We start from the raw sequence: 55,602 nt of genomic DNA on the forward strand, positions 1-55,602 counted from the left end.
GCTCGGACCGCTGCACGCGGTACATCGCGCGCGCCGCCTCGACGTTGAGCAAGGCGCGCCGCAAGTCCCGGTTATTGGCCAGCGCAGTTTCGATCAGTCCACGCAGCGTAGGGTCGGTCACGAAGCCGCGCCAGTCCAGGGTGGCGGCGGCCGAGCCCGGTTCGGACGCGAAGTCCGCCTGGCCTTCGGCGCCCCACTGCTGGGCGACGGGGGACGCGGGGCGCTCATAAGTCGGCGCCAGCGCGCAGCCCGACAGTATTGCCACGACGGCGGCGGCCGCGGCCAGCGGCTTGAACCGCATGAGGGTAAGGCTCATCGCTTTCACTTTTCACCTGCTTGGTTGGTCGCCAATTGGCCGGGCGCGGGCTGCACCTTGCGGCGCTTGAACACGGATAGCGTCCAGACGAAGAACACGGGTACGAACAGCACGCCCAGGATGGTGGCGCTGAGCATGCCGCCCAGCACGCCCGTGCCGATGGCGCGCTGGCTGGTGGCGCCCGCTCCCGTTGCGATGACCAGCGGCACCACGCCCAGGATGAAGGCGACCGAGGTCATCACGATGGGACGGAACCGCAGCCGCGCGGCCTCGATCGCGGCCTCCTTGAGCGAGCGGCCTTGCTCATGCAGGTCCTTGGCGAACTCGATGATCAGGATCGCGTTCTTGGCCGCCAGGCCGATGATGGTCACAAGCCCCACCTTGAAATACACGTCGTTGGGCAAGCCGGCCACGATCACCGCCGCCACCGCGCCCAGCGCGCCTACCGGCACGATCAGCAGCACCGACGCGGGGATCTTCCAGCTTTCGTACAGCGCGACCAGCACCAGGAACACCACCAGCAGCGCCAGCGCCAGCAGCATGGGGGCTTGCGAACCCGTGGCCTTTTCCTGGAACGACAGGCCGGTCCACTCGAAGCCGATGCCGGCAGGCAATTCCGAGATCAGGCGTTCGACTTCCTTCATCGCCTCGCCCGTGCTGCCGCCCGGCGCGGCATCGCCGATCAGCTTGATGCTGGGGTAGCCGTTGTAGCGGATCAATTGGACGGGACCATGCTTCCAGCCGATCTCGCTGAAGGACTCCAGCGGCACCAGTTCGCCTGCACGGTTGAGGACGTTGAGCTTGGCCACCGATTCCGGCGTATCGCGGCTTTCGGGCTGGGCCTGCACGATGACGCGCTGCATGCGGCCCTGGTTGGGAAACTCGTTGACCAGCGCCGAGCCGAACGCGGTGGATAGCGCCGAGTTGATGGCGTCGAACGACACGCCCAGGGCCTCGGCCTTGCTGCGGTCGATGCGCAGATCCAGCTCGGGCGCGTCGGATAGGCCCTCGATCAGGATGTAGGAAAAGACCTTGGGATTCTCGTACACCTTTTTCATCAGGGTCTCAGTCGCCGACAGCAAGGCTTCCCGGCCCAGGCCCGCACGGTCTTGCAAGCGCAGCGCAAAGCCCGAGGAATTGCCCATGCCTTCCACCGACGGCGGCACCACCGAAAACAGCACGCCGTCGGGAACGCCCGCGAGGGCCTGGTTGGCCTGGTCCGCCTCGGCCATGGCCGACTCGCTCTTGCCGCGCTGGGCCCAATCCTTGAACATCACGAAGCCCAGGCCCGCGTTCTGGCCCTGGCCGGAAAAGCTGAAGCCTTGCAGTGTCAGCACGTCCGATACCGCCGGGCGCGTGTCCAGGTAGCCCTCCAGCTGCTGGGTCGTTTCCAGCGTGCGCGACAGCGTGGCGCCCGGCGGCAACTGCACGTCCGTGTTCATATAGCCCTGGTCTTCGGTCGGCAGGAAGGCCGACGGCAGGCTCGTATAGACGTAGCCCAGCGCACCCACCAGGACGACATACAGCACCATCATGCGGCCGGTGCGGGCCAGCAGGCGGGCATTGGTGGCCGAATAGCGCTCGGTCATGCGCGCGAACACGCGGTTGAACCAGCCGAAGAAGCCCTTCTTCTCGTGGTGCCCTTTCTCGATCGGCTTGAGCAACAGGATGCTGAGCGCCGGCGTCAGGGTCAGCGCCAGGAAGCCCGAGAACAGGATGGACACCGCCAGCGACACCGAGAATTGGCGGTAGATCACGCCAACGGAGCCCGTCATGAAGGCCAGCGGCAGGAACACCGCCGCCAGCACCAGCGTAATGCCCACGATCGCGCCGCTGATCTGCCCCATGGCCTTGATGGTCGCCTCCTTGGGCGACAAGCCCTCGTCGGCCATCAGCCGTTCAACGTTCTCGACCACCACGATGGCATCGTCCACCAGGATGCCGATCGCCAGCACCATGCCGAACATGGTCATCATGTTGACGGAGAAGCCCAGCGGCAGCATCACCGCCAGAGTTCCCAGCAGGCAGATGGGCACGACGATGGTCGGGATCAGGGTGTAGCGGAAGTTCTGCAGGAACAACAGCATTACCAGGAACACCAGGACCACGGCCTCGGCCAGGGTCATCAACACCTTGGAGATAGCCACCTCGACGAAGATCGAGGTGTCGAACGGCACGCTGTACTCAATGTCGCTGGGGAAGTTCTTGGACAGCTCGGCCAGGCGCGACTTGATGCCCTTGGCGGTTTCCAGCGCATTGGCGCCGGGCGCGAGCTGCACGCCCATGGCCGCCGCCGGTTGGCCGTTCAGGCGGCTGGACAGGCGGTAGTCCTGGCGTCCCAGCTCGATGCGGGCGACGTCGCCCAGCCGCACGGTGGAACCGTCCGGATTGGCGCGCAGCACGATGCCTTCGAACTCCGGGATGCTCGTGAGCTGGCCCTGGACCATGATGCTCGCGGTGATTTCCTGCGTCGCCGGACTGGGCTGTTCACCCGTGGAGCCGCCCGAGACCTGGACGTTCTGCGCGGCGATGGCCTTGTTGACCTCATCTACCGACAAGCCGTAGCCGACCAGCTTGGCCGGATCGATCCAGATGCGCAGCGCCCGTTCGGCCGCGAACATCTGCACCCGGCCCACGCCGGGCACGCGCCGGATTTCGTTGTTGATGTTGCGGGCGGCGTAGTCAGCGAGGCCCACCTGGTCCTTGCCGGCGTCCTTGTACGTCAGCGCGTAGATCAGCAAGAAGCTGGAACTGGCCTGCTCGAGCTGCAGGCCCTGCTGGATGACCGCCTGGGGCAGGCGCGACTCCACCCGCTTGATGCGGTTCTGCACGTCCACCTGCGCCAGGTCGGGGTTGGTGCCCGGCTCGAAAGTCACCGTGGTTTCCGCCACGCCCGAGCTGTTGCTCTGCGACTCGTAGTACAGCAGGCCCTTGGCGCCGTTGAGCTCTTCCTCGATCAGGCTGATGACGGTGTTATTGATGACTTCGGCGGATGCGCCCGGATAGGTCGCCTTGATGATCACCTGTGGCGGCGCAACGCTGGGGTATTGGGCCACCGGCAGCGCAAAGATGGCAAGCAGGCCCGCCAGGGAAATGAAGATCGCGATGACCAACGCGAAGTTGGGCCGCTGGATGAAGAAGTTCGGCATGATGTGATCCGTCCGGGCTCAAGGTTGTTTGACGGTCACGGGCGTGCCGGCGGGGATCTTGGCGGCGCCATCCACGATGACCTTGTCGCCCGCCGCCAACCCCTGCGTAATCTGCCACTCCATACCCTGCATCGCGCCGGTCTGCACCGCGCGCTCCTCTGCCTGGCCCTCGGCCGACACCAGCAACAACTTGGCCTGGCCGTCGGCGCCGCGCATCACGGCGCGCTGGGGCACAAAGATCGCGTTCTGGTCCCTGCCCTGCTCCGCGCTGACGCGCACGTACATGCCCGGCAGCAGCAATCCGTCGGGATTGCTGAACTCGCCGCGCAGCAACACCTGGCCCGTGCCCGGATCCACGGAGACGTCGGAGAACAGGAGCTTGCCCTGGGCCGTGTAGTTCGTGCCGTCGACGCGCACGCTCACCGCCGATTCGCCCTGCCCACCCGCCTGCATCTGGCCGCCCGCGGCGGCCTCGCGCAGCTTGAGCACCGCATTCACGGGCTGTCGGAAGTCCGCATAGATGGGATCGATCTGCTGGATCAGCGCCATGGGCGTCGATTCGCCCTGCCCGACCAGGCTGCCTTCGGTCACCAGGCCGCGGCCGATGCGGCCCGAGATGGGTGCGCGCACGCTGGCGTAGCCCAGATCCAGCTGCGCGGTCTTGACGTCCGCCTGGGCCGACTGCTGATTGGCCTGCGCAGTCTGAAGCGCGGCCACCGCGTCGTCATATTCCTGGCGGCTGACGGCCTCGATCTTCACCAGCGGCTGGTAACGGCTGACCAGGGCCTGGGCCTGCTTGACCTGGGCCTGGGCGCGCGCCAGCGCTGCTCGTGCGCGCCCCAGCGCGGCATCCAACGGCGCCGGCTCGATCGTGAACAGCAGATCGCCCTCCTTGACTGTGGCCCCTTCCTCGAAGTGCCGCTTCTGGACGATGCCCGCCACCCGGGCGCGCACTTCGGCCACGCGCACGGGCGAAATCCGCCCGGGCAGGTCGACCATGATCGCCTGAGGCCGGGGAGCAATGACCAGCGGCGCCACTTCGATGGGCGGCACCTGCGCCGCTTGCGGTTCCGGCTTGCCGCACCCGGCGAGAACGGCGAGTAGGCATAGCGCCACGGCGCTGGCTCTGAATCGGGTCATGTAGTCCTCTGACATCCATTGCCGCCTCAGGTTGAGGCGATCGAGGACCCGATAGTACTTATTGGATTTAAATGAGTCAATATCGATTCATGAGAAATTGATTAGACTCTTTAGATCCGTAGTAGACTTTATGCGTGTGTTTTTCACCACAACTGAATTCAAATAGACTCATCAACATCGGTCGCCAGGAGAACTCCCATGTCTGAAGGCCTCGACGACAAACTCGCTCGCGCATTGGCCCTGTCCGTCTCGCAACAGCCCAGGGCGAACCTGCAGCAGCTGGCGCGCAGCGCCGGGATCAGCAAGGCCACGCTGTACCGGATATCGCCCACCCGCGAGGGGGTCATCGACCTGCTCATGGAGCGGGCCACCCAACACCTGCAGGATGCGCTGGCCCGGGCGGACCTGGAGACGCCACCCCATGCGGCGGCGCTGCAGCGCCTGACCGAAGCGGTGGTCCAGGGCCGGGAGTACTACCTGTTCTGGAACCACGCCGAGTGGATCCGCGTGATCGATGCGCGAACCGAGGACGCCAACGTACCGATACCGTCGTTCTACGGGGAAGCGCTGGAGACCTTCTTCCTGAACGGCCAGAAGGCGGGCGTCTTCCGCATAGACGTGCCTTCAGTGTGGCTGGTCAGGGCGTACGACTATCTGCTGTATGCGGCGATGGATGCCGCGCAGCGCGGGGAAATCGCGCCGCTAGGGATGGCGTCGATGGTGCAGAAGCTCTTTCTGGAAGGGGCGGCCAACCCGGCCGCCTAAGGTTCGAGTCTCGCGCTTTCCCGCCGCAATTCCGGCGGGTTCACTGCTGCGCGCCGGTAGCCTTGGCCACATACGCCGCCAACACCTCGATTTCCTTATCCGACAAGCTCGTATAAGCCGGCATCTGGCCGATGCCGTTGCGGATGGCCGTCTCCACGCGCGCCGCATCGGGCTTGAGCTCATCGAGCTTGGGGCCGATGGCGCCGCTGGACTGGGCGTCGTTCAGGGTATGGCATATCGCACAGGCTGGCGTCGCGCCGACGAACAAGGCGCGACCCGCCTCCATGTCGGGGTCGGCTGCCAACACGCCGGCATGCAGGCAAGCGATCAATAATCCGGCGCCAAATGCGCGCTTCCTGGGTAACGCCAGCGCGGTTTCCCTCATGCCTTGGCCACCACGGCCACGGCATGATCGCGCCAACTGCTATTGATGTATCCGCCGGAATTCTGCGGACGTTCTTCTTCCTGCACCCGGCCTTCGGTATCGGTCGCGCGGCTGACGAGCACATGTTCGCCGGCCGTCAGTTCCACCGGCAATGCGAACTGGCGCCACGCATAACGCCCCAGATCCGGGCCGACCAGTTCCGCTTTCTGCCAGTTTTTGCCGCCGTCGATCGAAACCTCGACCAGCTTGATGCCATTGGTGCCGCCAAAAGCCACGCCTTGCACCACGACGCGCCCGGCCTTCAAGGTGGAGGCGGCCGGATTGGGCGTATTGATCCACGACTTCACGCCCATGGCCCAGACCGAGGGCTGGCTGGGGTCTCCCTTTTGGCCCGGCGGCGCCAGGCGATAGCCGGTCTGCTGGATCGCGGCCGCGCTTTCCTTTTCGGTGAAGGCCAGTCGCTTGATGTATTTGACGCTGTTCACGCCCGTGTAGCCCGGCACGATCAGGCGCAAGGGACCGCCATGGGCCAGCGGGATCGGCTCGCCGTTCAGCTCCCACGCCAGAAGCGCATCCCGCATCGCTTCCTTGGGCACGGAACGTTCAACCATGACCATGTTCGGATCCAGGCCGTCAGGCAGCTTCTCGCCGCCGGTTCCGGTCATGAACACGGCCGCCGCCTCCATGCCGCCGCAGTGCTCGACCAGCACGCTGACCGGCAAGCCGCTCCAGATCACGCAACCGGCCGCGCCGACCTGCCAGGGCGTGCCGCTGGGCTTGTTCGGGAAATAGCCGCGGCCGTTGCCGGAACACTGCAAGACCATGGCCAAAGTCTGCAAGCCCATGGTCTTCAATTGCCCCACGCTCAACGACATCGGTTTGGCCACTCCGGCGATTTCGACGACCCATGCGTCCCGGTCGGCGACGATGGACTCGTCAGGCGGCGGCAGATTGTTGCGCACGTAGAGTTGGCGCAGCGGCGTGACCACCCCGTTGCCGAATGCCTCGCGCCGCGTCTCTATGGTGTTGGCGCTGTGCACGATCATCGCATCGGGCTGCTTCCAGGCCGCATAAGCCGGTAGCGGCTTGGCGGCAGATGCCGGCGCCGGTGCGGCAGCCGCGGCTGGCGCGGCTTTCTGCTCGGCGGCCAAAGCCGCGCGTCCCAGGCCTGCTGCGGCCAGGGCGCTGGCGCCGCCAGCCAACAGGCGCCGTCGCGCCGCGCTCTCGATCAGGGATGAACGCATTGCAGTCTCCTCGTTGGGGTCCGGAATCGTTGGTGTTCCAGAACCCTGCCGGCCTGCTACGACGTGGCTGTTTACCCCGCACGCACGTGTCCCAGGCCGCCAATAGTTATGACTGCGATGTTGGTTGAGCGATCTTTTCGTGTCAATTAGTTATTTGCAATACCCTGCCCTAGCCCGTTTGGATAGGCCAGCCGCCTACGCCTGCCGGACCAGGCGGTAGACCGAAGCCGGCGGCAGGTTCAGCGGCACAAACCTGACCTTGCTGGCCATCAAGCCGCAGGCCTCCAGCACGCTGGCGGATATCGGACAGCGCACCCCATAGGTGAAAAGGGCCATCGAGCCCTCTGCCGGCAGCGCGTCGAATACGGCGGCCAGCAGTTGCTGGTGATGCGCCTGGCTCATATTGCGCAACGGCAGGCCGCAGATGGCGGCGCCGATCCCATCCATTTCGGGATGGCGCTTGCGACAGAGATCCTGCGCCGGCACCCGTAGCACCGCCGCCTCCGGAAACTGCGCCTGCAAGCTGCTGCTCATGGCCATGTCCTGTTCGACCAGCACCAGATTGGCCGGGTCCACGCCCCGGCGCAGCATTTCGCGGGTGAAGACGCCCGTGCCGCAGCCCAGTTCCAGGACTTTGCCCGCGCCGGGCGGAATGCAAGCGGTAATGGCCGCGGCCAACGCCGGGCCGGATGGCGCCACCGCGCCTATGGCCGCGGGATTGGACAGCAGCGCCCGGACGAACTGCGTGCGCTCCTGCAACCAGCCCATCGGCGAGCGGCTCGCAGGCTGGCGCGGAACAACGGTCTTGTAGGATTGCGTGGAATGCATGAGGCCTCAGTCTCCTGAATCGGGAATTCCGTACGACCCCGAAACCTTAACTGCGCCAGGCCCGCCGCGCCCGCAACCGTCGGTAAGCACCCTTGTCAATTCAGCCGCGCAAGGCATGCCCGCCGCGCCCATGCGCGACCGCAGGCGGAAAGTTCAGGTTGCATAACTCTCGCCTGCCTGCGTTTGCGCGCCGTTCGATCACCCAGGCCACGCTGATCGAACGGCGCTCCACGGGAGGCCTGGCCTGAATCAGCGCTGAGCCGGCCGCAGATTCAGGGTGCCGGCCTTCTCGCTATCCACCTTGGCGCGGCTGAACGCCATGGGGAAGTACTCGCCGGTAGCCCAGTCCTTGAGCAGGTTCTGGTAGTACGGGCTGCGCGGGTCGGCGGATTGTCCCGGCACGTTCTGCATGCGCGAGTTGTCCCAGTCGGCCACGTCGATCACCTGGCGGTACGACGCGCCGCTGGTCTGGCGGAAGTCGCTGGCGCGGAACGTGGCGCGGTGCACGGTGTCGTTGTCGCCGCTGACCGGATAGCGCGGCGTGCCGTAGGCATTGGCAGTGGCCTCGGGCAACAGGCCGGCCAGGCTGTGCTCGAACTGGATGTGGTGCAGCTTGCCCCACTGCCATTGCGAGGAATCCGGTCCCAGCTTGGCGCGCAGTTTCTGCAGGCCGTCGTTCAGCGCCTGCAGCAGCAGCGCGTCGCGGCCCTGCTGCGGCTGCGCGCCGAAGGCGCTGTCCGGCGTGGCCAGCTTCTCCAGCGCTTTCGCGGTGGACAGATTGCCGAAGGCGGCGCGGCCGTTGGCCGGCACGTAAAGTTCAGTCACGCGCTTGACGACCTCGGGCAGCCAGAACTCGTAGACGGTCGCCGCGCGCGATTCCGTTCCCACGCGGGCATCCCAGTCCTTCAGCATGCTCAAGGCCTGCGACGTCGCGGGATCGGCCGAATTCAACGACTTCGCGTAGCCCGTCAGCGTGCGCGCCGGAATGGACAGGTTGTCGTACTGCAGCGCCTGCGAACTCTGCACCGTCTGCCCCTTGCTGTCGGCCAGCACCTCGCGTATGCGCTGCACGCGGTAGGGTTCGGCCCAGGTTCGCGCCGACATGTCCTTATAGCGGTAATCGGCCGGCAGGTTGTATTCGTTGGCGGTGGCGATATAGCCTTCGGGCGGGTTGTAGGCACGGGGCAGCGCGCTGCCGGGCAGCACGCCGCGCCATTCGAACTCGCCATTGCCCGGCACCGGCAGCATCCCGGACCAATCCGCGCGCGGGCGTATCGGCGCGATGCTGCCGCCAAACCAGCCGATGTTGCCGTCCACGTCGGCGTACACCATGTTCTCGCTGGGGGTGTAGTGCTTCTCCATGCCGGCGACGAACTCGTTCCAGTTCTGCGCCTGGTTCAGGCGCAGGCTGGCAAGATAGGCCGCGGTTCCGGGGAATTCCAGGTAGGCCGCCCGCAAGGCATAGGCCTTGCGCTTCACCGGATCCACGTAAATCACCGGACCATGGCGGGTGAACTTCAGCTGGCGCACCGCGGCGGACTGCCCGCGCACGGGGATCGACTCGTCCACCTGCCGCATCTTTTCCCAGCGGCCGTTGTAGCGATACTCGTCCGGTTTGGCGGGGTTGGTGTCGTAGACGTACAGGTCTTCCTCGTCGCCGAAGGCGAAGATCGTCAGTCCGAAAGCGATGCGGTCGTTGTGGCCCATGGACACGCCCGGCAGCGCCGGTTCACCGGCGCCGATCACGTTCCAGCCCGGCGCGTTCAGGTGCACCATGTAGCGCAGCGATGGCATGGTGATGGACCGGTGCGGATCGCCCGCGAGGATGGGCTTGCCGCTGGCCGTATGCTGCCCGGCCATGGTCCAGTTGTTGCTCTCGTAGCGGGTCGCCATGGGGTCGAACGCAGGATCCAGCGACGCCAGCAGGTTGGCGGACAATTCCTGCGCGAGTTTTTCGCGCTCCGCGGCCGCGAGCGGGCTGCGCGGGAAGTCGGCGGCGACGAATTTCTGGCCGTTGCGCGCCAGGTTGTAGTCCCCCAGGACCTTGCTGTCGACGTCGCGCACGTCCAGCCCGGCGGGCACCTGCAGCGCCAGGGGCGGCTCGAAGGTGCTGAGTCCCTGCACGGCGTTCAGGCCCAGCGCCGCGACGCGTTGCGCCATCCGCACCTCTTCGCTGAGATTGCGGGTCAGGCCGTAGATGCGGATGAGCGAGGTCTCGGGGCTCCAATAGCCGGGTTCGGTGCCGGTCAGCTTGAATTCCGGCGGCATCTGTTCGGGATTGGCCTTGACCCAATCAATATAGGCATTGATGCCCGCCGCGAAGGACGTGAGGATCGCCTTGCCCTGCGGATGGTAGCTGGCGAATTCGGCCTGCATATCGCCGCGGTACAGGAACAGGCGCGCGGCGCGGTCCTGCTCGACAAAGCGCGGGCCGAACTGTTCGGCCATCTTGCCCTCGCCCTGGCGGCGCCAGAGGTCGAGCTGCCAGAGGCGGTCGCGCGCCGCGTTGAAGCCTTGGGCGAAGAACAGGTCGTCCTGGTTCTGCGCGTAGATGTGGGACACCCCGTGGCGGTCGCGCACGATCTCCACGGGCTGGGACAGCCCCTTCATATCGACGGTTTCTTTTTTGCCTCCGGGCGACGCGCAGCCTGCCAGCACTGCCATGAGCCCGCTCGCCAGGAATGCCGCGGCCCTGCGATTGAACATACGCATTGACTCCTCCTCGGGTTTATTTGTCTTCTATCTGCCTGTCGGGCATCGAGGGTCATGCCGCCCAATGCGACAGTCAGGGCCTCTCCAGGCCCTTGCCATATGTACAACCAAATCGGCTTGCGGTGGAACGCTGTTTCATTTGATCAGCTTAGTCAGAATATGTAACCAGCGCCGACCCCTGCCGAGGTTCAGGTAGACGTAAACGCATGGGCAGAAAATGGACCGCATAGGAACTTGCAGGAGACATCATCATGTCTCGGAGACTATTGCTCGCCCTGCCCGTCCTGGCGCTGGCCTTGTACAGCGCCGCCGCGGCAGCGGCGCCGGCGCCCGATGTCCTGCTGGGCGCGTCCGTGCAACTGACCGGCCCCGTCGCCAACACCGGCCGCTACTACCGCGATGCCTACCAGATGGCGGTGGACCAGATCAACGCCGCGGGCGGCGTGAAGATCGGCGGCGAAACGCGCAAGCTGGCGCTCAAGATCTACGACAACCAGTCGGACGTCAATCTGAGCGTGCGGCAGTACACGCAACTCGTCACGCAGGACAAGGCCAATCTGTTGCTGGGTCCCTTCGCCAGCAATTTCGCGCTGGCCGACTCGGCGGTGTCGGAAAAGTACAAGGTGCCCATGGTCCAGGGCGGCGGCGCCTCGGATCAGATTTTCTCGCGCAAATTCAAGTACATCTTCGGCACGCTGGCACCGGCCAGCAACTACTTCGGCAGCACCGTGGAAATGCTGAAGATGCTCAAGCCCGCGCCGGCCAGCGTGGCCTTGCTGTATGCGGATGACGCCTTCGACGTCTCGGTGGCCGAGGGCACCCGCCCGTTGCTGAAATCCGCGGGCCTGCCCATCGCCATGGACGAGCGCTACAGCACCAACGCCACCGACTTCAACTCGCTGCTGTCGCAGATCAAGAGCAAGAACGTGGATGCGGTGCTGGTGGCCGGACACGAAACCGAGATCCTGAATTTCGTGCGCCAGGCCAAGAGCCTGGCCGTCGCGCCCAAGATGTATTCCTTCACCGTGGGCGTGCCGTCGGAGGATTTCCGCAAGGCGCTGGGCCGCGACGCGGATTACGCCTTTGGCATGACGGCATGGCTGCCTTCGGCGGCCTTGAAGGACCGCTGGTTCGGCGACGCGGAGCAGTTCGCCCGCGCCTACAAGGCCAAGTTCGGCTATGACCCGGACTATCACGCGGCGTCCGGCGTGGCCGACGTCGAAGCGCTGGTCTACGCCATGGAAAGCGCCGGCAGCGCCAATCCGCAAAAGGTGCGCGACGCCTTGGCCAAGATCAGGTTCGACAGCCTGTACGGCCCAGTCGCCTTCAACGCCCAGGGGCAGATCGACCTGCCTCAGGTGGTGATCCAGGTGCAGGATGACCGCTTGGCCGAGATCTACGGCGCCAAGGGCTTCATCACGCAGCCCAAGTATCCGATGCCAGCCTGGAACGCGCGCTAGGACCGGCGGGAGGACACGATGGATCTGCTCGCGCAAATCCTCGTCAACGGCATACTGCTCGGCGGGCTGTATGCCGTGATGGCGCAAGGCCTGGCGCTGGTCTGGGGGGTGCTGAACATCGTCAACCTGGCGCACGGCGCGTTCATCATGCTGGGCGCGTACGCGTCCTGGTATCTGTACAACGACGCGGGCGTCGATCCCTTCCTGGGCCTGCCCTTGACGGCGGCCGCGATGTTCCTGCTGGGCTACGCCTTGCAGCGCGGGTTGCTCAATCTGGTGGTGCGCGCGCCCATGTTCAACACCCTGCTCATCACCTTCGGCCTGGAGGTCGTGCTGACCTATCTGGCGCAGCTGGCGTTCTCGGCCGACTTCCGCACCATCAACCCGCCTTATGCCGGCGACAGCTATGCGCTGGGTCCCGTCACGCTGCCCATGGCGCGGCTGGCCGCCTTTGGCGTGGCGCTGGCCATCACGCTGGGCATGTGGCTGTTCCTGCTGCACAGCCGCCTGGGCCGCGCGATCCGCGCCACTGCGCAGAATCTGGTCGCCGCCAGGCTCTATGGCGTGGAGCCGCGCCACCTGTATGCGGTGACGTTCGGCCTGGGCCTGGCGTTGGCAGGCGCGGCCGGCGGCCTGTACGGCACGGTCTCGCAGATCAATCCCTACATCGGCGCCACGCTGACCGCGAAGTGCTTCGCCATTTCCATCATCGGCGGACTGGACAATCCGCTGGGCGTGATGGTGGGCGGCCTGTTCCTGGGCATCGTCGAATCGCTGACCACGCTGTACGTGGGACCGACCTACGCCGATGTGGCCAGCTTCGGCATCCTCGTGCTGGTGCTGCTGGTCAAGCCCAGCGGCCTGTTGGGCAGAGCGGCATGAAGACGCCGCGCGTACTGCTGGCATTGCTGGCGCTGGCCGTGCTGGCAGGCGTGCCCTGGTATGGCTCCGACGTGCTGGTGCAGTTCGGCATCAACACGCTGTTGCTGGCGGTGCTGGCCCAGGGCTGGAACATCATCGGCGGATACGCCGGCTATGCGTCCTTCGGCAATTCTGTCTTCTATGGTTTGGGCAGCTACGGCGTGGCCATCGCCATGGCGCAGTGGGAACTGCCATTCGCCGCGGGGCTGGCGCTGGGCGTCGTGCTGGCCCTGGTCTTCGCGGTGCTGCTGGGCATGCCGGTGCTGAGGCTGCGCGGCCATTACTTCGCCATCGCCACCCTGGCGCTGGCGCAGGTCATGACGGCCATCGTCTCCAACATCGGGCTGGCCGGGCAGAACATCGGACTGGTGCTGCCGCCGCTGAACAACGACCCGCTGTTCTACGAACTGGCCCTGGGCCTGCTGACGCTGGCCACGCTTACCGTCGCCTGGCTCACGCGCAGCCGCTTCGGCTTCGGCCTGATCGCGATTCGCGAAAACGAGGAAGGCGCGGCCGTCATGGGCGTGAACACGACGCTGTACAAGGTGACGGCGTTTGCCATCTCGGGGGTGTTCAGCGCCCTGGCCGGCGGCATCCATGCCTACTGGATCACCTTCCTCGATCCTGAAAGCGCCTTCGACATCAGCCTGAACGTGAAGATGATCATCATGGCCGTGTTCGGCGGCGCGGGCACCGTGCTCGGCCCGGTGGTGGGCGCGTTCTCGCTGTCGGCCATATCGGAACTGCTGTCCAGCGAGATCACCAGCGTGGCGGGGCTGTTCTACGGCGCGGTAATCGTCGCGGCGGTAGTGCTGATGCCGCGCGGTCTGGCCGACCTGCTGCGGCGCGCGCGCAAGTCGGGCTGGCGCTATTTCGCCGACAACATACGGGCGCACCGGCTATGAACCCGATCCTGAACGTGCGCAACGTGACCCGGAGCTTCGCCGGGCTGGTGGCCGTGAACCAGGTCAGTTTCACGCTGGCCGAGGGCGAGATCCTCGGCCTGATCGGTCCCAACGGCGCCGGCAAGACCACGCTGGTCAGCCTGATCAGCGGCACGCTGGCGCCGACTGCGGGCGAGATCCTGTTCCAGGACAAGCCGATCGACGCCTTGCCGGCGTACCGCCGCGCCCGCCTGGGCATAGGCCGCACCTTCCAGATCATGCGGCCCTTCCCCGGCCTGTCGGTGCTGGACAATGTGGCGGTGGGCGCCTTGTTCGGCCATGGCGGCGGCCAGCCCAAGCTGGCGCTGGCGCGCGAGCAGGCGCGTGCCTGCCTGGAGTTCGTCGGCCTGGGCCGCGCGGCCGGACAGCGCGCCGACGAGCTGGGCGGGCCGGGCCGCAAGCGGCTGGAACTGGCCAAGGCGCTGGCCATGCAGCCCAAGGTGCTGCTGTGCGATGAAGTCATGGCCGGGCTCAACCTGGTGGAGATCGACGAAGTCATCGAGGTCATCCGCAAGGTCCGCGCCAGCGGCATCAGCGTGCTGGTGATCGAACACGTCATCAAGGCGATCAAGAGCCTGTCGGACCGGCTGCTGGTGCTGCATCACGGCGAAAAGATCGCGGACGGCGCGCCCGACGAGGTGCTGGCCGACCCCGAGGTGGTGCAGGCCTATCTGGGCAAGAGGCGCGCATGAACGACGCCGCCGCCCCGCTGCTGAAGGTGGAAGGGCTGAGCGCCGGCTATGGCGAACTACCGGTGCTGCAGGAGATTGCGCTCGAGGTCCGCCGCGCCGAGATCGTGGCGCTGGTGGGCAGCAATGGCGCGGGCAAGACCACCCTGCTGCGGGCGCTGTCGCGGGTGCTGCCCTGCACCGGCAGCATCGTGATGGACGGCCGCCAGCTGTCGCGCGCCACGCCGGACGAGGCCTTCGCCAGCGGCATGGTGCAGGTGCCCGAGGGACGCCAGCTGTTCGACCGCATGACCGTGCAGGACAACCTGCTCATGGGCGCCTACCGCCGCCGCGGCAAGGCGGCCGTCGCGCGCGACCTGGACCGCGTCTACGGCTACTTTCCGCGGCTGTCCGAGCGCCGCCGCCAGCTCGCCGGCAGCATGTCCGGCGGCGAACAGCAGATGTGCGCCATGGCGCGCGCGCTGATGGCCGCGCCCGCGCTGATGATGATCGACGAAATGAGCCTGGGCCTGGCGCCGGTGGTGGTCGAGCAGTTGATGGAGGTGTTGGCCGGCATCCGCCAGGAAGGCGTCACGGTGCTGCTGGTGGAGCAGGACATCCACCTGGCGCTGACGGGCGCCGACCGCGGCTATGTCATGGAAACCGGCCGCATCGCGCTTTCCGGTCCGGCGCAATCGCTGCTGTCCGATCCCAAGGTTCGGCAAGCCTATCTGGGAATCTGAACCGGTCCGCCGCGCCTCTTGCGCCGGCCTGCTTTCGAGCCTACATTGATTGTTGTCGCCCGCCGCCCGGCCCTTGCAAGCGCGCGGCGCGTATGGCGTCACTGGGTTGTTTTTCTGTCTTTTGTTCCTCCAAGGAGCGATGCGATGAAAGTGAAACACCTGTTAGGTCCGGTAGCGCTCGCGCTGTCGTTGCTGGTCGCCGCGCCGGTGACGGCGGCGCCTTCCGATCCAGCGCCCATCGTCACCGGGAAGCAATGGACGGAGTCCGACACAAATCTGAAGAAGGCCTACCTGCTGGGCATGGCGAACCTCATCCAAGTGGAGCAAGCCTATCAGCAGCGCCGCGCGCCGGCCGACAACCAGACGCTGATCCCGCGCTTTGCCAAGGGTTTGCAGAGCCATACGCTCGATTCGGTGCGCGAACGGCTGGATAGCTGGTACGCCGCCAATCCGACCCGGATGGACCGCCCCGTGGTCGAAACGCTCTGGTTCGAAATCGTCGCGCCCGCGGCGCCGGCCACCCCCGCCGCTCCCGCCAAGCGCGCCCGCTAGGAGTCAGCCATGAAAGTCATCCGATCGATTGCCATAGGCCTCATGATGGGGTCGCTGGTTGCCTGCACCAACATGAGTTCCAAGCAGCAAGGCACGCTGTCGGGCGCGGCCATCGGCGCGGCCGCCGGCGCGGGCATTGCCGCCATCGCGGGCGGCAGCGGCTGGACCGGAGCCGCCATCGGCGCCGCCGCCGGCGGCATCGCCGGCAACATCTACGGCGACAAGCACTAAGCCTGCGCCCTTGCGCAATGGCCAGTCCCGGGCCGCGGCCCGGGACTGTCGCTACAGATTGCCGGTGGACTTGCCGATCCGCCAGTACACCCCTCCTCCCGTCATGCCGCCGTCGACCGGCAGGTCCGCGCCGGTGATGAACGAAGCCTCCGGTCCCAACAGGAACATCACCGCCGCCGCGATCTCGTCGGCATCCGCGCCGCGCGACAGCGGCGTGGCGTCGCGGTTGCCTTCATAGAACAGGCGCGCCCGGCCTGCGTCATGCACGGCATTGGGCTGCATGATCATGGGCGTTTCCACCAAACCCGGACATACCGTGTTGACGCGTATGCCGCGCCCGGCCAGCTCCAGCGACGCCGCCCGCGTCAGGCCGCGCAAGGCCCACTTGCTGGCGGTGTAGGCCGCGCTGAAGTAGCCGGTGAGTCCCGCCGTCGAAGATGTATTGACGATGGCCGCGCCCTGCGGCATCAGCGCGGCCAGGTTGCGGATGGCAAGGAACGGCCCGTCCAGATTGATGTCCAGCAGCCGCCGCCATTCCGCGTGCGTGGTCTCGGTCACGGTCTTGCGCAGGGTCACGCCGGCGTTGTTGACCAGGCCGTAGAGCGGCACGCCCGCCTGCGAAATCTCGTCGGCCAACGCCAGCCAATCGGACTCGCGGGCCACGTCCGCCACCCGGATGCGCAGCCGTTCGGCATCCGCGCCCGCCGCCGCGCGCAAGTCCGTCCAGGTCGCGTCGCCTTCGGGCAAGACGTCCAGCGCGTAGACGGTCGCGCCGGCCTGCAGCAAACGCAACGCCTCGGCCGCGCCCTGCCCTCTGGCCGCGCCCGTCACCACGGCCGCCTTGCCGTTCCACCACGACGCCAGATCCTTGCCGTCGCTCATGTCTTGGAGACTCCGCCGTCGACCATCAGCACGTGGCCGGTGACATAGGCGGATGCCTGCGAGGCCAGGTACAGCGCCGCGTCGGCGATCTCGGACGGCTGGCCCACGCGCCGCGCCGGCAGCCGCTCGACGTATTCGGCATAGGTGGCGGCGTCGGCGTGCATCCAGCTGCTCATCGGCGTTTCAATGAAACCGGGCGCGATGGCGTTGACGCGCAGCCCCTTGGGGCTCCACTCCAGCGCCAGGCATTGGGTCAGATGGGCCACGCCGGCCTTGGCCGCCGCGTAGTCGGCGCAATTCGGGCGCGGCTTGACGCCGGCATAGCTGGACAGGTTGATGATGGCGCCGCTGCCTTGCGCAATCATGTGCCGCGCAGCCGCCTGGGCGCCGAAGAACGTGCCTTTCAGGTTGATGTCCATGGTGCGTTGCCAGGCGGCTTCGTCCAGGTCCAGGGCGGGCATGCGCGCCATGAAGCCGGCATTGTTGACCCACACGTCCAGCGCGCCGTACCGCGCGGCCACCGCGTCGGCCAGCTCGCGCACCGCCTGCGCTTGCGTGACGTCCAGCTGGCGGCAATCCGCGTCCACGCCGGACAGCGCCTCAAGGTCCAGGTCGGTGGCGACCACGGTCGCGCCCTGCTGGCGGAACGCCGCCGCCATGGCGCGACCGATACCGCCCCCGGCGCCCGTGACGACCGCGATTTTCCCTGCCAGATCCGGATAGTTCATTTTGCTCATGTGATGATGGAAAGATTGAAGTTCAGTTGAATGCCGCGCGCTTGGCGGCCTTGTTGGCGGCATTGCCGGATTCATCGCCCGGCAACCGGATGTCGTTGAGGTCCATGCCCGCGGTTTCCTTGATGAGGAAGGCGCCGGCAAAGGCCATCAGCCCCAACGCCCCCACATAGGCCGTGTAGACCCATTCCAGCCCCTGGGCGCCCAACCAGGCATTGATATAGGGCGCGGTGCCGCCGAAGATCGCGACCGACAGCGAAGAAATGAAGCCCACCCCCATGGCGCGCGCGCCGGTAGGCACCTGCTCGGCCACCACGGCCGGGAAGATCGCCGCCAGCAGCGCCCAGACCAGCAGCCCTATCAGTTGGCCCACGAACAGCGTCCAGGGCTGGTCGGTCACGATGTGCGACACCGGGAACACTGCCAGCGCCACGCCCAGGCCAAAGGCCATCACGATGGGCTTGCGGCCGTAGCGGTCCGCCATCCAGCCGCAGACGGGCAGCCACAACAGGCACACCAACTGCGCGATCAGGCTGGCCGTGTAGGCGCCCGCCGGATCCATGCCCTTGGTCGCGATGGCCGTGGCCGGCGCGAAGGTGACCCAGGTGTAGTAAGTGGCGTTGGACGCCGCGGCGATCATCACGATGTTGCGCGCAATCTTCAAGGCCTGGCGCGCCGACACCTTCTGCGCGCCGCCCTGCTCCGCGCTGTGTTCGAAGACCTCGCTTTCGCTCGCGCTGCGGCGCAGGAACAGCGCGTAGACGCCCAACAGCGCCCCCACGCCAAAGCCCACGCGCCAGCCCCAGGCTTCCATCGCGGGCTTGCCCAGCCAGGACGTCAGCAAGGCGGCCAGCGCGGTCGCGGCCATGACGCCGATGGTCACGCTGACGAACACCGAACTCGACCACAGCCCGCGCCGCGCCGGCGGCGCGATTTCGGCAACGTAGGTATAGGCCACGCCGGACTCGCCGCCATGCGCCAATCCCTGCATCAGGCGGCAAATGAAGAGCAATACCGAAGCCAGCACCCCGGCCTGCTCATAGGTGGGCAGCAGCGCGATCGCCAGGCTGGTCAGGGCCAGCAGGCACATGGTCAGGACCAGCGTGAACTTGCGGCCGTAGCGGTCGCCGATGCGGCCGAACAGCCAGCCGCCGATCGGCCGCGCCAGGAATCCCCCCGCGAACACGGCCAGCGTGGCCAGCAGCGCCGAGCCGCGGTCGGACGGGTCGAACAGGTTCATGGCCAGATAGGCCGAGAACGTGCCGTACAGGGTCCAGTCGAACCATTCCAGGGCATTGCCCACCGCCGCCGCGCGCAGCGAAGCCTGGCGGCGTTGGCGGTCCTGTGTCTCCATCATTATTGTCGTCGTCATGTTCTTATCCGTGCTGGTCTTGGCCGAGGTGCCGCGCGAACCAGTTGGCCGCGGCGCTGCTGGTGCGTTCGAAATGTTCCGTGTAGACCGAGTAATGGCCGCCGGGCAGCAGCAGCAATTCCTTGGGCTGATGGGCCGCGTTGAAAGCGTCCTGCTGCAGATCGGCAGGCGTCAGGCCGTCGCCGGCGGCGACGATCATCAGGAGCGGCGTGGGCGCGATGCGGCGCACATACATGCCGGGCTCATAGGTGCGGGCCAGTTCCAGTGACCGCAGCGTGACTTCATTGACCCAGCTCGGGCAGCGGCGCGCTTCGCCCGTCATGTAGTTGTAGGAGTCCGGGCCCGGATACGCGACCGGCGCGTCGGGATCGGCATCGACCATGCGCAGCGTCGCCGGCGGCTGGCCCGCGTCGCGGGCCTCGCGGTCGGCTTCGAACGCGGCCTGCAGCGCCTGCGCCTTGTCGTAGCGCACGCGCCGTTGCGCCGCCGAGAACCCGCTGGTGGTGGGAACCTGGCTGACCACGCACTTGACGCGCCGGTCGATGGCGGCAACCGTCAGCGCATGGCCGCCGCTGTAGCTGCTGCCCCAGATGCCGATACGCTCGCGGTCCACTTCCGGACGCCGGCGCAGATAGGAAATCGCCGAGCGGAAGTCTTGAATCTGCCGCTGCGGATCGATCTCCTGGCGCGGCATGCCCTCGCTGCGGCCGAGATTGCGGAAGTCGAAGGTCAGCGCGGCCAGGCCGCGGGCCACCACCGCGGCCGCGTACTCTTCCAGGTCGCCCCCCGCGACCATGGACCAGCCGTGCGCGAGCGCGACCGCGCCCACCGGGCCGCTGGCCTGCTCGGGCCGGTAGAAGGTGCCGCGGACCAGATCTCCTTCGACCAGGAATTCAATCGGCTCTGCCGATCCTTTTAGGCCTGTTCGTTCTGGCACAGATGAACTCATGCCTGTCTCCTTATCGCCCATCAATGGGCTAAGCTTGTATGAACAGGTCGAATTCTGCCCATCGGGCCTGGAGCGAACAAGCGCTATTATTCACGCCATCAATCGTTAATTCCGATTGATATAAGAATGACCACTACGCGCGCGCAATGCGCCCCGAAGCCATGGATCTACGCCAATTCGATTGTTTTCTGGCCGTCGCCGACAAGCTGCATTTCGGCCGCGCGGCGGAAGCGCTGCACATGAGCCAGTCCTCCGTATCGGAAGCGGTCAAGGCGCTGGAAAAGACGCTGGGCGCCCCCTTGTTCGAGCGCAGCAGCCGCCGGGTGGCGCTGACGCCGCTGGGCGTAACCCTGCAACTGGGCGCGGGACCCGCCGTGGTCATGCTGAAAGCCGCGCTGGACGACTGCAAACGCCAGGCTGCGGGCAAGCCGCGCCATCTGCGCATCGGTTTCCTGGGCGGCGGCTTCTACGAGCTATACCGTCCGCTGGTCTCGGAGTTCAAGGCGGCGCATCCCAACGTGGAACTGGAGTTCGTGGAACTGACCTATGTCACCCACTACGCGGCGGTCGCGGACGGCTCGGTCGACATCGCGTTCTGCCGTTTGCCGCTGGGCGCGGACGGCCTGTGCCATGGGCCCATCGTGCTGCGGGACCAGCGCATGCTGTGCGTCCCGCTGGATCATCCGTTTGCCGCGGCGACCCTGCTGGACCCCGAGCTGCTGGCCGAGGAACGGCTGGTGCGCATGGTGCCGGGATCGGTCAACCAGGAATGGCAGGACTATCACTTTCCGCGCCATACGCCCAAGGGCAAGCCCATCGGCGACGGCCCGGTGGTGCGCACGATCCGCGAAGGCATTGCGGCGGTGAACACGCGTGTGGGCCTGCTGATGCTGACCAAGCGCGCCGCCAGTTACTACGCGACGCCAGAGATCGCCTTCGTGGAGATAGACCTGCCCGCCATGCCCTCGGCCCTGGTCAGGCGGGTGGACGACCACCGGCCCATCCTTCAGGACCTGGAAGCCTTGCTGCTGCGCATCGCAGAGCGGCATGGCGTGGCGGCCTGATCCGGGCGGCTTGCGGCCGGATCAGGCCGCCGAGGCGCAAACGCATCAGCGCTGCGAATCCAGCACTTCGTTGTTCTTCACCACTTCCTGCGCCTTGGAGTAGCTTTCGATCAGCAATTGGTAGGCCGGGAACACCTTGGTATAGACCTCGGCCCACTGCATGGCGTCTTCGCGGTTCCAGGTCTTCTGCAGCTCCGAGGCCACGGCGGCGGTGTCCATCGGCACCACGCCGGCCTGCACCACGCGCGCCAGCGTGATTTCCTGGGCCATCTTGGTGTACGTGCCGGAGGCGTCGATCACCGCGAACACCTTGTAGCCGTCGGCGACCGCGCTGATGGCGGGGAACGCCATGCACACGCTGGTGATCGTGCCGGCAATGATGAGCGTCTTGCGGCCGGTGGCCTTCACGGCGGCAACGAACTCGGGATTATCCCAGGCGTTGATCTCGCCCTTGCGCGCAATGTATTGCGCATGCGGGGCGTTGGCGTGGATCTCCGGAATCAGCGGACCGTTCGGGCCTTGCGGCACGGAAGCCGTGGTGATGACGGGCATCTTGGCCAGCGTGGCCATCGACGCCAAGGCGCCAGCGCGGGCGCGCAGTTCCGGCATGGGCATGTCGCCCACGGTCTGGAACAGGCCGCTCTGGTGGTCGATCAGCAGCATGACGGCGTCGTCGGCGTCGATGACAGGACGTTGGCCATTGAAGTTGGCGGGTGCGGACATGGTGTACTCCTAATTTGGAAGGTCGACGGCTTGTGGCCGAATCAGAAGCCTTATGGCTGCACAAATATTAAAAATGGAACAAAATTAGCGGAAGACCCATTTTTTGCTTTCAGCGTTCTATTTTTTGAACCAAAAGGGATGCCATGCAGGATCTCAACGACCTCTTCTATTTCGTGCAGACCGTCGAGCACCAGGGCTTTGCACCCGCGGGACGCGCGCTCGGCATGCCCAAGTCCCGCCTCAGCCGCAGGCTGGCCCTGCTGGAAGAGCGCCTGGGGGTGCGGCTGATCCAGCGCTCCACCCGGCACTTCATGGTCACGGACATCGGCCAGACCTACTACGAGCGCTGCAAGGCCATGCTGGCCGAAGCGGAAGCTGCGCAGGAAGTGATCGACGCGGCCCAGGTCGAACCGCGCGGCGTGGTCAAGCTGACCTGCCCGATCGCCCTGCTGCATACCCATGTGGGCGGCATGCTCGCCGACTTCATGATCAAGTACCCGCGCGTGGTGATACAGCTGGAAGCCACCAACCGCCGCGTTGACGTGCTGGGCGAAGCCGTGGACGTGGCGATCCGCGTGCGGCCGCCTCCGCTGGAGGACAGCGAACTGGTCATGCGCGTGCTGTCGGATCGCGGCCAGAGCCTGGTGGCCAGCCCTGCCCTGACGGCGCTATGCGGCCAACCGGCGACCCCGGACGACCTGGGCGCCTGGCCCAGCCTGGCGCTGGGCTCGCCCAACCAGGCCTATCGCCTGGAGCTGTACAAGCAGGACGGCCAGCAGGCCACGGTCTCGCTCGCCCCCAGGATGATCACCACCGACATGATCGCCTTGCGCAACGCGGCGGTGGCGGGCGTGGGCGTGGTGCAGCTGCCCACCATGATGGTGCGGGAGCAGCTGCAGGCGGGACAGCTGGTCCGGCTGCTGCCGGACTGGGCCCCGCGCCGCGAGCTGATACACGCGGTGTTCCCATCCCGGCGCGGCCTGCTGTCGTCGGTCAGGGCCTTGGTGGATTATCTGGCGGAGCGCTTCGGGAAGTTGCAGGAGGACTAGGCCCCAGCGTTCCGTTTTCAGGACAGCCAGGACGAAAAATGGCGACTACCGACGCCATTGTCCTTACTTTATCTTGCCGCCTGGTTTCTTTTACCGCTGTCGACGCCCGCATGCGCCGGCTGCAGCCCAGGCAACTTGAACTTCCACAGATTCGCAATCCTTCCGCTGGCCGCGCTGGCATTCGGCGCCGCGCAGGCCGCCGAACCCGCGCTGCCGCCCATCGATCCCTGGCGTTATACCGAGGACTACAGCTACCTGGACGACCCCGCCAAACGCACCGGCGCCTGGGGCGAAGCCGGCAAGTGGATCCGGCTGGGCGACTCCTCCGCGCTGACCCTGGGCGCCGAGCTGCGCGCCCGCTATGAGCGCTACCGCAACAACGAATTCGGCGACGCGACCCTGCCCGACGAGGGCTACCAGCTCTACCGTTTCCTGCCCTATGCCGACCTGCGGCTGGGCCGGCAGGTGCGCGCCTTCGGCCAGTTGAACCTGACCCATGCCGAGCGCGACGCCGGCTCCATCGGACCGCCCGACGACACCGGCAGCGACGTGCTGCAGGCTTTCGTCGACATCTCCCTTGCCGGCGACGCCGGAACCTGGACTGCGCGCGCGGGCCGCCAGGTCATGGCCTACGGCAGCGAACGGCTGATCTCGGCGCGCTACGGCCCCAACGTGTTGCGCTCGTTCGACGGCGGCGCGCTCAGCTGGGCAGGCCAGGGGCTACGCGTGGACGGCTTCCTGGTGCGCCCGGTGCGCAACGATCCCGACGATTTCAGCGACCGCGCCGACTCGCAGCGCAGGCTCGGCGGCCTTTACGGCACCTGGTCCGCGCCCGGCGGCCGGGCCGACACCGGCCTGGATGCCTACCTGCTGTCCTTGTCCAGCGACTCGGCCAGCTACAACCAGGGCAGCGGTCCTGAAACCCGCAATGCGTTGGGCGCACGCTACTTCGGCAAGCGCGCCTCCTGGCGCTGGGACCTGGAAGCGGTCTACCAATACGGCAGCTTCGCCGGCGCGCCGGCGCGGGCCTGGTCGCTCGCCAGCGATGTGAGCTACACCTTCCGCGGCGCGCCGCTGCAGCCGCGCCTGGGGCTGAAAGCCAACATCATCAGCGGCGACCGCAATCCCGACGATCCCAAGCTCCAGACCTTTGCCGTCTTCTTCCCCAAGGGCAAGTACTTCGGCGAAGCGGGCCTGATCGGCCCTTCCAACCTCATCAATCTGCATCCCTCGCTCACGCTGGACCTGGGCTCTGGCTGGACGCTGGGCACCGCGGCGGTCTTCTATTGGCGTCAGAGCCTGCAGGACGGCGTGTACGGCGTGTCCGGCAATCTGCTGCGCCCGGCCGGCGCCAGCCGCTCGCGCTACATCGGCACGCAGGCCGACGTGGTGCTGGGCTGGGAAGTGTCGCGCCACCTGAGTTTCGAAGCGGCCTACTCGGTGTTCCGGCCTGGAAGCTTCATCCGCGATACGGGCCGCGCCGAAACCGTCCATTTTTTTGGCCTGGAAGCGCTATGGCGCTACTGAACATCCTTGACGACCGGAGACTACACATGAAAAGAACCACGGCGCTCGTCCTCGCATTGGCAGCCGCGCTGCCCTGCGCCGCCCACAGCCGCGACGCCGACCTGGTGCTGCGCAACGGCCAGATCATCACCATGGACCCCGCCGCGCCGCGCGCCACGGCACTCGCGATCCAGGGCGAACGCATCGTCGCGGTGGGCGGGGACGGCGATGTCGAGCAACACGTCGGACCTGCCACGCGCCAATTGGATCTGCAAGGCCGTACGGTGATACCCGGCCTCATCGACACCCATATCCACGCCATCCGCGGCGGCCAGACCTATGCGTTCGAAACCTACTGGTATGACGCGCCCAGCCTGGCGGACGCGCTGGGCCGGCTGGCGCGCGACGCCGCGCAACGTCCGCGCGACCATTGGGTCGCGGTGGTCGGATCCTGGCATCCGCGGCAATTCCTCGAGCGCCGCGCGCCCACGCGCGCCGACCTGGACCAGGCGGTTCCCGGGCATCCCGCCTATGTCCAATACCTGTACGACTACGCCCTGCTCAACAGCCGCGGCATCGAAGCCCTGGGCCTGGACGCCCCGCAGCCGCCGGAACTGCACGGCATCACGGTCGAGCGCGACGCGCAAGGCCGCGCCACCGGCAGGCTGCTGGGCGGCATCGGCCCGTTCAACGCGCTGTTCGCCCGCCTCAGCCATACCGCCGACCGTCCCGCCGGACTGCAAGCCTTTCTGCGCGCCATGAACGCGCGCGGGTTGACCGGCTTCATCGATCCGTCGGCTGGCGCCGCTGAAGCCTACGAGCCGCTCTACGCGCTGCGTGACCGCGGCGAACTCACCGTGCGTGCGGGCTACCGGATCTCGGCCCTGCGCGCAGGCGGCGAGGCGCAATGGTTCCGCGACATCATGGCCTTCCGCCCGCCGCGCCATGACGACGGCAAGCTCGCGTTCCTGGGATTGGGCGAAAACCTGGTGTCCGCCATGAACGACGGCGTGCGCATGGGACCGGGATTCAAGCCGCCGGCCGAAGCGCGCCAGGAACTCGCCCGCATCGCCCGCTACGCGGCCGAACGCCGCATCCCGCTGGAGATCCACGCCTACACCGACGATGCCGCCAGCGCGATTCTCGATGTGTTCGAGGAAGTCGGCCGCGACCACGACCTGCGTCCGCTGCGCTGGTCGATCGCGCACCTGAACACCGGCTCGCGCCGCACGCTGGAACGCATGGCGCGCCTGGGGCTGGCCTACACGGTGCAGATGGGTCCGTACTTCGAGGGCGAGGCGATACGCGCGGCCAATCCCAAGGGAACGGAGCAGCATTCGCCGCCAGTGCGCACGGCGCTGGACCTGGGCCTGCCGGTCGCGGGCGGCACCGATTCCACCCGCATCGGCGTGGCCGGGGTCTGGCAGGCGGTGGAGTACCACGTGCAGGGGCGCGCCATCGGCGCCACGGTGCTGCGCGAGCCCGGCGCCTTGCTCACGCGGGAGGAAGCGCTGGCGCTCTACACCCGCCAGGCCGCCTGGCTGGCGTTCGACGAAGACGACCGCGGTCAACTGAACGCCGGCAAGCTGGCCGACCTGGCAGTGCTGGACCAGCCGTACCTGACGATGCCGGCGGACCAGATCCACGCCATCAATTCGGTGCTCACGCTGCTGGGCGGCAAGCCGGTGCATGACGCCGGGGTGTTGCCGGCGCCGCCGGCCAAGGCGGTCCGATAAAGAACCTCGTTGGCGCGCGAACTGGTGGCGCAGCAGCGCTGGCCCCACGCCAGACTGGACTGCTGAACCTGCCGCCGCAGGTGGCGGCATTTTGTCATCGTCTTGAGTTCCGAACGCAGGACGCAGCGTACGGTCGCCGCCACTTCCAAAAGACCCTGCGATCGGGCAGGCATGACCTGCCGCCGCCGGCCTCTCGGCATACACTGCTACGCGCCATGCCAGTCCCGGACCCCGCCATGCCGACGCTCAATCCATGATGTACCTACTGTGGTCGTTACCCGCCCTGGCCGTCATCGGCGCCATCGCCAGCGGACGCCTGACCACCACCGCCGCCGCCGTGCTGGGCCTGCTGGCTGCCGTGCCCATCGCCCTGTATGCGGCGCCAGCATCCTTCGGCGCCGGGCAGCTCGGGCTGGCGCTGGAACGCGGCCTCTGGATAGGCTGGATCATCACGCCGTACATTCTGGGCGGGCTGCTGTTCTGGAACATGGCGGCGCAAGGACGCGCGCCGCACGCGGCGGCGGACGGCGCCAAAGCCGCATTGGCCCATCCCCTGGCGCGCCGCCGGCTGCTGTTCTTTGCCTGTTTCCTGGTCGGCCCTTTCGCCGAATCGGCCACCGGCTTCGGCGTGGGCATGCTGGGTACGGTGCTGCTGATCCGGCCTTTGGATTTGAAGCCACGCGAAACCATGGTGTTCGCGCTGCTGAGCCAGACCCTGATCCCCTGGGGCGCCATGGGCAGCGGCACGCTGCTGGCTTCGGCCTACGCGCGCGTCCCGGCGTCGCAGCTGGCGCTGTACGGCATGGTGCCGGTCGCCTTGCTGACGGTATTGTGGATGCTGCTGTATTGGCGCACCGCCAGGCGCGCGGGCTTGCGGGCCGAACCCGCGGAGCATGTGCGCGAAGCCGTCTGGATGATCGCGAGCCTGGGCGCCCTGAGCGCGGCGACGGCGCTGCTGGGGCCGGAAACCGCGCTGCTGTCGGCCTACGGCCCGCTCATCGTGCTGCGCTTCCTGCTGGACCGCCGGCCGGACCGGCCCCGGATGATGGCAGCGGCGCGCAAGGCGCTGCCCTATATCCTGATGATTGCGTGGCTGGTGGCCACGCGCTTGCTGCCAGGCCTGAACGGCGGCCTGGCCGGACTGGCTGCGTTCAAGCCATTTCCGGACCTGCCCAGCTGGATGCCGCTGCTGCATGCCGGCAGCTGGCTGATCGCGGGCGCCGTGCTCATGGCCGCCTTCTGCCGCCAGCGCGACCTGCTCGCGGCACAGGCGCGCGCGGCCTGGACCACGGGACGGCACGCGGTTTACTCCGTGTTCCTGTTCGCCATGATGGCCGAAGTCCTGGCCGGCGCCGGCATCTCGCAAGCGTATGCCGACGGCCTGTTCGCCGGCCTGCAGGACTGGACCCTATTGATCACGCCGCTGCTGGCCGGCGTGTTCGGCATCCTGGCCAACAGCGGCAATGCGCCCAACAGCCTGTTCATGCCCGCGCAGCTGTCGCTGGCCTTGAATGCGGGCCTGAGCGTGCCGGCCGCGGCAGCGCTGCTGCATGTGTCGGGCACGTCGATGGGGATTTTTTCACCCGTGCGAATGTCGATCGCGGCCGGCCTGGCGCATGGGCGCGGCGAAGAGCGCGGCGTGTATGTGCAGCTGTTGCCCTATGCGCTGGCGGCGTTCGGACTGCTGCTGTGCCTGGCGGTACTGGTGGTGCTGACCGGCGCCTGATCGCGATCCGCGACTAGCCCGCGATGTACGGTGCGCGCCGGCTTCAGGCGCGTGCGTACATCCGCAGGATTCCATGTCCGATCACGCCCTGGCTGAGCGCATACTGGTTGAATGCGCCCAGCGGCATCGGCCTGCCATGGAAGTACCCTTGCGTGACCTGCGCCCCCAATGCGCACACCATGTCGTATTCCTCCTGGGTTTCGATGCCTTCGGCCACCACCGTCATGTCCAGCGACCGCGCCATCTCCACGGTGCAGGCCAGGACGTCCTGGGCGTGTCGATGGCGGCCCGCACGGGAGATCAGGTCGCGATCTATCTTCAGTTCGTCGAAAGGCGCGCACAGCAGCCGGTCGAGCGAGGAATCGCCGGTGCCGAAGTCGTCGATCGCGCAACTGAAGCCGCGCAGGCGCAGTTGCGTGACGGCCCCAGCCAACGCCCCATTGGAACGGGCGCCTCCGTCCTCGGTGATCTCGATGACGATGCGGCTCGGATCCACGCCGGCGAACTCGGCGCGGTCGGCCACGTCCTGCGCCCAGCAGATGGAACTTGCAACGGTCGCCGGCACGTTGATGCTGATGACGCAATCGGGCCGGTTGCCGAGTTCGCGCAGCGCCTCGAAGGCGCGCGCCAGCATGTAGTCGGTCAGCGATCCGAGCAAGCCGGCTGACTCGAAAGCCGGCAGGAACGCGGCCGGAGGAATCATCGTGCCGTCGTCGGCGACCCAGCGAGCCAGCATTTCGGCGCCGCGCAGCTCGCCCGTCGAGGCGCAATGCTGCGGCTGGAAGTATGCGGTGATCTCGCGCTGCGCCAGGGCGCGGCGCAGGCGTTCGGCGTCCAGGCCGGCCAGCGCCACGCTGCTGCTCTGCGCCGCGGCGCGCAGCGTCGCCGCGCCATCGGCCAGCGCCGTCCGGGCCAGGGATTCGATCATTGCAATCAGGCAGGCCGCTTCCAGCGGCTTGCCCAGCGCGGCAATGATGGGCAGGCCGCGATTCCTGGCGTAGGCCGCCGCGGCCTGCAGGATCCGGGACGGATGGCTGCTGGCGATCGCGATGCCGCCGCAGTCGCCGGCCTCGGCCAGCGCGTCGATCATCTGCAGCCCGGTGCGGTCCGTCATGTCGAGGTCGACGATGACCAGATCCCACTGCCGCTGCTGGATCGCCGCCACGGCCGACGCGCCGTCGTGCGCCACCTCCACCTCGGGCACGCCGATCTTGCCCAGCATCCGCGTCAGCGCGGAGCGTTGGAGTTCGTCTTGATCGACAACCAGGGCGGATTTGAGCATGATGTTCCTCATGAACGGCGGGCCCATGGCGCTGCGGCAAGGCGCCTGCAGGCGGGAGGCCAGGCAGCGAACTGCCGACGAATTCATTGTTCCACCCGCGGCCGGGAACGGAAATCAGCCGAGTCCTATTTTCCGTTTTTGGCCTGATTGGCTCTATCATGGCGTCACCCATCCCGGCGGAGCCGAACCCAGCATGGCCGCGCACCCCCAAGACGTCCAAGAGTCCGACACCGCCGGCCGGCCATCACGCAGCGCCATCAGCATCCTGAACCGCTACCAGCGCGCCCTGCTGTACGTGGGCGGCGCCGTGACCACCCTGGTGCTGCTGGCCGTCGCCGGCGTCATGGTGTTCTCGCAGGCCAGGGATTACGTCGCGGAACGCTACGCCGGCTTTGTGGTGCGCAAGGCGCTGCTGCAGACGGCGCTGGGCGTGCGCGAGGGAGCCTTCCGCATCGGTCTGTCCCACGAGGAATACGCCTGGCCCGGACGCGCGTCGGAGGCCGCGCCCGAGCTGGTGCAAGCCTTCGCGCGGCAGCACGGACGCATGGAGTTCCAGCGCAATCCCAACTTCCCGCCGGTGGTGGCCTTGGCCGACATCGAACCCGGCCGGCCCGCGGCGGCCTATCTACCCTACCTGCATCTGACCGACGAGATCAGCTATTCGGCCGCGGCCTATGCCAAGGCGCTCTCGGTCAGCGGCTTCTTCTACAGCCCCGATCGCAGCTTCCTCGGCGTGGGTCCCATGTCCGAGACCATGGACCCGCTCACGCTGGTGGGCGCGAAAGACGTCCCGGAACTGATCCGGACGATCGCCCCGGATCTGGGCGACCTGGACTCGCCCGAGGTCCGGCAACGCCTGATGGCGGCGGGCGGACCTCGCTGGCTGCCGCCGGCCATCGACCCGCTGACGCGCAAGCTGTCCCTGCGGCTGTACCAGGCAGCCAGCAGCGAGGGCCGGATATTCGCCATTTTCGTCGCGATCTACCCTGCCGATGCCCTGAACGCCTATCTGACGACAACGCGCTACGAAGAAGCGGCCCTGATCGTCGACAAGGACGGACGCCAGCTCCTGCCGACGGACATGGACGCGCAGGATCCGCAGCTCACCGCCCGGATCCTGGACGCGGCGCGGTCGGCTCCGTCCGCGCCGGCGGATCTGCGCTATCGCGATGGCCTCTTCATCCTGGGCGAACAGGTCTCGGAATCCGGCTGGAACCTGATCTATGCATTTTCCTGGCGCACCATCGTCGCCGACCTGTGGCCGCGGCTGGCGAGCTATGCGGTCGCTACGCTGCTGATGGTGGCGTTCGTCTGGGGCGTGCTGCTGTTGCTCGACCGCAAGGTCTTCAAGCCCGGCTATGCCCGCTCCCAACGCATCTTCGAAAGCGAAAACCTGAACCGCACCATGGTCGCCACCGCGCCCTCGGGGCTCGCCCTGCTGTCGCTGAACACCGGCGAAGTGCTGCTGCAGAACGAGGTCATGCAGGACTACGCCGCCAGCGGCGCGCCCGGCGGCCCGCCCCTGCATTCGCGCCTGCTCGCCCAGTATCACGACGCTTCGGAAGCGGCCGGCTGGCACGCCGGCCTGGAACTCGCCTACCCGCGCGCCGACGGCAGCCGCAGCGATCTGCTGGTAAGCGCGGTGCGCACCAAATATCAGGGCGTGGAGGTATTGCTCTGCAACTTCACCGACATCACCGCCCGCAAGCAGCTCGAGCAAAAACTGGAAGAGGCCCGCGTCGCGGCAGACACGGCGAACCAGGCAAAGTCCGCCTTCCTGGCCACCATGAGCCATGAGATCCGCACGCCGCTCAACGCCATCCTGGGCAATCTCGAACTGCTGGAGCGCTCCGGCCTCTCGGCGCCGCAGAGCGAGCGCCTGCGCGCCGTCACCTCGTCCTCGGCGACCTTGCTGGACATCATCAACGACATTCTGGATTTCTCCAAGGTCGAGTCCGGCCAGATGAGCGTGGAGTCCATTCCGTTCGACTTGGCCGAGGTGGCCCGCCAGGTCATCGCCGTCTTCACGCCGGCCGCGCAGGCCAAGGGGCTGGAGCTGGACTGCAGCATCGACGACGGCCTGGCGCCGCGCTATCTGGGCGACCCGACGCGCATCCGCCAAATCATGTTCAACCTGGTCGGCAATGCCATCAAATTCACCTCCCGCGGCGATGTGCTCCTTGAGGTCTACCGCCAGGATGACAACGCCCCCGACACGCCGATCGTGATCGGCGTCAGCGACACGGGCATCGGCATGACGCCAGCGCAGCAGGCCACGCTGTTCCGGCCGTTCACCCAGGCGGATTCCTCCATCGCCCGGCGCTATGGCGGCACCGGGCTAGGCCTGGCGCTGTGCGGCCGGTTGGCGGCGCTGATGCGCGGCGGCATTGCCGTCACCAGCGCGCCACAGCAAGGCAGCACGTTCCTCGTGACCCTGCCCCTGCGCGCCGCGCCCGCTGAAGTCCAGGAAGCCCCTGCCGCCGATGACGCCGCGGCCTGGCATCAGGACCAGCCCATCACCGCACGCATCCTGGTGGCGGACGACAATCCCGCCAATCGGGAACTGATGAAGATGCAGCTCGAAACGCTGGGCTACCAGACAGACCTCGCCGCGGACGGCAGCGCCGCCCTCGGACGCTACATGGAGCAAGCCTACGATCTGGTGATCACGGACGTGAACATGCCAGGCATGGACGGCTACGCCGTGGCTCGCTGCCTGCGCGCGCAGGGCGCGCAGGTGCCCATCATCGCCTACACCGCCCACGTCGGCGCGCAGGAACACCAGCAATGCCGCGATGCCGGCATTGACGCGGTGCTGGTCAAGCCGCTGCTGCTGGGCAAGCTGGACGCGGCGATCCGGCGCCTGCTGCGTCCAGGCGCAGCGCCTGCCGCCGGCCCGCGCGCCCGGGACGAAATCGCGCAAGGCCCGCTGCCCGCACGCGTGCATGAGGCTCTGGTCCTGTCATTGCGGCAATCGCTCGCGGCCATCCGCAAGGAACTCGCCGCGATCCGCGCCGGCAATGATTCCCAGGAGACCGAGGCGGGCGCGCATCTGCACTCCTTGCGCGGAGCCTGCGCCATGATTCACGAGACGGCGCTCGCCGACCTGTGCGCGCAAATGGAAGAGCTGGCTCGCAGCCGGCGCACCGGAGCCCTGGCCGACGCCCTGGATGCCTTCGAACCCCTGGCAGAGGCGGCGCTGACAAGGCGCAAACCCCGCGACTCGGAAAAATAGGCTTAGTCCTATCCCGAACGGGCCCGCAATCGGACCTGGCTGCTTATCCGCCAGCGCGCGCGCCCATAAAGTCTGTGCTGCGCCGCCTCGACGCGCCTGGCGGCCACGCCAGCTTTGCTCCTACCCTGTTCCATGATGAAGCCACTCAATCTACGCGTCATGGTCGCCGACGACCATCCCGCCGTACGCGCCGGCGTGCAGCACACGCTGGCTGCCAGCAGCACCGTATCCGTGATCGGCGCGGCCCGCGACTCCTCAGAACTGATGGAGATGCTGGGCCGGCATCCGTGCGAAGTCCTGATCTCCGACTACTCCATGCCCGGCGGGCGGTTCGGCGACGGCATCACGCTGTTCGGCTTGATCCGCCAGCGCTACCCTGCCCTGAAGATCGTGGTGCTGACCATGCTGGAAAGCCCGGGCATCGTGCATTCGCTCTTGAACCTCGGCATCCCCGCCGTCCTCAGCAAGTCCGATTCGCTGAATCATCTATTGCCGGCGATACATGGCGCCCATGCCAACGGCCGCTATCTTTCGCCGCGGATCTCCGAGCTGGCAAACGCCCTGGACCGCGGCGACTACGGCATCCACATGCTGACCCGGCGCGAGCTGGAAGTGGTGCGCCTGTTCGTGTCCGGCCTGACGATCAATGAAATCGCCGAGCGCCTGCACCGCAGCAAGAAGACCATCAGCACGCAGAAAGGCACAGCCATGCTCAAGCTGGGATTGGAGCGCGACATTGAACTGCTGCGTTACGGGATCGAATCGGGGCTGATAAGCGCCAGCCCTTCCTCCGGCCCTGCCGGCGCAACCCAGGAAGCCGCGTCGGCGTAAGCCCAGCGCGCCCGGGCCTCAGCCCGGCGTGCCTGAATCCTGCTGTTGCCCAGCCGGCGCGGATTCCTCGGCCAGCGTGGCGGTCAGGCCGTTCTCCATTGCATACCGGAACAGGTCGACCTCGCGCTCGATGCCGAGCTTTTCCATGGCCTTGGCTTTCTGGGTGCTGATGGTCTTCTTGCTGCGGTGCAGGCGCTCGGCGATTTCGTTGATGGTGAGGCCCGAGGCATACAGCCGCACGACCTCTGATTCGCGCTGGCTCAGCACGCTTTCGGCATTGCGCCCGCGCCGGTTCCAGTCTATGCCCTGGATCACCTTGTTGGCGCTGGGCGAGTAGTACTTCCCGCCGGTGTGGGCGGCGTGGATGGCCGGGATCAGATGCGCCAGCGCGTCGGACTTGCTGACAATGCCGCCTATGCCGAGCGTCACCAGCGTGTGCATGACCGCGGCATTGTCCAGCATGGTCAGCACCACCAGCTTCAGCTGCGGATAACGCCGCTGCAGCAAGCCGAACAGCGAAGCCCCATCGCCGAAATCGCCGGCGGGCATGGAGTAGTCGGACACCACCACATCGCAAGGAACGCGATCCAGCAGCGCGACCAGTTCGGTGGAGTTGGCCGCCGCGCCCACCAGCGAAATCGTAGCCACCTCGGCCAGCGCGTGCTGCACGCCCGCCACCATGCCGGGATGGTCGTCCGCCAGCATCACCTTGATCTTGAATTCGTCCATGCCCGAGTCTCTAGGGACTGTTCGCCTGAAAAGGAGCCTTTGCGCAAGGTCCCGGGCCGGCGCTCATTGGCCGGCCCGATAGATAAGTCTTCGCGGCCGAGGCTAGTCGTAGGCCAGCGTGACGATGGCCCTGGCCGGCCCCGCGGCAGGATGCGACCGGCTCGCTGTCAGCGCCAGCGCGCCGCCGCCCGCAGGCAGATGACAGGCCGCGGCCGGCTGCATGCGCACGCCCGGGCAAGCCAAGCCGTACGACGCCGAATCCAGGTTCCGCAGGCTCACGGTCGCGCTGCTGCGTTCGACCCGGGCGCCCTGGAACCGCAGAGCGGCTCCCTCCGGCGCCTGCCGCAGATCGCGCGTAAACGAAGCTGCGGACACTCCCCCTGTGAACGTGATGGTTCCCGATGCGGCATGAGCCGCCATGGGTATCACACCCGCCGCCAACACGCCTGCCATGACCATACGAACAGAAACCCTCGCAGGATGCCTCATGTCAACTCCTCAACAATTGCGGCAGGGGCGCCGCAAATTCTTCCTTGCAGTCCCGACAAGGGCCGCCGGCCGTCGCGAGCCCGGACCAGGCCGCGCATGCCGGCGCTGGATGGGCGTGGCGGTCCGCAGCCTGCCCCCAGTCCTGCCCTATGCCGAATTCATAAGCCCAGTCCTAGTTCATTGGGCTTGGATATAGGGCTAGTCTGAATACTGCAAAACAAATGCAAATATAGCCCTGAAAACGGATTGCAAGCCGGGTTTTCATGGGATTCTTCGCGTCTGCATCAAGCGCGCCACACGTCCACGCGCGCGACCCATACCGAAAGACCGATATGCCTAACTCCACCGCCATGGCCAGCCTTGGCGATACGCAAGACCTGCTCAGCGCGGGGATGCAACACGACCGGGAACTCAGCCTCCTCGCCCGCTATCACTCCGTGATGCTGTTCGGCGGCGGCATGGTGCTGTCCGTTCTGATCGTGCTTGCGGCCTGTCTGGTCCTGTACAACGCGGCGCATGCCGCCATCGCCAGGCTGCACACGGAACTCGCCGCGCACCAGTCTCTCGTGAGCCTGGATCTCGAAGGCAAGCAGACCGCCATGCGGCGCGGCGTCATCAATGCCGAACTGCTATGGCAAGCGCGGCCCGCCCCCACGCCTGAAAATGAAGCCGCGTTGCGCGCCGGCCATGGCCGGGTCCGATTGCAGGCCAGCGCCGGGCTTACGCCCATTCTGGCGGTGGCCGACACCGGCGCGGCATCGGCCGCCGACGAACACGCCCGCTACCTCGGCATGCTGGAACTGCAGGCCTATACGGCGACCGCCAGCCAACAGGAAAGAAAATCGCCGCTGATGGCATATGGATACAGCCCCGACCTGCGCTTCCTGGCCTTGATGCCCGCGCCGCGCCTGGATTTTCCGCAACTGCTGGAGCGCGTCGGCGCCTCGGACACCGCTGGCCTCATCAGCCGCCTGTCCTATGACCTGGCCGTCTTGAAGGATCCGGACGCGGCCGCGCTATGGGCCTCTACGCGCCGCATCCTGTGGCAAGCGCCAGCGGTCAACCCGTTGACCGGGCAGAACGTGATCAAGCTGGTCGAACCCGCATTCGACGGCCTGCAGCCGTTCATGATCTTCGTGAGCGACTATCCGGTCGGCGCCTTGGCCGCGCGCCTGGACGCGATCCCGGACGGCACCGCCGTGGCGCTGGTGGATGGCGACGGCCGCATCCTGCTTGAGACCGACCGCGGGCGGCCCATCGCTCACTCCTATGGACCGGTGCGCACGGCGCTGGCGTCCGGCTCCTGGAAGCCCACTGCGACGGAGCCGCGGACGCGCTACCAGCATGGCGTCTTCAACGTCAGCGGCCCGCTGCTGGACACCGGCTGGACCCTGGTGTACGCCTACTCCTGGCGCACCGTCGTCGCCGCGCTCCTGCCCAGCCTGGCGCTGTACCTGACCGTGACCATCCTGCTGCTCAGCACGCTCTGGGCACTGTTGCTGTGGTTCCACCGCAAGGCGCTGGTCCCTGTGTACCGCCGCTCGCAGCACGTGTTCGAAAGCGAGCACATGAATCGCTCCATCATCGCATCGGCGCAGTTCGGCGTGGGCCTGGTCTCGTGCGCGAGCGGCGAGGCGCTGCTGCAGAACGCGATGATGGAGCGCTACGCCGCCCGGGCCGCGGCCGGCGTGTCGCTGCACGGCTTGCTGCGCGACTGTCATGCCCGCGGCGACCGCGACGCCTGGGTCCAGCGCGACCAAGAAGTCACCCTGAAGCTGGACGACGGCCGCGAGTGCGACCTGCTGGTCAATATCGTCAAGACGCGCTACCACGGCGACGACGTGCTGCTGTGCAGTTTCTCGGACGCGACGGCGCGCAAGGACATCGAGAGGCGGCGCGATGACGCGAGGATCGCCGCCATCGATGCGGCGCGCGCCAAGTCCGTGTTCCTGGCGACCATGAGCCACGAAATCCGCACGCCCTTGAACCTGGTGCTGGGCCATCTGGAACTGCTGGACCGGGATCCGAACGCCGTGGGCCAGGGCGGGCGCCTGCGCACCGTGCGCGAGGCCTCGCGCGCGCTGGTCGATCTGATCAATGACATCCTGGACGTGTCGCGGATGGAGTCCGGGCAGATGACGATCGAGCGCATACCGTTCGATCTGGCGCAGATCGCCGCCCAGGTCGTAGCCATGTTCGAACCCGCCGCCCGCGCCAAGGGGCTGCGGCTGTCGTTCAAGCCCCACAGCGGGCTGGCGCAGTCCTATGCCGGCGCTCCGACCCGCATACGCCAGGTCCTGGTGAACCTGGTGGGCAATGCCGTCAAATTCACCGAGGCCGGCGAAGTGGAAATCACCGCGACGCCTGGCCGTGGCCTGGCCGGCGGAACCGGCGTGCAGCTGCGCGTGCGCGACACCGGAATCGGCATGACCACCGAGCAGGCGGCCCGCGTGTTCACCCTGTATGCGCAGACCGACGGGTCGATCAGCCGCCGTTACGGCGGCACCGGATTGGGATTGCCGATCAGCAAGAAGCTGGTCGTAATGATGGACGGGACGCTGTCCGTCGCCTGCTCAGTCGGGAAAGGCAGCGTCTTCAGCGTGGCATTGCCGCTGCAAGCCTGCCCACAAACGGCTGACGCGGCGCCACTATCCGCCGGCCCGGTCGGCCCGCCCGCCACGGCCGCGTCTTGCGGACTGGCGCGCGACATCCGCGTGCTGGTGGTGGACGACCACCCCGCCAACCGCGAGCTGATCCTGGACCAGCTCGCCGCTCTGGGCATCGCCGCCGATGCCGCCGAAGGCGCGGCGGCCGCGATGCGCTGGGTCAGAATGCGCCGCTACGACATGGTGCTGACGGATATCTCCATGCCGGAGATCAACGGCTACGCCCTGGCGCAGTTCCTGCGAGCGCGCGGCCCCGCACTCCCTGTCGTGGCAGTGACGGCGCACGTGGAACCCGACGAATTGCACAGCAGCGCCGCGGACTTTGACGCGATATTGCTCAAGCCCTTGTCGCTACGGGCGCTGCAACGCACGATACGCGAACACATTCCGCAGGCCCGGCTAGGCGACGAATCCCTTGCCTTCACCGACCCGGCGACACTGCCGCCGGAACCCGCCGTGCTGGCCGCGCTGGACTCCAGCCTGGGCGCCTCGCTGGCGGCGATCCGCGAAGCGCTGACGCGCGCGGACTTCAAAAGCGTGCGCGAACAATGCCACTCGATCCGGGGCGCCTTTTCCATGATAGGCAAGACCGCCGTGGCCGACCTCTGCATGCAGATGCGACAGTATGCCTCGGCGCAGGACCGCCAGAAACTCGAGGAACATCTGCTCAGCCTGGAGACCGCCGCGCGCGCTGCCTTGCGCTGAATCCAGGGTGTTGCCGATTGTCCTGCGGGCCGCAGCCACGTATAACGTCGTCTTGGCCGCCTGCCCGGGAGACGACAGCCCCGGCCGGCGTGGCGTCAACCCGCAACCAGGTGTCATCCCGCATGAAGGCATACTTCCACGACGACCAGAAACTGCACCATCCGCAGACCTATTTCTCGCGCGGCAAGATGCGCACGCCCCAGGAAGTGCCCTCGCGCCTGGACGCGTTGGCCGAGGCCGCGCGCAAGCTGGGCTTTGAGGTGCAGGCGCCGCCCGACCAGGGCGCGGGCGCGATTTCGGCGGTGCACACGCTGGACTACCTGCGCTTTCTGCAAGGAGCGCACGCCGCCTGGAAGCAACTGCCCGACGATTGGGGCGACGAGGTCGTCTCCAACGTCTTCGTGCGCGAACCCAACGCCCTGCGCGGCGTGCTGGCCCAGGCCGCGCGCTACCTGGCCGACGGCAGCTGCCCGGTCGGCCAGCACACCTGGCACTCGGCCTACTGGTCGGCGCAATGCGCCATCGCCGGCGCCGATGCGCTGTTGGCTGGCGAGCGCCACGCCTACGCCATCTGCCGCCCGCCCGGCCACCATGCCCGGCGCGACGCGGCCGGCGGCTTCTGCTACCTGAACAATGCCGCCATCGCCGCGCAGCGCCTGGCCTCGCGCTTTCCGCGCGTGGCGATCCTGGACACCGACATGCACCACGGCCAGGGCATCCAGGAGATCTTCTACGAGCGCAGCGACGTGCTGTACGTGTCCATCCACGGCGATCCCGAGAACTTCTACCCTGTCGTCGCCGGCTACGAAGACGAGCGCGGCGCCGGCGCGGGCTACGGCTACAACATCAACCTGCCCATGCCGCATGGGTCTCCGGAATCGGTGTTCTTCGACAAGCTGGCCCAGGCGCGCCGCGCCATCGAATTGTTCCAGCCCGACGCCCTGGTGCTGTCGCTGGGCTTCGACATCTTCGAGAAGGACCCGCAAGCCATGGTCGCGGTCAGCGAAAACGGCTTTGAACGCCTGGGCCGGGAAGTCGGCGGCCTTGCGCTGCCCACCCTGATCGTGCAGGAAGGCGGCTACTACATCGAAGGCCTGGAGTCGAACGCCGCGCGCTTCTTCGGCGGACTGGCTGCCGCCTGATCGCGCACCGCGCCGGCGTCCCGCCGCGGACGCCGGCCGCAAACCCGCGGGCGCGGCGCAAATGCCGCGCTAGTGGTTTTCCCTAAAAATGGAAAAGCCCGGTTCACAAGCCGGAGCGCCTCCGGTACATTTCGTCCAGTGGCCTGACCACTGGGCCACCAGATATCCAGACCCTCCCGGAGATTCCCCGGGGGCGCCATGCAAGACAAGCCCGGGCAGACCCATTACCCTCTACATCCCGACCATCCACCCGAACGCAACAATGACCTCTCTCCAGGCCGTCGCCTCCACCCGCCTCTACCGCATGATTGCCGACCAGATCGCCGCGCGCATCAAGGCGGGCGACTTCCCTGCGGGCGGGCGGCTGCCGGCCGAGCGTGAACTGGCCGAGCAGTTGCAGGTCAGCCGCGCCTCGGTGCGCGAAGCGCTGATCGCGCTGGAAATCGAAGGTTATGTGGAGGTCCGGGTAGGCACGGGCGTATTCGTGAACCAGGCGCGCGAAGACGGCCAGTACCAGTCGCCGCAACAAGCGCCGGCAGCCGCCAACGGCGTCGAAGCGACCGACATCGGCCCCTTCGACCTGCTGGAAACCCGCCTGCTGCTGGAACCCGAGTGCGCGGCCCTGGCGGCACAGAAGGCATCGCCGGCCCAGATCGCGGCGATCCGCGCGGCGCACGAAGGCATGTCCCTGACCGAATCCCCCAGCGTGCACGACCGCGCCTTCCACAGCGCGATCGGCGCGGCCTGCGGCAACGCGGCGCTGGCGGCGGCAATTTCCCATATCTGGCACCTGAGCACGCTCAGCCCGGTATTCAACCGTCTTGAAGAGCACTTCGTGACCACCAAGGTGTGGAGCGAAGCCCAGCAGGAACACGAACGCATCCTCGCGGCCATTTCCGACCGCGATCCCATCCGCGCGCGCCACGCCATGCACGACCATCTGGTCGGCATCCTGGCCCGCCTGCGGGAAGACTTCGGCAGCGCTGGGATCCGATGATTTGATGAACGCCTGAATCCCGGCCTGACGCCCAGGCCCCTTTCCCTACCGACCCGTGCAAGCACCGCCGGCGCAGAACGCGCCGCCTGCGGCAAGGGGAGCGGCTTGCCCGCCGATACGCAAACAGCAGTTCCGCAGCACCCTCAGTACCCGTAAGTCCCATACCTAAAACACATCAAGGTGAAAACATGCAGCTGACCCGTACCGTGAAGCTTTTGAGCGCGGCGCTATTGGCGCTTGGCGCCCATGCCGCCCAGGCCAACAAGGCTGACAACTCCCTCAACATCGCCTTCGACGCGGCGCCCGCCACGCTGGACGCCTACAAGGAATCGGACCGTCCCGGCCTGGCGCTGGCGCGCATGGTCTTCTCGGGTCTGCTGCAGAAAAACCAGGACACGGGCGAATTCGGCCCGGCCATCGCCACCGGCTACAAGTTCGTGGACGACACCACCATCGAACTGCCGATCCGCAAGGACGTGAAGTTCCATGACGGCTCGTTGCTGACCATCGACGACGTGCTGTACACGCTGAACCTGGTGTCCTCCGAAGGCTACAAGGCACGCTTCCAGAATCAGGTCGCCTGGATTGCCAAGGCCGAGAAGGCTTCCGACGACACGGTCCGCATCAAGATGAAGACGCCCTACCCGCTGGCGCTGGAGATGCTGTCGGAGAACCTGCCGATCTATCCGCGCAAGTACTACGAGGCCAACCAGTCCGACATGGGCGCCAAGCCCATCGGCACCGGTCCCTACCGCCTGGTGGAAAGCCAGCACGGCAGCCGCTACGTGTACGAGCGCTTCGAGGACTACTTCGGCCCCAAGCCCGCCGTGCAGAAGCTGGTGGTGCGCGTGCTGCCGGACGCCAATACCCAATACGCGGAGATGCTGTCCGGCGGCCTGGACTGGATCTGGCGCGTGCCGCCGGACGTGGCCAAGCGCATGGAAAAGCAGCCGGCCGTCACGGTCAAGAGCAGCAGCATCATGCGCATCAGCTATATCTCGCTGAACCCGCGCGCGGACGACGGCAAGTCGCCGCTGGCCAAGCAGGAAGTGCGCCAGGCCATCAATTACGCCATCGACCGCGAAGCCATCCGCAAAGCCCTGGTGGGCGGCGCCTCCAAGGTGATCAACGCGGCCTGCAACCCGGCGCAGTTCGGTTGCGCCGCCGACGTGCAGTCCTACAAGTTCGACCCGGCCCGCGCCAAGCAGCTGCTGGCCCAGGCCGGCTACCCCAACGGCGTGACCCTGGACCTGGTGATCTCGGCCCCGCCGCGCGCCATCCTGGACGCCGCCGCCGCGCAGATGGCGCAGGCCGGCATCAAGCTGAACCTGGTCGAGCAGCAATACGGCACCGCCATGACCAACTGGCGCGAAGGCAAGATCGCCATGCTGTCGTCCAACTGGGGTTCCTACGGCATCGCCGACGCGGCGCTGTCGACCAGCAACTTCTTCCGCGGCGGCCCGGACGACCAGGCGCGCAATCCGGAAGTCATCAAGTACCTGGAAACCGCCGACACCTCCGTGGACCGCGAGTTGCGCGCCAAGAACTACGCCGCCGCCCAGAAGATCGTGGCCGAACAGGCCTACTGGGTGCCGCTGTGGAACCACTCGCTCAACGCCGTGCAGTCCAAGGACCTGAATTTCTCCGTCGACGGCGACGAGTTCCCGCGTTTCTACAAGGCCCGCTGGAACTGACCGGCCCCGCCGGCGCGGCTGCGTTCCCCAGCCCGAGCGGGCGGGAACGCCGGCCGCTGCGGCGCACTCCGTCATAGGTAAGCCCCATGATTGCATTCCTGTTTCGCCGCCTGGTGGTGTCCGCGCTGCTGGTGGTGTTCGTCTCGCTGATCAGCTTCTCGCTGGTGTTCGCGTCCGGCAATCCGGCCGCGCGCCTGGCCGGGGAAGGCAGCGCCGCCGACGCCGCCCGCCTGGCCCAGCTGCATGGCTTCAACGATCCCATCCTGGTGCAGTACGGCCGCTGGCTGGCCGGCGTCGCCCGCGGCGACTTCGGCGACAGCCTGTACTTCAGCCGCCCGGTGGCCGAACTGCTGACCCAGCATTTCCCCGCCACCGCCAAGCTGGGCCTGGCCGCCATGCTGTTCGCGCTGCTGCTGGCGATACCGCTGGGCGTGGCGGCCGGTTTGCGCCGGGGCTCGCTGATCGACCGCGCCACCATGCTGCTGTCGGCTTGCGCCCAGGCCATGCCGCCGTTCTGCCTGGCCTTCCTGCTCATCATCCTTTTCAGCGTGCGCAACCAATGGCTGCCGGCCTCGGGCTTCGACAGCTGGAAGCACTACGTGATGCCGGTGACCGCGCTGGGGCTGTTCGCCATGCCGGCGATGCTGCGGCTGATGAAGTCCGAGATGGAAACCGTGCTGGCCACCGACTACATCCGCACCGCGCGCGCCATGGGCCTGGGCGGCGCCAGCGTGGTGCTCAAGTACGCGCTGCGCAACGCCTTGCGGCCGCTGGTATCGCTGGCCGCGGCCCAGATGGGTACGCTGCTGGCCGGTTCCGTCGTCATCGAGACCGTGTTCGCCATCAACGGCGCGGGCCTCCTGGCCTGGACCTCGATCCTGCGCGGCGACTTTCCCACGATGCAGGCGCTGATCCTGATCTTCGCCCTGATCTACATCGTCCTGACCCTGGTCGCCGACCTGATCAACGGTTGGCTCGACCCCCGCGTGCGAGTTTCATCATGAGCAGCGTCATCGCCTCCCCCCTTCCCGTCCGCTCGCGCGGCGCACGCGCGGCCCACCTGGGCCGCAACCTTGGCCTGGCCGTGCTGGCGCTGCTGGTGCTGGCCGGCCTGCTCGGTCCCTACCTGGTGCCGCACGACCCGTACACCCAAGACCTGCTGGCGCGCCTGCAAGAGCCCGTCTGGGGCGAAGACGGCAGCTGGAACCACATCCTCGGCACCGACCAGCTAGGGCGCGACGTGCTGGCGCGCGCGCTGTACGGCGTGCGCGTGTCGGCGTTGATCGGCCTGTCGGTCGCGCTGATGGGCGGGCTGATCGGCACCACGCTGGGCGTGGCCGCCGGCTACTTCGGCGGCGCCGTGGACCGCATCGTCTCCTTCCTGATCACCGCGCGCCTGGCGCTGCCCATCATCCTGGTGGCGCTGGCCGTGGTGTCGGTGGTGGGCGCCTCGCTCACCGTGGTGGTGCTGGTGCTGGGCCTGCTGCTGTGGGAACGCTATGCGCTGGTGGCCCGCACCATGGCGGCCGGCCTGCGCAACGCCGAGTTCGTCACGGCCTCGCGCCTGCAGGGCTGCACCCACCTGCAGATCATCTGGCGCGACATCCTGCCCAACCTGGTGGGCAACCTGCTCATCATCGGCACCGTGGACGCCGCCATGGCGATCACGCTGGAAGCGTCGCTGTCGTTCCTGGGCCTGGGCGTGCCGGCGCCGATGCCGTCATTGGGCCTGATGATCGCCGAAGGCAAGGAAAACATGCTGTTCCAGCCCTCTCTTGTGGTGATTCCCAGCGTCGTGCTGTTCGTGCTGGTGCTGTGCGTGAACCGCGCCGGCGAATCGCTGCGCGCCGTGCAAATGAAGAAGGGCTGATGCCATGACCGATACCAGCCATCCCTTGCTGCGGGTCCAGGACCTGCACATCGACATCCAGACGCCGACCCAGGTCAAGCACGTGGTACGCGCGGTGGACTTCAGCCTGGAGCGCGGCAAGACGCTGTGCATCGTGGGCGAATCGGGCTGCGGCAAATCGCTGACCGCGCTGGCCCTGCTGGACCTGCTGCCTGCGGCCGCGCGCCGCCGCGTCGCCAAGCTGGAATTCGCGGGCCAGGACTTGAGCGCGCTCACGCCCGCTGAACTCGGGCAGCTGCGCGGCGCGCGCATCGCCATGATCTTCCAGGATCCGATGACCTCGCTGAACCCGGTGTTCCCCATCGGCACCCAGCTGGTCGACGTGCTGCGCCGGCACAAGCGCGTCAGCCGCCGCGCGGCCGAGGAGCGCGCCGAATACCTGCTGCGCCGCGTCGGCATCGCCAATCCGCGCGACCGCATGCGGCAGTATCCCTTTGAACTCTCGGGCGGACTGCGCCAGCGCGTGATGATCGCGATGGCGCTCATGTGCGGCCCCGAGCTGTTGATCGCCGACGAGCCGACCACCGCGCTGGACGTCACCGTGCAGGCCGAGCTGCTGGACCTGTTGCGCGACATCCAGGCCGAGTTCGGCCTGGGGCTGGTGTTTATCTCCCACGACATGGGCCTGGTGGCGCGCATCGCCGACCACGTCATCGTCATGTACGCGGGCGACATCGTCGAAGGCGGCAGCGTGCGCGAGGTGCTGGAACAACCCAGCCATCCCTACACCGCGATGCTGCTGAACTGCATCCCCCAGCCCGGACGCACCGCGCCGCGCGCCGACCTGCCCACCATCGCCGGCGCCGTGCCCTCGCTGGACACCGCCATCCGCGGCTGCGCCTTCCGCGATCGCTGCCCGGCGGCGGAAGCCCGCTGCGCCCAGCCCTTTCCCGCGCGCGTGCAGGGCGGACACCGCTGCCTGTGCATCAAACCCGGCGCCCTGCGCCTAGGAGCCACGGCATGAGCAGCCCGACCGCCTCTTCCGCCAGCATCAGCCTGAACGCGCTGTGTTTCCAGTACGGCCGCGCCGGCCTGTTCTCGCGCCGGCCCGCGCCGCGCATCCTGCATGACATCGACCTGCACGTGCCCGCCGGCCAGACCATCGGCCTCGTTGGCGAATCCGGCAGCGGCAAGTCCACCATCGCCAAGCTGATGCTGGGCCTGTTGGCGCCCACGCAAGGCCAGGCGCTGCTGGACGGCAAGCCGCTGGCCGCGATGCCGGCCCGCGCCCGCGCCCGCCGCATCCAGATGGTGTTCCAGGATCCGTATTCCTCGCTCAACCCGCGCCGCACCATCAACGAAATCCTGACCGCGCCGCTGCGCACGCATGGCATCGGCAATGCGGCCTCGCAGGCCGCCGCGGTGCGCCGCATGATGGATGCCGTGGGCCTGGTGCCGGCCTTCGCCGCGCGCTATCCGCGCGAGCTGTCCGGCGGCCAGCGCCAGCGCGTGGCCATCGCGCGCGCCCTGATGCTGGAGCCGCAGCTGCTGATCTGCGACGAACCCACTTCGGCGCTGGACGTGTCGGTGCAGGCGCAAATCCTGAACCTCTTGATGGAGCTGCAACGCGAACGCGGCCTGGGCTATCTGTTCATCAGCCACAACCTGGCCGTGGTGCAACACATCGCCGACGAAATCGTGGTGCTGCAAGGCGGCCGCGTGGTCGAACGCGGCCCTGCCAGCCAGGTATATTTCGAGCCGGTCCACCCGTACACGCGGCAGCTCATCGGCGCCACCCTGGCGGTGCCGCAGGCGCAGGAGCTCGCGGCATGAACCCGCAAGGCGAACGCCACCTGCTGCTGGTCGGCAACGACCAAAAGGTCACCTGGGACGACGGCCAGATCCGTTTCCTGGCCCCCGGCAACGACAGCCTGTGCGTCTACGATGCCGGCGCGAATCCCGCCGTGCCCGAACTGGTCGCCACCTTGCCGCTGCCGAATTCGCTGTTCGGCCCGCCGGTCAACCTGGCGGTCACGCCGGACCAGCGCCTGGGCCTGATCGCGGACTCCATGGACTGGCGCGCGCGCGCCGACGGCGCGGGCTGGCAGCCCGAACCGGGCCGCGGCCTGTATGTGATCGACCTGCAAGCCAATCCGCCCGCCATCGTGCAGCGGCTGGAGATTGGGCTGCAGCCTTCGGGCCTGTCCATCAACCGCGCCGGCACGCTGGCGCTGGTGGCCAACAAGGCCGGCCGTTCCGTGTCGGTGCTGCGCATTGCGGACAAGCGCGCCGAGGTCTGCGGCGAAGTGGACGTAGGCACCCCTGTCGTGGCCGTGTCATTTTCCGCCGACGGCCGCCGCGCCTTCGTGGTCAAGACCGACACCCATCGCCTGGGGGTGCTGCGTATCGACGAGAGCGGCGCGGCGCCCCTCGTGACCCACGATCCCGCCGAAGACCTGACCACCGGCCTGGTGCCGTTCAACCTGGTGGTGTCGCCCGACGGCGCGCTGGCGCTGGTGGTGGACATGGGCAGCCCGACCGCGTCGGACGGTCATGCGGATTCGGTCAGCGTGGTGGACCTGCGCGCCGATCCGCCCCGCGTGATCGACCGCCTCATGGTCGAGGACGGCCCGGAAGGCATCGCCATCAGTCCCGACGGACGCCATGCCGCGGTCGCCATCGTGCAAGGTTCGAACAACCCGTCCAGCGCCTGGTTCCACCACCCGCGCGGACAGATTATTTTGCTGCGCATCGACGGCCAGTCCGTGACCCGCGCCGGCGCCATCGAGGTCGGCGCGCTGCCCGAGGGCGTGGCCTTCAGCCCCGACAGCCGCTACCTCTACGTCGGCAATTTCCTGGATGCCGAAATGCAGGTTCTCGCCGTGGACGACCACGGCCTGAGCGACACCGGCACCCGCATCGCCCTGCCCGGACGGCCCGCTTCGATGCGCGCCCAATCCTACTGACCCTACCCATCCCACCCTGCTCCCGGAGTTCCGCCATGACCACCGCTCCTCAAAAGAAACCGGCCCTGCTGGCCGCCGCCCTGCTCGCCCTCGCCGGCCTCGCGCCGCTGTCTGCCCATGCCCTGGACATCAAGCTCGGCCACGTGCTGGCGCCCAGCCATAGCTGGAACAAGGCCGCCGAAGGCTTCGCCGCCGAGGTCAAGGAAAAGACCGCCGGCCGCGTCAATTTCGTGTTGTTCCCCAGCGGCCAGCTGGGCAATGAAAAGACCATGCTGGAAGGCCTGCAGATCGGCAGCCAGGGCGCGGCCATCATCGGCTCGGGCTCGCTGCAGCCCATCGAACCCAAGTTCGGCGTGGTCGAGCTGCCCTATACCTGGTCGACCTCGCAGCAGGCCTACAAGGCCTTCGACGGCGAGCTCGGCGAGGCCCTGGCCAAGCTGGCCGACAAGAAGAACCTGACCATCATCTCGTGGTGGGAAAACGGCTTTCGCCACGTCACCAACAACCGCGGCGCGGTGGCCAAGCCCGCCGACCTGGCCGGCCTGAAGACCCGCGTCACGCCCGACAAGATGCGTCTGGACACCTTTACCGCGCTGGGCGCCAACCCCGCGCCGCTGGCCTTCGGCGAACTGTATTCGGCCCTGCAGCAGAAGGTGTTCGACGCCCAGGAGAACCCGCTGTCCATCATCTACACCTCGTCCTTCTTCGAGGTGCAGAAGTACCTGTCGCTGACCGGCCACGTCTGGGGTCCGGCCAACCTGATCATTTCCAAGCCGGTCTGGAACCGTCTCTCGGCCGAGGACAAGAAGATCGTGCAGGCGGCCGCCGACAAGTGGCGCGACGCCCAGCGCCAGATGATTACCGACGGCGACCAGCAGTACATCGCCCAGCTGAAGGAAAAGGGCATGCAGGTCAACGAGGTCGATAAGGCTGCCTTCGCCGCCACGGTGGAGCCGGTCTGGAAGACCTACTCGGTCACCTACGGCCCCGAGCTGATGGCGCTGGTGCAGAAGTACCGCGAGGCCAAGTAATGCTCAACCGACTGTCCGCGATCCTGTCGGGCATCAGCAAGGCCTTCGCCGCCCTGGCGGTAGCCTTGCTGGCGATCCTGATCTCCTACGTGGTGTTCGCCCGCTTCGTCACCCATACCACGCCGCACTGGGCCGAGGAACTGCCGCGGCTGGTGCTGGTGTGGTCGGCCTTCATCGGCGGCGTCGTCTGCAGCTTCGAGCGTTCGCACCTGATGGCCGGGCTGCTGCCGTTCGTGGTGCGCAATCCCCGCATCCTGAACGTCTTCGAACGCATCAACCAGACCCTCATCATCGTCGGCCTGGCGGCGTTGGGCTACGCCGGCTGGCAGCTGGCCGAGCTGACCATGGACCAGACCCTGCCCGCGCTGGACGTGTCCGCCGGCGCCGTCTACCTGGCGCTGCCTTTCGCCTGCGCCATCACCATCGTGGTGCACCTGGCGCAACTGTTCTCGCCCGCTCCCGCCGCTGCAAAGGAATAACCAGATGTCTACGGGTGCTCTCTTCCTGATGGGCGTGTTCACGATCACGGTGCTGATCGACATGCCCATCGCTTTCGGCCTGGTGTTGTCCTGCCTGGCCTATCTGGCGGTCTTCGACTCCGCGCCCATGATGGTGGCGGCGCAGCAGTACGTGGTGGGGCTGGACAGCTTCACGCTGCTGGCGATTCCGCTCTTCATCCTGGCCGCGCAGCTGATGAACGGCGCCGGCCTGACGCAGCGCATCGTGCGCCTGTGCGCCGCCATCGTCGGCGACATCAAGGGCGGCCTGGCGGTGGTGGCCGTGCTGGCCTGCCTGATGTTCGGCGCGCTATCGGGTTCGGGCGTGGCCGACGTGGTCGCCATCGGCAGCCTGCTGCTGCCCGCCATGGCCCGCAGCGGCTACGACAAGGGCTTTTCCTGCGCCCTGGTCGGCAGCGCCGGCGCCACCTCCACCATCATTCCGCCCAGCATCGTGCTGATCGTCTACGGCACCATCACCGACACCTCGGTGGGCAAGCTGTTCGTGGCCGGCATCATCCCCGGCATCCTGCTGGGGCTGTCGCTGATCGGCGTGGCGATCTGGCAATCGCGCAAGCACAACTGGGCCGGGGGCCAGCCGTTCAGCTGGACCGAGCTGCGCGCCGCCGCCGTCGACGCGCTGCCCGCGCTGATGGTGCCGGTGCTGATCATCGGCGGCATCCGCTTCGGCATCTTCACCGCCACCGAGGCTGCGTCCAGCGCCATTATCTACGCCCTGCTGATCGGCTTTTTCTGGTACCGCACGCTGAGCCTGAAGTCGCTGTGGGACAACCTGAAGTCGACTGGTGAAAGCAGCGCGTCCATCCTGCTGATCATTGGCGCGTCGGGCCTGTTCGCCTGGGTGCTGGTGGCCGAGCAGGTGCCGCAGGCGCTGTCCACGCTGCTGGTCGAATGGACCGACAGCAAGACCGCCGTGCTGCTGGTGCTGACCGTGGTGCTGCTGCTCCTGGGCACCTTCATGGAAGCGATTCCGGTCATCATCATCGTGGCTCCGGTCGTGATGCCGGTGCTGGCGCACTACAACATCGATCCCGTGCACTTCGGCATCCTGCTGTCGATCAACATGGCCATCGGCGCCAACACGCCGCCGGTCGGGGTCGACCTGATGGCCGCGTGCAAGATCGGCGGCATCAACATGATGCAGACCCTGCGCCCGCTGTCCTGGATGATGCTGGCCATGACCGCGGTCATGCTGCTGCTGACTTTCGTACCTGAACTGGTGCTGTTCCTGCCGAGGCACGTGCAATGACCCCTATCACCCCCTCCCGCCGTCCCCCCTTCCTGCGCCGCAGCTGGATGTTCGTGCCCGGATTCGACGCCAATGCCCAGGCCGACGGCCTGGCCAGCGGCGCCGATGCGCTGGTCGCGGACCTGGAAGAGTTCACCGCTCCCGCGGACCGGCCGGCCGCGCGGCCGCTCATTGCGGAGCTGTTCGGCCGTTGCCGCGCCCTGGGCGTGGTGGCGGCGGTGCGCATCAACAAGCTTGAAGACGACGGCCTGGCGGACCTGCGCGGCGTGATGCCGGGCGCGCCGGACGCGGTGTTCCTGCCGCACGCCGAAAGCGCGGCGCAGATCGCCGCGCTGGACCAGGCGATCACCGCGCTGGAGGCCGAACTGGGCCTGCCCGCCGGCAGCACCGAGATCGTGCCCACGCTGGAGTCGGCGCTGGGCGTGCACCGCGCCTATGACATCCTGACCGCCAGCCCACGCGTCTCCGCCTGCCTGCTGGCGGCCGAGGACCTGACCGCCAGCCTGGGCGCCGAACGCGGCAAGGACGGCATCGAGCTGCATCACCTGCGCGCCCGCTTCCTGCTGGACTGCACGGCGGCAGGCTGCCTGCCGATCGACTGCCCGTTCAACTACCGCGACATGCCGGCGCTGGAAGCCGACGTGCGCTGGGCCCGCCGCATGGGCCTGAAGTCCAAGTGCGCCACCGTGGCCGACCAGGTCAAGCTGATCCACGCCGTCTTCACGCCCGCCCCGGACGAAGTCATGGCAGCCCACGATTGCGTCGCCCGCTATGAAGCCCAGCGCGCCGGCCGCCATGACGCCGAACGCATCGATCCGCCTGTCTACAACACCGCGCGCCGCCTGTTGGCGCGCCATCACCAATTCGAACGATGGGCCGCCGAGCGCCGCGCGCAGGCCGTCCCGCAACAAGGAGACTCCGCATGACGTCAGCAGCAATTCCCGAACGCAATGGCGGTCAGATCCTGATGCAGCAGTTGCGCATCCATGGCGCGCGCCGCGTGTTCATGATTCCTGGCGAAAGCTATCTGCCCTGCATCGACGCGCTGAATGACCACACCGATGCCATCGAAGCCATCGTCTGCCGCCAGGAAAGCGGCGCGGCCTACATGGCCGAGGCCTACGGCAAGCTGACCGGCGAACCCGGCATCTGCTTCGTCACGCGCGGCCCGGGCGCCACCAACGCCAGCATCGGCGTGCATACCGCCTTCCAGGACTCCACCCCGATGATCCTGTTCGTGGGCCAGGTGGGCAACGACTTCATGGAGCGCGAAGCCTTCCAGGAGATCGACTACCGCCGCATGTTCGGCCAGATGGCCAAATGGGTGGCGCAGATCGACCGCACCGACCGCATCCCCGAGTACATCTCGCGCGCCTTCGCCGTGGCCACCAGCGGCCGTCCCGGCCCCGTGGTGCTGGCCTTGCCCGAAGACACCCTGTGGGGCCGCGCCCGCGTGGCCGACCTGCCGCGCTACCCGCGCGTGCACAGCCACCCCGGCGCCGCCGACCTGACCCGCATGACCCAATTGCTGGACGCCGCCGAACGTCCCTTCCTGCTGCTGGGCGGCAACGGCTGGCACCAGACCGCCATCGACCAGATCGCCGGCTTCGCCGAGCGCTTCGAGCTGCCGGTAGGCACGGCCTGGCGCCGCCTGGAGTGCTTCGACCAGCGCCACCCCAACGCGGCCGGCCACGTCGGCTGGGCCATGACGCCGCAACTGCGCCAGCGCCTGCGCGACGCCGATCTGGTGCTGGCCGTGGGCACGCGCATGGGCGAGGCCACGACCGAAGGCTATACCGTCATCGAGAGCCCGCTGCCGCGCCAGCAGCTGATCCATGTGTATCCGGATGCCGCCGAACTGGGCCGCGTGTTCTCGCCGACCCAGGCCATCGTGGCGGACGTAGCCAGCTTCGCCGCCAGCGTGGCGGGCCTGGTCCCCGGCCACAAGACGGCGCGCGGCGAGGCGGTGCGCGCCGCGCACCAGGAACTGGTCGACAGTCTGAAGCCGCTGCCCTCGCCCGGGCCCATGAGCCTGGACCAGGCAGCCGCCTACGTCGACGCGCACGTGCCGGCCGACGCCTGCATCACCGTGGGCGCGGGCAACTATGCGCTGTATCCCCACCGCTATCGCCGCTATGCCGGCCCCGGCACCAGCCTCACGCCTACCGTGGGCTCCATGGGCTACGGCCTGCCGGCGGCGATCTCGGCCAAGCTGGAGGACCGCAAGCGCACGGTGGTCTGCTATGCCGGCGACGGCTGCTTCCAGATGAACATGCAGGAACTGGGCGTGGCGCTGCAATACCGTCTGGGCGTGGTGGTACTGGTGTTCAACAACGGCATCTGGGGCACCATCCGCGCGCACCAGGAACGCGAGTTTCCGGCGCGGCCGATTGCGCTGTCCTTCGAGAACCCGGACTTCACCCAGATCATCCGCGGCTACGGCGGCTACGGCGAGGCCGTGGAAGACACGGCGAGCTTCGGCCCCGCCTTCGAGCGCGCGCTGGCCTTTGCCGAACGCGAGAACATGCCGGCCCTGCTGGAAATCCGCTACGACGCCAACGGCATTTCGCCGGGCGAAACCTTGATGGGCATCCGCGAGGCCGCGCTGGCCCGCAATGCCGCCGCCAGCCACTGACACAGAGGGACTCCACCATGACGACGACTATCTCGATCAACGGACAGCGGCTGTGGCAGTCGCTGATGGACCTGGCGCAGATCGGCGCCACCGCCAAGGGCGGCAACTGCCGCCTGGCGCTGACCGCGCTGGACGGCCAGGGCCGCGACCTGGTCACCGGCTGGATGCGCGATGCCGGCATGACGCTGCGCGTGGACCAGGTCGGCAACATTTTCGCCCGCCGCGCCGGCCGCAACAATGACCTGCCGCCGGTCATGACCGGCAGCCATATCGACACGCAGCCGACCGGCGGCAAGTTCGACGGCTGCTACGGCGTGCTGGCGGGCCTGGAGGTCATGCGCAGCCTGAACGACCATGGCGTGGTCACGGAAGCGCCGCTGGAAGTGGCCATCTGGACCAACGAGGAAGGCTCGCGCTTCGTGCCCGTGATGATGGGTTCGGGCGTATTCGCCGGCAAGTTCCCGCTGGAAGTGGCGCTGTCCGCCACCGACCGCGACGGCAAGTCGGTGGCCGACGAGCTGGCCGCCATCGGCTATGCCGGCACGGATCCCGTGGGCGGCCGTCCGGTGGGCGCGTACTTCGAGGCCCACATCGAACAGGGCCCGATCCTGGAGCACGAGGAAAAGGTGGTCGGCGTGGTGACCGGATCGCTCGGCCTGCGCTGGTACGACGTGACCGTGACCGGCATGGAAATGCATGCCGGCCCCACCCCCATGCCGATCCGCCGCGACGCGCTGTATGCCGCCAGCTTCCTGCTGCAGGCGGTGGTGGACATTGCCAACGGCAACCAGCCGCATGGCCGCGGCACCGTGGGCGAGATCTACGCGCACCCCGGTTCGCGCAACGTCATCCCGGGCCAGGTGCGCTTCACGGCGGACCTGCGTCACGAGGACGAAGCCACGCTCACCCGCATGGACCAGCGCTGGCACGAAGTCTGCGCCGAAATCGCCCAGCGCCACAACGTGGAAGTGGACGTGAAGCACGTGCAGTATTTCCCGCCCACCCCGTTCGACCCGGACCTGGTGGGCAAGGTGCGCGACGGCGCCGCGCGCCGCGGCCTGGCCGCCATGGACATCGTCACCGGCGCCGGCCATGACGCGGTCTACATGGCCGCCGTCACCCCCACCGCCATGATCTTCGTGCCCTGCAAGGACGGCGTCAGCCACAACGAGATCGAGGACGCCAAGCCCGCCGACCTGGAAGCCGGCTGCAATGTGCTGCTCGACGCCATGGTGGCGCGCGCCAACGCCCAGGAGGTCCGCTCATGAGCCAGGACGCCGCCTACTGGCGCGCCCGCGCCGCCGCGCTCGCTTTCAACGGCCAGGCCTACATCGACGGCGCCTATTGCGGCGCGGCCGATGGCGCCACCTTCCCCGCCACCAGCCCGATAGACGGGCGCAAGCTGGCCGACGTGGCGTCTTGCGGCGCGGCCGACGTGGACCGCGCCGTGCAGGCCGCCCGCCGCGCCTTCGAGGCCGGCGTCTGGAGCGGCCTGGCGCCGCGCCAGCGCAAGCAGCATCTGCTGCGCCTGGCCGCGCTGATCGATGAGCACCGCGAGGAACTCGCGCTGCTGGAAACGCTGGACATGGGCAAGCCGATCCGCGATGCGCTGGCCTTCGACGTGCCGGAGACGGCGCGCTGCTACGCCTGGTACGCCGAAGCCATCGACAAGATCTACGACGAGATCGCCCCCACCGGCCCGGACGCGCTGGCCACCATCACGCGCGAAGCGCTGGGCGTGGTCGCGGCGGTGGTGCCGTGGAACTATCCGCTGATGATGGCCGCCTGGAAAGTCGCGCCGGCCCTGGCGGCCGGCAACAGCGTCATCCTCAAGCCTGCTGAACAGGCCTCGCTGTCGGCCATCCGGCTGGCGGCCCTGGCCGAGGAAGCCGGCATTCCCGCCGGCGTCTTCAGCGTGGTGCCCGGTCTGGGCGCGCAGGCCGGCAAGGCGCTGGGCCTGCATCCCGACGTGGACTGCATCGCCTTCACCGGTTCGACCGCCACCGGCAAGCGCTTCATGGAGTACTCGGGACAATCGAACCTGAAGCGCGTGTGGCTGGAGTGCGGCGGCAAGTCTCCCCACATCGTGTTCGAGGATTGCCCCGACCTGGACCGCGCCGCCCAGGCCGCGGCGCTGGCCATCTTCTCCAACCAGGGCGAAGTCTGCATCGCGGGTTCGCGCCTGTACGTGCAGGACGGCATCTACGACGCCTTCATGGCCAAGGTCGCGGACTACGCCGCCGCACTGCAGCCGGGCGATCCTCTGGACCCCGCCACCGCCATGGGCGCCATGGTCGACGAACGCCAGATGCGCGGCGTGCTGGCCCGCATCGAAGCGGGCTCCGCCGAGGGCGCGCGCCTGCGCATGGGCGGCCGCCAGGCCCGCGGCGACACGGGCGGCTACTACATCGAACCGACCATCTTCGATTGCGCCGGCCAGGACAACAGCCTGGTGCGCGAAGAGATCTTCGGCCCGGTGCTGGCCGCGCAGCGCTTCGCCACGGAAGACGACGCGGTGCGGCTGGCCAACGACTCGATCTACGGCCTGGGCGCCGGACTCTGGACCTCCAACCTGTCGCGCGCCCACCGCCTCTCGCGCCGCCTGCGCGCGGGCCTGGTCTGGGTCAACTGCTACGCCGACGGCGACATCACCGTGCCATTCGGTGGCGTCAAGCAATCGGGCTTCGGCCGCGACAAGTCGCTGCATGCGCTGGACAAGTACAGCGACCTGAAGACCACCTGGATCAGCCTGACGGCTTGATCCCCGGGGCGGACGCCTGCGCGGCGTCCGCCATCCTTGCCATTTCGCGTTATCTGCTTGGCCGCCAGTGCCATTGAAGGCGGTGGCCCCTTGTGCGACCTTGAACAGCGACGGGCTGCCCACCGCGGTTCCGTTGCGGGCAGGCGCAGGCGCTCTCCCGCCATCAGAAAAATGACTGGAGACTACGATGCGCAATGCGACAAGGCGAGCCGCGCTGGCAGCCATGCTGGGCGTTTTGGCCTGGACCGCGGCCGGGCCGGCCTGGGCGCAAGCCCCTTATCCCTCCAAACCCGTCACCATCCTGGTCGGATTTCCGCCCGGCACGGCCACCGACACCGTCGCCCGCATGGTCGGCGACCGCCTGGCGCAGCGCCTGGGCCAGCAGTTCATCGTCGAGAACAAGCCCGGCGCGGGCGGCTCCATCGCCGCCGGCCTGGGCGCGCGGGCCAAGCCCGACGGCTATACGCTCATGATCGGCGCATCCGCGCCGCAAGCCATCAACCCGCACGTCTATCCCAACCTGAACTACGACGCGCGAAAGGATTTCGCGCCCATCGGCCTGCTGACCTGGCTGCCCTACCTGTTCGTCGTCAGTCCGGACAATCCGGCCAACAACCTGCAGGACTTTCTCGCGGCCGTAAAGGCCAAACCGAACCACTACACCTACGCCACCACAGGCGTGGGCACCACCAGCCACCTGGTGACCTCGGTGCTGCTGGCCAAGGCCGGCGCCAGCATGATCCACGTGCCTTACAAGGGCAGCAGCCAGGCGCAGACCGACATCGTGGGCGGGCGCACCTACGCCACCTTCGACACCATGGTGTCCTCGCTGGCGCTGGTGAAAGCCGGACGCCTGAAAGCGATCGCCGTCAGCACGCCGCAACGGGTCGCGAGCCTGCCGGATGTGCCCACCGTCGCCGAACAGGGATACCCCGGCTTCGACATGGGCGCCTGGCTGGGCCTGATCGCGCCCGCCGGCATCCCGCCCGGGATCCAGCAGAAGCTTGCCGCCGAGGTCAACGCC

Annotated in this window: 47 protein-coding genes (1 of these 47 cut by a window edge); 32 read left to right on the plus strand and 15 right to left on the minus strand. The window is 67.5% G+C overall.

All coding sequences use genetic code 11. The features are described from left to right. The 3 genes in view from N5C88_RS14310 to N5C88_RS14320 are tightly spaced (at most 18 nt apart) and all read right to left on the minus strand, a layout consistent with a single transcriptional unit that may run on beyond the window. On the minus strand, nt 1–316 hold the 5' end (the start) of the coding sequence (locus N5C88_RS14310; protein ID WP_280015555.1) for an efflux transporter outer membrane subunit. The gene continues 1,130 nt to the left of window position 1, outside the view; the window shows 316 of its 1,446 coding nt (coding positions 1–316); the start codon lies at nt 314–316; its stop codon lies off the left edge, out of view. Nucleotides 317–321: 5 nt separating this feature from the next. Next, nucleotides 322–3,465, minus strand: a complete 3,144-nt coding sequence (locus N5C88_RS14315) for an efflux RND transporter permease subunit (RefSeq protein WP_280015556.1) — start codon at nt 3,463–3,465, stop codon at nt 322–324. Nucleotides 3,466–3,483: 18 nt separating this feature from the next. Beyond that, on the minus strand, nt 3,484–4,605 hold the full coding sequence (locus N5C88_RS14320; RefSeq protein ID WP_280015557.1) for an efflux RND transporter periplasmic adaptor subunit: 1,122 nt from the start codon (nt 4,603–4,605) through the stop codon (nt 3,484–3,486). Nucleotides 4,606–4,803: 198 nt separating this feature from the next. On the opposite strand from N5C88_RS14320, the gene N5C88_RS14325 reads away from it, so the two are divergent. Further along, the gene (locus tag N5C88_RS14325) at nt 4,804–5,370 is read left to right on the plus strand and encodes a TetR/AcrR family transcriptional regulator (protein WP_280015558.1); all 567 of its coding nucleotides are present in this window, start codon (nt 4,804–4,806) and stop codon (nt 5,368–5,370) included. A gap of 40 nt (nt 5,371–5,410) precedes the next feature. Here N5C88_RS14325 and N5C88_RS14330 read toward each other — a convergent pair whose 3' ends face one another. The 4 genes from N5C88_RS14330 to N5C88_RS14345 all read right to left on the minus strand — a co-directional run bounded on the left by N5C88_RS14330 (nt 5,411) and on the right by N5C88_RS14345 (nt 10,491). Beyond that, nucleotides 5,411–5,677, minus strand: coding sequence for a cytochrome c (locus tag N5C88_RS14330; protein WP_316252919.1), 267 nt, complete (start codon nt 5,675–5,677; stop codon nt 5,411–5,413). 74 nt (nt 5,678–5,751) lie between these two features. Next, complete coding sequence (locus tag N5C88_RS14335) at nt 5,752–6,999, minus strand: sulfite oxidase (protein ID WP_059379773.1); 1,248 nt, start codon at nt 6,997–6,999, stop codon at nt 5,752–5,754. A gap of 195 nt (nt 7,000–7,194) precedes the next feature. Next, complete coding sequence (locus N5C88_RS14340; RefSeq protein WP_059379772.1) at nt 7,195–7,827, minus strand: methyltransferase domain-containing protein; 633 nt, start codon at nt 7,825–7,827, stop codon at nt 7,195–7,197. 249 nt (nt 7,828–8,076) lie between these two features. Continuing rightward, nucleotides 8,077–10,491, minus strand: a complete 2,415-nt coding sequence (locus N5C88_RS14345; protein WP_280015591.1) for a penicillin acylase family protein — start codon at nt 10,489–10,491, stop codon at nt 8,077–8,079. A 299-nt stretch (nt 10,492–10,790) separates the two neighbouring features. Here N5C88_RS14345 and N5C88_RS14350 point away from each other — a divergent pair, with 299 nt between their 5' ends. The 7 genes from N5C88_RS14350 (at nt 10,791) to N5C88_RS14380 (ending at nt 16,058) form a co-directional block, all read left to right on the plus strand. Next, entirely contained in the window at nt 10,791–11,999 is a 1,209-nt protein-coding gene (locus tag N5C88_RS14350) for an amino acid ABC transporter substrate-binding protein (protein ID WP_118933090.1), read from the plus strand. An 18-nt stretch (nt 12,000–12,017) separates the two neighbouring features. Next, entirely contained in the window at nt 12,018–12,881 is an 864-nt protein-coding gene (locus tag N5C88_RS14355; protein WP_118933091.1) for a branched-chain amino acid ABC transporter permease, read from the plus strand. Further along, nucleotides 12,878–13,825, plus strand: a complete 948-nt coding sequence (locus N5C88_RS14360; protein ID WP_059379768.1) for a branched-chain amino acid ABC transporter permease — start codon at nt 12,878–12,880, stop codon at nt 13,823–13,825. The genes N5C88_RS14355 and N5C88_RS14360 overlap by 4 nt, the downstream gene beginning before the upstream one ends. Continuing rightward, on the plus strand, nt 13,822–14,556 hold the full coding sequence (locus tag N5C88_RS14365) for an ABC transporter ATP-binding protein (RefSeq protein WP_280015559.1): 735 nt from the start codon (nt 13,822–13,824) through the stop codon (nt 14,554–14,556). The genes N5C88_RS14360 and N5C88_RS14365 overlap by 4 nt, the downstream gene beginning before the upstream one ends. Beyond that, a complete protein-coding gene (locus N5C88_RS14370) occupies nt 14,553–15,275 on the plus strand; it encodes an ABC transporter ATP-binding protein (RefSeq protein ID WP_280015560.1) in 723 nt (240 codons plus the stop codon). Before N5C88_RS14365 ends, N5C88_RS14370 begins: the two co-directional genes overlap by 4 nt. Before the next feature lie 144 nt (nt 15,276–15,419). After that, nucleotides 15,420–15,827: a hypothetical protein gene (locus N5C88_RS14375; RefSeq protein WP_118933094.1), complete on the plus strand. Its 408-nt coding sequence runs from the start codon at nt 15,420–15,422 to the stop codon at nt 15,825–15,827. Nucleotides 15,828–15,836: 9 nt separating this feature from the next. Continuing rightward, nucleotides 15,837–16,058 carry a YMGG-like glycine zipper-containing protein gene (locus N5C88_RS14380; RefSeq protein ID WP_013393765.1) on the plus strand — a complete coding sequence of 74 codons (222 nt, stop codon included), beginning with the start codon at nt 15,837–15,839 and terminating at the stop codon, nt 16,056–16,058. 51 nt (nt 16,059–16,109) lie between these two features. Here N5C88_RS14380 and N5C88_RS14385 read toward each other — a convergent pair whose 3' ends face one another. Genes N5C88_RS14385 through N5C88_RS14400 form a run of 4 tightly spaced genes read right to left on the minus strand, consistent with a single transcriptional unit; the run spans nt 16,110 to nt 19,995 of the window. Beyond that, a complete protein-coding gene (locus N5C88_RS14385; RefSeq protein ID WP_347881397.1) occupies nt 16,110–16,922 on the minus strand; it encodes an SDR family NAD(P)-dependent oxidoreductase in 813 nt (270 codons plus the stop codon). A gap of 14 nt (nt 16,923–16,936) precedes the next feature. After that, nucleotides 16,937–17,677 (minus strand): SDR family NAD(P)-dependent oxidoreductase, encoded by a 741-nt coding sequence (locus N5C88_RS14390; RefSeq protein ID WP_223283325.1) that lies wholly within the window; start codon nt 17,675–17,677, stop codon nt 16,937–16,939. Nucleotides 17,678–17,699: 22 nt separating this feature from the next. Continuing rightward, entirely contained in the window at nt 17,700–19,028 is a 1,329-nt protein-coding gene (locus N5C88_RS14395; RefSeq protein WP_059379807.1) for an MFS transporter, read from the minus strand. A gap of 22 nt (nt 19,029–19,050) precedes the next feature. After that, complete coding sequence (locus N5C88_RS14400; protein ID WP_280015562.1) at nt 19,051–19,995, minus strand: alpha/beta hydrolase; 945 nt, start codon at nt 19,993–19,995, stop codon at nt 19,051–19,053. A 161-nt stretch (nt 19,996–20,156) separates the two neighbouring features. Between N5C88_RS14400 and N5C88_RS14405 the strand changes: the two genes are divergently transcribed. Beyond that, nucleotides 20,157–21,059, plus strand: a complete 903-nt coding sequence (locus N5C88_RS14405) for a LysR family transcriptional regulator (RefSeq protein WP_059379806.1) — start codon at nt 20,157–20,159, stop codon at nt 21,057–21,059. Between the two features lie 45 nt (nt 21,060–21,104). Here N5C88_RS14405 and N5C88_RS14410 read toward each other — a convergent pair whose 3' ends face one another. Beyond that, nucleotides 21,105–21,782 carry a hydrolase gene (locus N5C88_RS14410; RefSeq protein WP_054454449.1) on the minus strand — a complete coding sequence of 226 codons (678 nt, stop codon included), beginning with the start codon at nt 21,780–21,782 and terminating at the stop codon, nt 21,105–21,107. Nucleotides 21,783–21,925: 143 nt separating this feature from the next. On the opposite strand from N5C88_RS14410, the gene N5C88_RS14415 reads away from it, so the two are divergent. The 4 genes from N5C88_RS14415 (at nt 21,926) to N5C88_RS14430 (ending at nt 27,799) form a co-directional block, all read left to right on the plus strand. Next, nucleotides 21,926–22,831 (plus strand): LysR family transcriptional regulator, encoded by a 906-nt coding sequence (locus tag N5C88_RS14415; protein WP_280015563.1) that lies wholly within the window; start codon nt 21,926–21,928, stop codon nt 22,829–22,831. Nucleotides 22,832–22,966: 135 nt separating this feature from the next. Beyond that, entirely contained in the window at nt 22,967–24,358 is a 1,392-nt protein-coding gene (locus N5C88_RS14420; protein WP_280015564.1) for an alginate export family protein, read from the plus strand. A gap of 26 nt (nt 24,359–24,384) precedes the next feature. Then, a complete protein-coding gene (locus N5C88_RS14425; protein ID WP_280015565.1) occupies nt 24,385–26,073 on the plus strand; it encodes an amidohydrolase in 1,689 nt (562 codons plus the stop codon). A gap of 253 nt (nt 26,074–26,326) precedes the next feature. Continuing rightward, nucleotides 26,327–27,799: a hypothetical protein gene (locus tag N5C88_RS14430; protein ID WP_280015566.1), complete on the plus strand. Its 1,473-nt coding sequence runs from the start codon at nt 26,327–26,329 to the stop codon at nt 27,797–27,799. A 43-nt stretch (nt 27,800–27,842) separates the two neighbouring features. Here the strand turns inward: N5C88_RS14430 and N5C88_RS14435 are convergent, their stop codons facing one another. Beyond that, the gene (locus N5C88_RS14435) at nt 27,843–29,081 is read right to left on the minus strand and encodes an EAL domain-containing response regulator (protein ID WP_280015567.1); all 1,239 of its coding nucleotides are present in this window, start codon (nt 29,079–29,081) and stop codon (nt 27,843–27,845) included. A 193-nt stretch (nt 29,082–29,274) separates the two neighbouring features. Here N5C88_RS14435 and N5C88_RS14440 point away from each other — a divergent pair, with 193 nt between their 5' ends. Then, nucleotides 29,275–32,316: a response regulator gene (locus N5C88_RS14440; RefSeq protein ID WP_280015568.1), complete on the plus strand. Its 3,042-nt coding sequence runs from the start codon at nt 29,275–29,277 to the stop codon at nt 32,314–32,316. A gap of 132 nt (nt 32,317–32,448) precedes the next feature. After that, complete coding sequence (locus N5C88_RS14445; protein WP_347881395.1) at nt 32,449–33,147, plus strand: response regulator; 699 nt, start codon at nt 32,449–32,451, stop codon at nt 33,145–33,147. Between the two features lie 18 nt (nt 33,148–33,165). Here N5C88_RS14445 and N5C88_RS14450 read toward each other — a convergent pair whose 3' ends face one another. Both N5C88_RS14450 and N5C88_RS14455 read right to left on the minus strand, forming a co-directional pair. After that, on the minus strand, nt 33,166–33,876 hold the full coding sequence (locus tag N5C88_RS14450) for a response regulator transcription factor (protein WP_059379756.1): 711 nt from the start codon (nt 33,874–33,876) through the stop codon (nt 33,166–33,168). 102 nt (nt 33,877–33,978) lie between these two features. Further along, a complete protein-coding gene (locus N5C88_RS14455) occupies nt 33,979–34,155 on the minus strand; it encodes a hypothetical protein (protein ID WP_280015569.1) in 177 nt (58 codons plus the stop codon). Between the two features lie 542 nt (nt 34,156–34,697). Here N5C88_RS14455 and N5C88_RS14460 point away from each other — a divergent pair. The 17 genes from N5C88_RS14460 to N5C88_RS14540 form a co-directional block, all read left to right on the plus strand. Continuing rightward, nucleotides 34,698–37,736: a sensor histidine kinase gene (locus N5C88_RS14460; RefSeq protein WP_280015570.1), complete on the plus strand. Its 3,039-nt coding sequence runs from the start codon at nt 34,698–34,700 to the stop codon at nt 37,734–37,736. Nucleotides 37,737–37,858: 122 nt separating this feature from the next. Beyond that, entirely contained in the window at nt 37,859–38,878 is a 1,020-nt protein-coding gene (locus N5C88_RS14465) for a histone deacetylase family protein (RefSeq protein WP_280015572.1), read from the plus strand. Nucleotides 38,879–39,140: 262 nt separating this feature from the next. Further along, nucleotides 39,141–39,875: a FadR/GntR family transcriptional regulator gene (locus N5C88_RS14470; protein ID WP_059379752.1), complete on the plus strand. Its 735-nt coding sequence runs from the start codon at nt 39,141–39,143 to the stop codon at nt 39,873–39,875. A 188-nt stretch (nt 39,876–40,063) separates the two neighbouring features. Beyond that, nucleotides 40,064–41,569, plus strand: a complete 1,506-nt coding sequence (locus N5C88_RS14475; RefSeq protein WP_280015573.1) for an ABC transporter substrate-binding protein — start codon at nt 40,064–40,066, stop codon at nt 41,567–41,569. A gap of 86 nt (nt 41,570–41,655) precedes the next feature. Further along, entirely contained in the window at nt 41,656–42,573 is a 918-nt protein-coding gene (locus N5C88_RS14480; RefSeq protein WP_059379751.1) for an ABC transporter permease, read from the plus strand. Next, a complete protein-coding gene (locus N5C88_RS14485) occupies nt 42,570–43,439 on the plus strand; it encodes an ABC transporter permease (protein WP_280015574.1) in 870 nt (289 codons plus the stop codon). Before N5C88_RS14480 ends, N5C88_RS14485 begins: the two co-directional genes overlap by 4 nt. A gap of 4 nt (nt 43,440–43,443) precedes the next feature. After that, nucleotides 43,444–44,442 carry an ABC transporter ATP-binding protein gene (locus N5C88_RS14490; RefSeq protein ID WP_280015575.1) on the plus strand — a complete coding sequence of 333 codons (999 nt, stop codon included), beginning with the start codon at nt 43,444–43,446 and terminating at the stop codon, nt 44,440–44,442. Beyond that, nucleotides 44,439–45,251: an ATP-binding cassette domain-containing protein gene (locus tag N5C88_RS14495; RefSeq protein WP_280015576.1), complete on the plus strand. Its 813-nt coding sequence runs from the start codon at nt 44,439–44,441 to the stop codon at nt 45,249–45,251. Before N5C88_RS14490 ends, N5C88_RS14495 begins: the two co-directional genes overlap by 4 nt. Beyond that, on the plus strand, nt 45,248–46,384 hold the full coding sequence (locus N5C88_RS14500; RefSeq protein ID WP_118932001.1) for a YncE family protein: 1,137 nt from the start codon (nt 45,248–45,250) through the stop codon (nt 46,382–46,384). The genes N5C88_RS14495 and N5C88_RS14500 overlap by 4 nt, the downstream gene beginning before the upstream one ends. Nucleotides 46,385–46,419: 35 nt before the next feature. Continuing rightward, entirely contained in the window at nt 46,420–47,415 is a 996-nt protein-coding gene (locus N5C88_RS14505; RefSeq protein ID WP_059379746.1) for a DctP family TRAP transporter solute-binding subunit, read from the plus strand. Further along, a complete protein-coding gene (locus tag N5C88_RS14510; RefSeq protein WP_059379745.1) occupies nt 47,415–47,894 on the plus strand; it encodes a TRAP transporter small permease in 480 nt (159 codons plus the stop codon). The genes N5C88_RS14505 and N5C88_RS14510 overlap by 1 nt, the downstream gene beginning before the upstream one ends. Nucleotides 47,895–47,898: 4 nt before the next feature. Continuing rightward, nucleotides 47,899–49,182: a TRAP transporter large permease gene (locus tag N5C88_RS14515; protein WP_059379744.1), complete on the plus strand. Its 1,284-nt coding sequence runs from the start codon at nt 47,899–47,901 to the stop codon at nt 49,180–49,182. After that, entirely contained in the window at nt 49,179–50,108 is a 930-nt protein-coding gene (locus tag N5C88_RS14520) for a CoA ester lyase (RefSeq protein WP_280015578.1), read from the plus strand. The genes N5C88_RS14515 and N5C88_RS14520 overlap by 4 nt, the downstream gene beginning before the upstream one ends. After that, complete coding sequence (locus tag N5C88_RS14525; protein ID WP_059379742.1) at nt 50,105–51,817, plus strand: thiamine pyrophosphate-binding protein; 1,713 nt, start codon at nt 50,105–50,107, stop codon at nt 51,815–51,817. The genes N5C88_RS14520 and N5C88_RS14525 overlap by 4 nt, the downstream gene beginning before the upstream one ends. A 17-nt stretch (nt 51,818–51,834) precedes the next feature. Beyond that, a complete protein-coding gene (locus N5C88_RS14530; RefSeq protein WP_059379741.1) occupies nt 51,835–53,085 on the plus strand; it encodes a Zn-dependent hydrolase in 1,251 nt (416 codons plus the stop codon). Then, nucleotides 53,082–54,578 (plus strand): aldehyde dehydrogenase, encoded by a 1,497-nt coding sequence (locus tag N5C88_RS14535; protein ID WP_280015579.1) that lies wholly within the window; start codon nt 53,082–53,084, stop codon nt 54,576–54,578. The genes N5C88_RS14530 and N5C88_RS14535 overlap by 4 nt, the downstream gene beginning before the upstream one ends. 187 nt (nt 54,579–54,765) lie before the next feature. Next, a partial coding sequence (locus N5C88_RS14540; RefSeq protein WP_280015581.1) for a tripartite tricarboxylate transporter substrate-binding protein occupies nt 54,766–55,602 on the plus strand: 837 nt, incomplete at its 3' end.

Origin of the sequence: Achromobacter sp. GD03932 (genome assembly GCF_029839485.1) — a bacterium.
GTDB lineage: Bacteria > Pseudomonadota > Gammaproteobacteria > Burkholderiales > Burkholderiaceae_B > Achromobacter > Achromobacter bronchisepticus_A.

Excerpts from the sequence above, each read along its gene's own strand:
- N5C88_RS14315 (WP_280015556.1), bottom strand. The coding sequence starts at position 3,465 with ATGCCGAACTTCTTCATCCAGCGGCCCAACTTCGCGTTGGTCATCGCG.
- N5C88_RS14320 (WP_280015557.1), bottom strand. The coding sequence starts at position 4,605 with ATGACCCGATTCAGAGCCAGCGCCGTGGCGCTATGCCTACTCGCCGTT.
- N5C88_RS14325 (WP_280015558.1), top strand. The coding sequence starts at position 4,804 with ATGTCTGAAGGCCTCGACGACAAACTCGCTCGCGCATTGGCCCTGTCC.
- N5C88_RS14335 (WP_059379773.1), bottom strand. The coding sequence starts at position 6,999 with ATGCGTTCATCCCTGATCGAGAGCGCGGCGCGACGGCGCCTGTTGGCT.
- N5C88_RS14340 (WP_059379772.1), bottom strand. The coding sequence starts at position 7,827 with ATGCATTCCACGCAATCCTACAAGACCGTTGTTCCGCGCCAGCCTGCG.
- N5C88_RS14345 (WP_280015591.1), bottom strand. The coding sequence starts at position 10,491 with ATGGCAGTGCTGGCAGGCTGCGCGTCGCCCGGAGGCAAAAAAGAAACC.
- N5C88_RS14350 (WP_118933090.1), top strand. The coding sequence starts at position 10,791 with ATGTCTCGGAGACTATTGCTCGCCCTGCCCGTCCTGGCGCTGGCCTTG.
- N5C88_RS14355 (WP_118933091.1), top strand. The coding sequence starts at position 12,018 with ATGGATCTGCTCGCGCAAATCCTCGTCAACGGCATACTGCTCGGCGGG.
- N5C88_RS14360 (WP_059379768.1), top strand. The coding sequence starts at position 12,878 with ATGAAGACGCCGCGCGTACTGCTGGCATTGCTGGCGCTGGCCGTGCTG.
- N5C88_RS14365 (WP_280015559.1), top strand. The coding sequence starts at position 13,822 with ATGAACCCGATCCTGAACGTGCGCAACGTGACCCGGAGCTTCGCCGGG.
- N5C88_RS14370 (WP_280015560.1), top strand. The coding sequence starts at position 14,553 with ATGAACGACGCCGCCGCCCCGCTGCTGAAGGTGGAAGGGCTGAGCGCC.
- N5C88_RS14375 (WP_118933094.1), top strand. The coding sequence starts at position 15,420 with ATGAAAGTGAAACACCTGTTAGGTCCGGTAGCGCTCGCGCTGTCGTTG.
- N5C88_RS14380 (WP_013393765.1), top strand. The coding sequence starts at position 15,837 with ATGAAAGTCATCCGATCGATTGCCATAGGCCTCATGATGGGGTCGCTG.
- N5C88_RS14390 (WP_223283325.1), bottom strand. The coding sequence starts at position 17,677 with ATGAGCAAAATGAACTATCCGGATCTGGCAGGGAAAATCGCGGTCGTC.
- N5C88_RS14395 (WP_059379807.1), bottom strand. The coding sequence starts at position 19,028 with ATGGAGACACAGGACCGCCAACGCCGCCAGGCTTCGCTGCGCGCGGCG.
- N5C88_RS14400 (WP_280015562.1), bottom strand. The coding sequence starts at position 19,995 with ATGAGTTCATCTGTGCCAGAACGAACAGGCCTAAAAGGATCGGCAGAG.
- N5C88_RS14405 (WP_059379806.1), top strand. The coding sequence starts at position 20,157 with ATGGATCTACGCCAATTCGATTGTTTTCTGGCCGTCGCCGACAAGCTG.
- N5C88_RS14410 (WP_054454449.1), bottom strand. The coding sequence starts at position 21,782 with ATGTCCGCACCCGCCAACTTCAATGGCCAACGTCCTGTCATCGACGCC.
- N5C88_RS14415 (WP_280015563.1), top strand. The coding sequence starts at position 21,926 with ATGCAGGATCTCAACGACCTCTTCTATTTCGTGCAGACCGTCGAGCAC.
- N5C88_RS14425 (WP_280015565.1), top strand. The coding sequence starts at position 24,385 with ATGAAAAGAACCACGGCGCTCGTCCTCGCATTGGCAGCCGCGCTGCCC.
- N5C88_RS14430 (WP_280015566.1), top strand. The coding sequence starts at position 26,327 with ATGATGTACCTACTGTGGTCGTTACCCGCCCTGGCCGTCATCGGCGCC.
- N5C88_RS14435 (WP_280015567.1), bottom strand. The coding sequence starts at position 29,081 with ATGCTCAAATCCGCCCTGGTTGTCGATCAAGACGAACTCCAACGCTCC.
- N5C88_RS14440 (WP_280015568.1), top strand. The coding sequence starts at position 29,275 with ATGGCCGCGCACCCCCAAGACGTCCAAGAGTCCGACACCGCCGGCCGG.
- N5C88_RS14445 (WP_347881395.1), top strand. The coding sequence starts at position 32,449 with ATGATGAAGCCACTCAATCTACGCGTCATGGTCGCCGACGACCATCCC.
- N5C88_RS14450 (WP_059379756.1), bottom strand. The coding sequence starts at position 33,876 with ATGGACGAATTCAAGATCAAGGTGATGCTGGCGGACGACCATCCCGGC.
- N5C88_RS14460 (WP_280015570.1), top strand. The coding sequence starts at position 34,698 with ATGCCTAACTCCACCGCCATGGCCAGCCTTGGCGATACGCAAGACCTG.
- N5C88_RS14465 (WP_280015572.1), top strand. The coding sequence starts at position 37,859 with ATGAAGGCATACTTCCACGACGACCAGAAACTGCACCATCCGCAGACC.
- N5C88_RS14470 (WP_059379752.1), top strand. The coding sequence starts at position 39,141 with ATGACCTCTCTCCAGGCCGTCGCCTCCACCCGCCTCTACCGCATGATT.
- N5C88_RS14475 (WP_280015573.1), top strand. The coding sequence starts at position 40,064 with ATGCAGCTGACCCGTACCGTGAAGCTTTTGAGCGCGGCGCTATTGGCG.
- N5C88_RS14480 (WP_059379751.1), top strand. The coding sequence starts at position 41,656 with ATGATTGCATTCCTGTTTCGCCGCCTGGTGGTGTCCGCGCTGCTGGTG.
- N5C88_RS14485 (WP_280015574.1), top strand. The coding sequence starts at position 42,570 with ATGAGCAGCGTCATCGCCTCCCCCCTTCCCGTCCGCTCGCGCGGCGCA.
- N5C88_RS14490 (WP_280015575.1), top strand. The coding sequence starts at position 43,444 with ATGACCGATACCAGCCATCCCTTGCTGCGGGTCCAGGACCTGCACATC.
- N5C88_RS14495 (WP_280015576.1), top strand. The coding sequence starts at position 44,439 with ATGAGCAGCCCGACCGCCTCTTCCGCCAGCATCAGCCTGAACGCGCTG.
- N5C88_RS14500 (WP_118932001.1), top strand. The coding sequence starts at position 45,248 with ATGAACCCGCAAGGCGAACGCCACCTGCTGCTGGTCGGCAACGACCAA.
- N5C88_RS14505 (WP_059379746.1), top strand. The coding sequence starts at position 46,420 with ATGACCACCGCTCCTCAAAAGAAACCGGCCCTGCTGGCCGCCGCCCTG.
- N5C88_RS14510 (WP_059379745.1), top strand. The coding sequence starts at position 47,415 with ATGCTCAACCGACTGTCCGCGATCCTGTCGGGCATCAGCAAGGCCTTC.
- N5C88_RS14515 (WP_059379744.1), top strand. The coding sequence starts at position 47,899 with ATGTCTACGGGTGCTCTCTTCCTGATGGGCGTGTTCACGATCACGGTG.
- N5C88_RS14520 (WP_280015578.1), top strand. The coding sequence starts at position 49,179 with ATGACCCCTATCACCCCCTCCCGCCGTCCCCCCTTCCTGCGCCGCAGC.
- N5C88_RS14525 (WP_059379742.1), top strand. The coding sequence starts at position 50,105 with ATGACGTCAGCAGCAATTCCCGAACGCAATGGCGGTCAGATCCTGATG.
- N5C88_RS14530 (WP_059379741.1), top strand. The coding sequence starts at position 51,835 with ATGACGACGACTATCTCGATCAACGGACAGCGGCTGTGGCAGTCGCTG.
- N5C88_RS14535 (WP_280015579.1), top strand. The coding sequence starts at position 53,082 with ATGAGCCAGGACGCCGCCTACTGGCGCGCCCGCGCCGCCGCGCTCGCT.